We start from the raw sequence: 57,671 nt of genomic DNA on the forward strand, positions 1-57,671 counted from the left end.
GGGACTTTATGCAGATGCAACGTTGTTTAATATATTTACGCTCCCCTTTGTGCAAGGCAGTGCCGGTAATCCTTTCCCGCAATTGTACGCTATTGTAATCACGGAGAAAACGTCAAAGAAATTTTTTGGAGAAGATAAAAATGTAATCGGTAAAACCATCGTTTTAGATAACAAGCAGCCTTATGTAGTATCAGGTGTTATAAAAGATATACCTGAAAATTCTACCCTTCAGTTTGAATGGGTAGCGCCTATTGAAATTTATTACCATGCCAATCCTTACCTGATTCATTGGACGGCCAATGCGTTGAGCACTTATGTAGAACTATCTCCCACGGCCAATGTAGCAGCCATTAATAAATCACTCCTCAATTATATCCAAAACAGGGAACCCGCAGCTATTAACCATGCCTTTTTATTTGGCATGAATGACTGGCGCCTGCATGGCCGGTTTGTTGGTGGAAAGCAAAGTGGTGGCCGTATTGAATATGTACATTTATTTTCTCTCATCGCCTGGATCATTCTTCTTATTGCTTGCATCAATTTCATGAACCTGGCGACAGCACGTAGTGAAAAGCGGGCCAAAGAAGTGGGTATCCGCAAGGTAATGGGTGCAGGAAAAGGTAAGCTGGTAACACAGTTTATCAGCGAAGCATTGTTCCTGTCTTTCCTGGCCGCCTGTATCGCTGTGCTGATCCTCTATCTGGTATTGCCCGTATTCAATGCTTTAGTAGAAAAAAATCTGTCGGTAAGCCTGGAGAATCCGCTGCATCAATTGCTCCTGTTGGCTATAACAGTTATATGCGGACTTGTAGCAGGTAGTTATCCTTCGCTGTATTTATCTTCTTTCAATCCTATCTTTGTTTTAAAAGGTATTAAATTAAAAACAGGTAGTGCAGCCTTTATCCGCAAAGGTTTGGTGGTAGCGCAATTTACAATTTCCATTGTATTGATCATTAGTACTATTATTATTTTCCAACAAATACAACATGTAAAAAACAGGAACCTTGGATTTAATAAAGAGAACCTGATTGTTACTGAAACGCAGGGAAATATGGTGCAAAGCTTTGCTGCCATAAGAGAAGCACTGATGAACACAGGGATGGTGCAAAATGCAGCACTGGCAGATCATGGTACTATTTATGACGGCAATAACACCAGTGCTATTGATTGGGCAGGAAAGCCTGCAACAGATAAAATTCTTATTTCACAACGATTAATAAGCCCTGAGTTCATTAGTACTTCCGGGATGAAAATAGTGTCAGGCAGGGACTTTAACCCGGTGGCTGCCTCCAATGGCATGGATGTATTGATCACCGAATCTTTGGAAAAGGTGATGGGTAAAGGAAGTGCGCTCGGTAAAATATTGCTGACGCCTGATAAGGATACCGTGTATCGCTCAAAAGTGGTTGGTGTAGTAAAAGATTACGTATATGGCAATATGTATGGCAAACCGGATCCTGTTATGTTTTACTGTATGCCCCAGGCTGCCACACTGCTTTATGTGCGTATGAATGCCGGTATAGACAAGGAAAAAGCATTAGGTAAAATAGAAGCAGTACTGAAGCACAATAATCCAGGCTATCCTTTCTCCTACCAATTTGTGGATGATCAGTTCAATGCCATCTTTGTTAATGAAGCACTGATACAGAAATTATCCCGGCTATTTGCCGCACTGGCTATTATTATCAGCTGTCTTGGTTTATTTGGCCTTGCTGCTTATACTGCAGAACGCAGAACAAAAGAAATAGGCATCCGCAAGGTATTGGGTGCCAGTGTTAGCGGTATCACGGGTTTACTCTCCAAAGATTTTCTGAAACTGATAGGTCTTTCTGCAGTCATCGCCTTCCCTATTGCCTGGTATGTGATGGATCGCTGGTTGCAACAGTATAATTACCGCGTGGAAATTCACTACTGGGTATTTGGATTAGCGGGCATATTGGCTATTGCAATTGCCTTGCTCACCATCGGTTTCCAGTCGGTTAAAGCCGCACTGATGAATCCTGTTGTAAGTCTGAAAGCAGAATAACCTTTTATACATAACTCAGCCACCAGTAGCCACGCCTTGCCTTCTTCCAGGCTGCAAACCATTTACAGGGAGCATATAGCGTGGCTACTGTCAGCAACCATATCCCATAAACAACAGGCAGTCCGTATCCAAAATCATCGGGCCTGAATCCCAAAATAGAATTTGGGGAATAAGCCTGTTGCATGGTATGACCTGATGCAAAAAAAACGATTACCAAAAGACAATGCAGCATGTAAAAATGCAGGATATAATAAAAGAACGGTACACTGCCGTATACTGATGCAATCCTTGCCCACGCCCCTTTTACATGCTCCATAAAAGCCATGGCCAGCAAAGCCGGGCCAATCGTCATGGACGCAAATTGTAAGGAAGGCGGATACTTGCTGGTGTTTAAAAACGCAAGTATATCTCTCCCAAAATTACGCTGTAATTCCCATGGCTGTGGATTTCCGTAGCTATTAATAAAGCGCAGAACAATAAACAATACGATCAGTGACGCACCGGTATACGCCAATATGCGTTTCCTCTTTTCCGGGTCGGCATCTTTTCTGAAAAAATATCCCAGGCAATAACCCAGCAACATGATGCCTGTCCATGGAAATATGGCGTAAAAGTCGCCCGCCGTGTGATTTGCATCAATAGGCACCGGAGTGAACTGTGAGGTAAATAATACCTTCCACCAGATATTAGCAGCCCCGGATGCAGGCAAGGGCATTGCATCCAGCAGGTTATGCCCGAAAAACAATATCAATCCGGCGATCAGCACCGTATTAAAAGAAATCCGGCTTAATACTCCCAGTACCACCATACTCCAGCCGATGGCCCATATTACCTGCAATAAGATGAAGCTATAGGAGGGATTAAAAGTTATTCCCAGGGTGACAATGGTGATTTCCATCAGCACCAGCCATAAGCCCCGTTTGATTAAAAACAGGCTGGCCACTGGTTTCGTTCTGTTTTGTGCCGCCAGGTAGGCAGACATACCCGACAGTAAAACAAAGGTAGGGGCACAAAAATGTGTTATCCACCTCGTAAAATATAACCAGACGGTAGTAGTGGCGGGGTCCAGGGGATCTGCTATAACTGTTTTATGAAAATAGTCACGTGTATGATCCAGTGCCATTACGATCATTACAATGCCCCGAAGAATATCGATGGAAACGATACGGTTAGATGTGTTGGTTGACATAACGAGGTTATAAATTATATATACAATATAAGCTTTTATTATCAACAAAGCTATTGGTTGACATAGCCGGTAACTATCAATATTTGCTTACTTACTACTAAGTAAGTATATTGCGCCCTGTCAAGCAATTAATTATGTCAGCAACAAAAGAAAAGATTGTTGCCATGGCCGATCGCCTGGTAAGAACAAAAGGGTTCAATGCCTTTAGCTATAAGGACATTGCTGCCCCCTTAGACGTTAAAAATGCAGCCATACATTATCATTTTCCTGCCAAGTCAGATCTGGGCATAGGTGTGATTGATAACGAGATCACAAAGTTTGCTGCCAGCACTGCAAAATGGAAAAAGTTGCCGGAAGATGAGCAGCTTGTTAAACTATTTGATGTATTCCGTAAACACAATCATGCTGGTAATATCTGTTTAATGGGATCGCTGGCAACGGATTACGAAACGCTCTCGCCGGAGATGCAGCAAAGGGTGCACCAGATGGGCAGTAGTATTTTGCAATGGTTAACGAATTGTCTTGAACAAGGCAGAAAAAATAAACGTATACACTTTAAAGGAACAGCAGAGGCACGGGCATTAATGATTATGTCCAATTTGCAATCTTCTTTGTTATTATCCAGGGTATTAGGTCCGGCGGCTTTTAAAAAGATCGCCGCCCAGTTATTAGCAGACCTCTGTTAAAAAAAATAAAAACTATGAAAAGAGTTGTCATTACAGGAATGGGAGCATTATCACCCATCGGGAATAATGTAACGGATTTATGGAATAACCTGGTAGCCGGCATAAGCGGTCCTGCTACCATCACCCGCTTTGATGCCAGTCGCTTCCGGACAAAGTTTGCAGGGGAGCTTAAAGGCTTTGATGCATCGGCACTATTGGATAAAGGCGATGTGCGGAAAACAGATCCGTTTACACAATATGCACTGGTAACTGCTGATCAGGCCATCCGGGATTCCGGGCTGGATTTCAAAAGCATGGACCCTTTTGATACCGGCGTAATCTGGGGCTCCGGTCAGGGTGGTATGCAAACTTTTGAAGAGCAGGTAACAGAATATGTTGAAGGGGATTTTAATCCGCGGTTCAGTCCTTATTTTGTACCGAAGCTGATTACCAACATGGCCTCCGGGCTGATATCCATCAGGCATGGTCTGATGGGCATCAACTATACCACTGTTTCAGCCTGTGCTACCTCCAATACCGCTATTATGGATGCATTAACGTATATCCGTATAGGTAAGGCCAAAGTAATTATCACAGGTGGCTCCGAAGCGCCTATCACTGCGGCTTCTGTAGGTGGTTTCTGTGCCATGAAAGCGATGTCTGTGCGCAATAACGACCCTGCCACCGCCTCCCGCCCTTTTGATGCAGACCGGGATGGTTTTGTAATGAGCGAAGGCGCAGGTGCACTGGTACTGGAAGAATACGAACATGCCAAAGCCAGGGGTGCACACATCTACGCAGAACTCGTAGGCGCCTCCATGACCGCCGATGCATACCACATGACTGCCACACATCCTGAAGGCCTGGGGGCTTTTCAGGCAATGAAGTTTGCGTTGGAAGATGCAGGTATAAATAAGGAAGAAGTAGACTATCTGAATGCCCACGCTACTTCTACTCCTGTGGGTGATCTTAGTGAAATAGCGGCCATTGGCAAGCTATTTGGCACGGCTCCGGCTCAGTTGCACATCAGTGCCACCAAATCCATGACAGGGCATTTACTGGGCGCCGCAGGGGCGATAGAAGCCATTGCCAGTATCATGAGCATACAAAAAGGCATCATCCCTCCTACTATCAATACAAAACAGCTGGATGCCGCCATTCCTGCAGGCCTGCAAATTGTTTTATCGGAGGCAATGGATAAAAAAGTGAATGTAGCCATGAGTAATACTTTTGGATTTGGCGGGCATAATGGGATTGTAGTGTTCAGGAAGATATAAAACAGTACAGGCTGCCTCTGAGAGGCAGCCTGTACTATAAAAAAATCACAGGTGAAATACCAGCTGACTAACCGGTAAATGCCGCTAACATGTTTGATACGATGTCAGACAATTTGGATGCGTAGGGCAATGAAATAATGAGAACACTGTTGTAGTTGGTAGTGCAGCGTTATTAACGCTTTGGCTCAATTTTGAAATTTTTATTTTTGTCAGGCTTAACTTTTTTTCAGATACTTTTTTCATTTTAGATTGATTTATGTGAAATAAAAAAACCGAAGGACAGTAATTGCGGACTAACATAAATACCTTTCTATAATATACTAAAAATACAGCTATTCCATCTAACCTCAAAGGTATTCTACATCACTGCTATAGCCCATTGTATCTTCCTCGTAACGGTTCTCCTCTTCAACTGTAATAAGCCAGGATCCTCATGAAATATAATGAGTATCAAATAAAAGTCGCCTCCTCTCTGCTGTAAATAAAAAATAATTCCACGTAGGGGTGAACAGGGGACATGGTGTCTATCTCTAAAGGTTTAAAAAATTATTTTAATACAATCGTCATTTATGGACATCGTTTTTATCAAAACAGAAGGACCTACACACCTACAACAGTCAGGATTGGCTATGCCACAGCACAAGAGATGGTATATCAGTTTGTTAATTGTCTTGTTTTTATTAACTCCGGCAAAACGCCTATGGGCGCAGCTCGGCGCCACTTCTTTAAACGGACCGGGAATAGCCGTGAGCGTTGATTATTTACCGGCATCTCATTACATCAGGCCGGAAGATAGTGTAAAAACCAAATCCACTACTTCACAGCAACGCTATAATTTTGGCGCCAGCTTTTTACTCAGTAACAAGGTGGATACCGCTACCGGCAAGGTAAGAAACTGGACACTTGCGGCTAGTGGCAGCTACACCAAATTAACGAACGAAAATTACGACCACCAGATTTTCCCATCGGAGCTGCTCGGCACACAACTGGCATTGCAACATTACCGCAGTTTACATAACCGGTGGAGTATGGTAGGCCTCTTATCTGTAGGGCTTTTTACGGATATGGAAAAGATTGATGGAGAAGATATATTTGTAAATGGAGGTGTTTTGTTTGTGAAACAACACAACCGCAGATTTTCATATGGCATTGGTGCTATGTTCACTAATTCCTTTGGCACGCCTATGTTATTACCCGCTTTTTTTATCAGGTGGCAAACGGATAATAAGTTCAGAATAGATATCAACTTCCCCGAAAAAATAAGTGTTGCCAGCTCATTAAGCAAACAAACGGACCTTGCACTGGCGTTTCGTTTGAGGGGTTCCGCCTATGATGTAGAAAAACATCCCGATAACAAACGATTGATGGGCTACTCCGAAATGAGCCTGGGCCTTGAAAATACCTGGCACCTGAATAAGCACCTGGATTTTGTGGCTGCTGGCGGAAGTATTCTTTATAGCGGCGCTACCTTCCAGGAGAAAAAGCTCTCTGAAATGTTCGGGGAAAAACCATTACATCGTTTTGCTACTAATTACTTTTTCAGCACAGGTTTGAGATGGAATTTCCAGCCAAAGCATTAAATAGTTTCAACAAAGTAGTGTGATTCAGTATGGCAAAAAAAAGAAGAGGGTTGAGTAATATCAATCCTCTTTTGTATTATAGCAATAATTTCTCTTCTTAAAAAACAAACGCTGATGCAGCGCGGCTTAACAAGTGTAAGCGAAAAGCTCACTCAAAAAAATTGTCCCGTTAAAACGGGACAATACTCTCTTCTGCTTTTTAGTTTTTCGTGTTTTAAGATCTTTAATTCCTGATAAATGTTCTTACACTGGTACCGAAGTTAGGGTTATGCACTACATATTTCAGTTTAATAGTGCTCCCGCTCCTGGTAATGGAGGTATTGTCTATGCTTAGTTGACCAAGTGGAGTATTCTGCGGTGGCCCCTGGAAGGTCGACGCATCCGTAAATCCGATAAAGAATGGGAAAACAAAAGCAGGATTGTTCAGTACTCCCCCTACATTATCCAGTTGATAAGCACCTGTACCCACCTTCACTATATTAACAGTGGCACCATTTGAAGTACGATGATAAACACCGCTGATATCATCAGCGGGGCTAACAGTAGTCACCAGTACCATCCTGCTGGCAGCGGACCTGTATCCCCATACATTTATAGCATTAAAACTTACAGAATAAAAACCCGTTGTAGAAAGGTCCACATTATTGGATGTGGGCGCAAGCGGGGAGGTTGTATTCGTTATACTATCAAATACAGTAGCTCCCGGATCAGTGTAGGTGCCCCCAACACCAGCAGATACCAATGCACTGCCCTTCAGGGTAATGACCGGAAATGTGGGCGTGACCAGCCTGGTAGATGTCGTTTCTTTTTTGCAGGCACCTATGAGTATGATGATCAGTAGAAAAATATAATAACGCTTCATAATAAACAGCATTTAAGTGATCAGAAAATCAGAAAGTTGCCCACCATACTTTATCATAGATATTGTGCTGTGGCGGTGCTTTGGGGTTGCGGGTCAGTTCTGAAATAGGATATAAGAATACTTCAGGGAAACGTCCCGGTCCAATAATAGAAGCCTGTGAAACGATAAAGAAAGAAGGAAAACCGGTTCTTCTCCATTCTGTCCATGCTTCTATCCCCTGATTACCACACATGGCTGCCCATTTTTGTGTGATGATAGCACCTACTTTCTCATTGATAGTACCTGCTACAGGAAATGCTATTCCGGTTTGTGCAGCATACCCCGTATCGCCTGCAACACCGTATGCTTCAAAGCTTCTATAGATACCTTCGTTATACATGGCCCCTGCATCGCCGGAGAGCCAGCCTCTTGCGATGGCTTCTGCCTGCAGAAAATCAGCTTCATAATCTGTCATGAGCTTCACTGGTGCGCTGGCCGATTTTGTATCATTGGCATTTCCACCGGTAGCAGCCGAAGGAACTGATATAGGTGCACCAGGAGTACCCGTATTAAAACTACCCTGCGGAATAGCTACAAAAGTACCATTGGCTATTGGGGCATAAAAAGCCGCCAGTCTTGGATCGGAGTATTTGTTGAAAAAATCGACAGTAGTAGCACTGGCCACCAGGTTTTGTGTTTTATTCAGCACAGCACCTGCAATAGCGCCATACAAAGGGTTTTGTTGTCCGCCGGTAGCATTGAAATTTTGCAGTGCTGTTTCACCTGGCTGTATAAAAGTTTTTTCGGCCACTGTACCAACGATGGCAGCAGCACGGGCAGGATCTTTTAATGCCAGGCGCAAGCCAATTTTTAATTTCAATGTATTGGCAAAATGCAACCATTTATTCATATCTCCCTGGTAAATAAGATCATCACTACCAGGCGCATTCGGATCATTGGGATTGATCAGTGCAATAGCAGTATCTACCATCTTTGCCAACCCGTCATAAATATCTGTTTGTTTGTCATACTTGGGTGTAATATTAGCTTCTCCCTGCAATGCTTCTGAAAAGGGAATATCTCCCCAGCAGTCGGTGGTTAGCTGAAATGCATAGGCTTTGAGGAGCGTAGCTATAGCTACATACTGCAGCTGCTTGGTAGCCCTTCCTTTTATGATTACCTGTTGCAAATCCTCCATCGCATCGGAGGTAATATTTTGCCACACATTTCCAAAGGCGCCGGGGTCTGGTGAATACTGATCCAGGTTACGGTACTGTGAGGAAGAAGGATTCTGCGTCCAGTACTGACTCCAGACACCTCCATCAATGGCAAGTGTATTACCCAATGCAAAAGTAAGGCCTGACTCCGCAGAGGGCAACAGAAGAGGTACGGGGACATCTGCTGCGTTGTTAGGGTCCTGATTAATATCCAGAAATTTTTTACATCCCGTCTGCAGTATGATGATGGATAACAAAAACGTTATCGGCAATAATATCTTTTTCATCAGATAAAAATTATTTCATGAAATAATCATAAGGTAGCATTCAACTTGATACCGTAGTTACGGAGAGATGGGTTAGATAAAAACTCATATCCCTGCACGTTAGCAGCTCCCTGGCCATTAATTTCCGGATCAGCAAACTGATTGGATTTGGGTGTCCAGATAAACAGGTTATTGCCATAAATCGTTACGGAAAGATTTCCAATGCCTGTACGTTTTATCCACTGATGCGGCAAATCATATTGCAATGATGCTTCTCTTAATTTTATATAACTGGCATCAATGAGATAAGCAGCAGATGGTGCAACCGATGTCCAATAGGTATATGGATGGAATGTTACGCTTGTATTATTCACGTATTTCCCGTTAGCATCCGCATACACGGAATTAGGCCATACATAATCTTTCCGGTCGTTGAAAGCTGTTTCTTTGGTATAACCACCAAATGAAATAGTACTTTTTGTATTGGAATAAAACTGTCCGCCTTGTTTGGTATCAAATAATACACGCAGAATAATACCTTTAAAAGATATAGTAGTACCCAGTGATGCCATGTAATCCGGCAGATAGGTCTTGTAATAGTTGGTACCGTTATTCAATGGCAAACCAGTGCTTTTATCTACAATTATTCTCCCTGAAGCGGAATCAGTTACAAAGCCCTGTCCGTAGAAAGTACCATAAGGCTTACCTACTGCAGCAACTTCACCCATACTGGTGATACCGTTTCCGATAGAGATCTGTGTAAGGCCAGGGGAAATGCTCACCACATTACTCTTTACCCTGTTGTAAGTACCAAAGACTTCTACCTTCAAACCATAGCTGGTATTCACAGGAATACCGCGCACTCCTATTTCCAGTCCTTTATTATTCATCTCTCCTGTATTGATGATAATAGAAGTATAACCGGTAATAGGCGCAATAGGCACTCTCACAATCTGGTTGGTAGATTTGGTGTTGTAAACGGAAACATCCAGTCCCAGCTTATCGCGGAAGAATGACAGTTCCAGTCCCAATTCAGCCGACTGTGTAAATTCCGGTTTTATTTTGCTGTTACCTATCTGGTCATTCCGTGTAAAGCCTGGTATGAGCGTACCATTGCTGGTTATCGGGAATGTTAACTGCCCAAAATCTGAGCTGATAGCTGTTGATGAATAACTGGTAGACAGCAGATAGGGATTGGCATCCGCGCCCACCTTAGCATAGCTTGCACGTATTTTACCGAAGCTAAGCACATCACTGAGAGATTGTTTCTTAAACAATTCAGTGAATACAAAGGCGCCATTAACACTGGGATAGAAGTATGAATTATTATTTGTCGGCAATGTAGAGGAGATATCATTTCTACCGGTAACACCCAGGAACAACATGTTCTTATATTCAAAATCGGCAGAAAAATAAAAGCCATACAGCCTTTTATTAGACAATAAGTTTGTTGTACTTACAGGCCCGTTGGAATTAGTGAGGCTGTAAAAACCAGGAATAATCAAACCTCCGGAAGAATTAGTAGTAGCAAAAAGCTCTGTACGTTTTTCCATCCGTACGTTATTACCCGCCAGCAGCTTCATGTCCAGGTCTTTCGCAATTTTCCGGCCGTAAGTAATAATCAGGTCATGATTGAACTGCATATAGTTAAAAATATCCTGAGAATACTTACCGTTATCCGTCCAGTTGTTAGGAACATAGAAAGGATCAAAAGGTACAAAGTTATATTTTGCGCCCTGTTCATAACGCCTGTCTGTATAAATATCCGCACCTATACGTTCCGTAATATCCAGGCCTTCTAACGGCTTGTAAGAAACTGAAAAATTACCTGTGATACGATCTACTGTATTGGTGTTGGTATAATTCTGTAACAGGAAATAAGGGTTTTTAGTATAAGCCCCATAGTAGCCATAGTACTGGGTTCCGTCTGGTCCCGTAAAAGTACCGTTATATGGATTACTCAGGTCTTTGAAACTTGTAATAGGTGCATCCCTCGGTTGTTGGAAGATGGAGGTGTATACAGAATTACTCTGTCCGCCCAGTGGTAATTTACTGGAGATATTGGAATACCCGATAGTAGCACTACTGGAAAACTTTTCTGAGAAATCAGAAGTACCACTTAAACGTATATTGTATTTATTGAAATTGGTTCCCGGTACAATGCCTTTGTTGTTCAAAGCAGCCACCGATAAGTAATACGTGGATTTATCATTACCACCGGTAAGGGATAAGTTATTGTTCCATGTTTGTCCTTTATCGAAGAAGTCCCTCACGTTATGAGGTAATGCTACATATTTTTTGAGCTGTTGTTTGCCGTTGATGACTTGTCCGAAAGGTCTTTCCTTTCCGTCAAAAGGTTCACCCCAGCTAAAGTTTTCTCTCGGGTCATTGGGTATTGCATCCAGGTTACCTTCTCCGAATTTATTCTGGAAATCGGGCAGTTTGAGGATGCTGGATAACTGGTAGCTGGTACTGAAGTTTATTTGCGCGCGACTATTTTTCTTGCCCTTTTTAGTAACAATCAAAATAGCACCGTTAGAAGCGATACTTCCGTACAAAGCCGCTGCAGCAGGACCTTTCAGCACAGTTACACTTTCAATTTCATTCGGGTTGAGGTCATTTCCGCGGTTACCGTAATCTACCTGGTCATTCAGGAAGTCGGTATTACGTTCGTTATCATTACTCACCGGTACACCATCAATAATAAAGACCGGCTGGTTATTACCTGTGAAAGAAGTTGGTCCGCGTAATACAATGCGGGAAGCAGAGCCAGGTGCATTACCGGAAGTAATATTAAGACCTGCTACTTTTCCTTGCAAGGCATTAATGGGGCTGCTGTTTTCACCAATTTCCGAACTGTTAATTGTAGCTACTGCATACCCCAGGCTTCTTTTTTCCTTTTTAATGCCCTGGCTGGTTACAACAATTTCTGTTAAAGCAGTTTCTGCAAGCGACATAATAACATTGTATTCCCGGCTTGCTCCCACCAGCAAGTCTTGTGTGGCAAAACCAACAAAACTAATTTCCAGTGTATTGCCTGCTGATGCAGTTAAAGTAAAGCGTCCGTCCGCATTAGTTTGTGTTCCCGTATTACTGTTTTTGATTTTCACGGTAGCCCCGGGGATAGGCTGCCGGTCCGTTTTGGAAGTGACCGTACCGGTAATAGTATGTTGCGCAAAACCTAACAATGGAAGTGCACAGACTATTAAAACCAGTAAAACGCTGTGTAATATTCTTTTCATTTCCTGATTTTTATTTGGGTAAAAGAAAGAGGCAGGTTGTTTAGCATCGTTGTAAAAGCGATCGTGTCAACAGCATGGAAGTATGGCTGTATCACGCAGTTATTTTGTTGCATGGCCTACTGATTTTGGTTCTATAGATGCTGAAGTTATTGCGCTACAGGAAATTTTGTTCAATGAATCCACCAACAGCATATCATTGTAAACACACGACAGATTATGGTAGCAGAAAGGTTTTAATAGGGAGATAAGTGTTGTTGATAGGGCGGAAACGTGTTTTACGAGTATGCAATTTTTACAGGGAAACAGCCGTTATACCTGTCATTTGCTCCCGATACGCTGTGCCTGCGGCACATATTGCTTTTTTAAAAATACCTAATCAATTAAATGACGCTATCTACAGGTATGCCAGCAGCACACATTAAATTTTGCAATATTTAATTGATGGCTATAAATCCCGCATGGGAGGCGAGAGCAAACTCATCACCAATTCCTTATAACTTCGGCCAATAGGTAAGACCTTATTGTTAATCTCAATATCTGTGGCGGTAAAGGCGTCCACTTTATCTTTAGCTACGATAAAAGAGCGATGAATACGCAGGAAGTTATTCCTCGCCAGCAGCTCTTCAATTTGTCCTAATGGAAATTTGGTGAGAATGGTTTTTTCTTTTGTGGTGATGCTGATATATTCTTTCAGGCTTTCGATATATAAAATTTCATCGAGATAAATTTTAACCTTCTTCTTGCTCACATTAAAGAAGAGGTAAGGTCTTTCGCTGGTTACGGCGGCTGTTTCCTGTGGGGGTGTATGGTGTGGTTTCAGTTTATTCACTGCCATCAGGAAACGGCTGAACTCTATAGGTTTCAGGAGATAGTCAACTACATTGTACTCATACCCCTGCAAAGCATATTCCTGGTAAGCGGTGGTAATAATAATCTGTGGTGGATTTTTTAATGACCGTATAAAGGGTAATCCTTTTAATTTAGGTAGATGAATATCCAGAAAGATAAGATCAATATTGTTCTCCTGCAGTGTTTCCATAGCGTAGATGGCATCGTTGCAAATACCTTTCAACAGCAGAAAAGGGACCTGTTGGATATAGTCACTCAGCACTTCGGCTGCCAGCGGCTCATCTTCTACTATAATGCAGCTATATCGTTGCATGGCTATTCAGATTTATGGTAAGCACTACTTTAAACACGACGGGCTGATTATCTACCTGCAGGTGGTAGTCTTTATACATCAGTTCCAATTGCCGCCTTACGTTGCTCAGTCCGATATTATCTGTTACAATGTTAGATTCTCCGCTCTCCTTGCTGTTTTCAATGGTGAAAGTAAGTTGTCCTTTATCCAGTTTTATCACCATATGTATAAACGATTCAAAGCGCGTTTCACTCACTCCATGCTTAAAGGCATTTTCTACAAAAGGTAACAACAGCAATGGTGCTATAAATTGTGTATCATTATCAATATACTTCAAAAAAGTGATAGTAAGCCTTTCGTTATAACGGATCTTTTCCAACTCCAGGCAATCATCCAGCATTTTTAATTCTTCTGAAATAGGAATAAAATCTTTCCTGGACTCATATAACATAAAACGCAGCAGCTTAGATAGCTTCATGACTATCTCAGCAGTTTTATCAGATTTTTTTCTGGCTAGCGCATATATATTATTAAGGGTGTTGAAGAGAAAATGAGGATTGATCTGGTTACGCAAAAATTTCAATTCTGTTTCCAGCTTTTCTTTGATCAAACTCTTCTCCCTTTCTTTTCCGGCTAACTGCGATCGTAATAAACTAAGTATCACAGCAGTTCCGCTTACAAACCCAATATCCATTACAGCCAGCAGGATATGGCTAAGATCAAGCAGTGGCTTTCTTTTCAGCATGCCATGATACATGTAGGGATCCAGGTAATAATTAAAAATGATCCGGTACAGCAGTATGCTGAACATAAGTGCAATGGCGGATTCCACTACGATCTGCCATAGCGGGCGACTATCTCTCAGTAGTCCTTTTACAGCTACCAGGAGCATAAAATAAGTGAAGAGCATTTTTGGGATCAGTAGCGTGGCTGCTGCTGCTATACCCGTCGCCAAACGTTGACTTTCAGTTAATCCGGGCAATGCGGGACCTATCCATACAAACTCCAGCAGCGAATCCTGAAACAGGTAAGCCAGCCAGAACAGAATATGTAAGTGTACTCTCTTCATCTCTCTCAAAAATCGGAAAAAACAAAAGATTCATTGAAAAAAACTTACCAACAACCAGTTGTGATGTATAAACAACCAGTTGGAGAAGCTGTTAGCTTTTAGCTGTTAGCGATTAGCTTTTAGTAAAATGCAGCGAAGACATTAACGAGTGATTTTACTATTCGCGAATGTCTTCGCTGCATTTTACTAAAAGCTAATCGCTAAAAGCTAAAAGCTAATTACTATCTTACTTCATAAGGCGGCTGAGCCGGTGCTTTATATGGTTTTGTTTGCAACAATGTTTTCACCTCTGAAATGGCACGTTCAATTTGTGGATCAATACCTTTGGCCATATCTCCCAGATTTTCATCTACTGCAATATCAGGATCTACTCCATATCCTTCGCGGAACCAGGTACCATCGTTATTGAACATACGGAATGAAGGCGCTGTAATAGTGCCGCCATCTACCATTCCAGGTATGTCGCTGATACCAATCAAACCACCCCAGGTACGTGTACCGATAATAGGTCCCAGGCCGGCTTTACGGAAGAAGTCCGGAAAGGCATCGCCTCCTGAACCGCTCCAGCCATTGATCAGCATTACTTTGGGACCAAAGTGCGCATAACCTGGCCATGGTGAAGGTTGGCTGTTACGGGAAGCCCAGTAAGCCAGGGGCTTACGGTTCAGCATTTCAATGAAACGATCAGGAATTTGTCCGCCATTATTAAAACGTTCATCAATGATCAATGCTGCCTTATCCCACTGTGCATTAAACTGACGCATCAATTCATCCTGTCCGTCGATGCCCGTACTAGGCACATAGATGTAACCCACCTGGTTGTTGGTGGCCTCCGCAATGTGTTTGCGGTTATTTTCTATCCATGCTAAATGACGCAGCCGGTAATCCTTTCTCAACGTTTTAACAATAGCAGTTTTAGCCCCATCAAAAGAAGGACGGGTATTATAAGTAAGCTCTACTACTTTATTTGCCTGCGTTTGAAAAGCGCTATATGGCTCCTGTGCAGTAGTAAGTGGTATACCATTCACTGCCAGAATATAATCGCCTTCATGGATATTCACGCATGGTTCATCCAGCGGGTTGCGCACTTCCGCGTTCCAGGGGGCACCACGGATGATGCGTTTGATCTTATAATATTGTCCGTCTGCCTGCCAGTCTACCCCCAGGTAGCCAACACTTTCCACTTTACTATTTTCTACATCACCACCGGAATTATAAGTATGGGAGGCATTCATTTCTCCAATCATTTCATTGATCACAAAGCTTACTTCTTCGCGGGTGCGGGCGCCTTCCAGCAGATGCCCGTACTTTTCCTTCACCAGGTTCCAATCCACTCCGTGCATATGCGGATCATAGAAAAAATCGCGTTCCATACGCCAGGCATCGTTGAATATTTGTTTCCATTCCTCCACCGGATTCACGGTCATCTCCATATCTTCCACTCTCAGCGCGGTATCTACCTTCTGATTTTCTGCTACGTTTATTACGCCATATGTGCCACCAGTAACCAGTATCTTATTTCCACTGGCTGATAATTCGTACTGGCCGGCATCTTTGATGATGGTCTTCACCTCTTTGGTTGCTACATCATAATATTTCAGTGTGGCAGCGCCGCCATCATCTTCTTCTGTGGCCACATTGGATTTGCTGAGGTATAAGATTTTGCCTTTAACAGCACCGAGGCGGGAGTATTTACCACCGGGTATGGGTAATAAAGTTAACCGCGCTTCCATATTGTCGAGGTCTATTTCATTGGCTTCCGGCTTAGTTACTGCCGGTGTTATTTTTTTCTTCTCTTCTTTTTTGGAAGATGCCGGTGTTGTTTTTTCTGCTTTAACAACCACTGTATCATTCTTTGTGCCTAGCAATGAAGGCGTATTTTTTTGCAGTCCTATTACACCAATGACGGTGCTGTTGGCATAGATAAATGTATTGTCGATACCACTGTAAGTGGGATTGAAAGATTGATCTGTTAATACATAGAGGTATTTACCTTCCTCGTCAAATACCGGCCGGCTGCAGTCATAGAAGCCACTTGTTACCTGGTGACGCTGATTGTTTTTTGTATCAAAAAGAAAAACTGCTTCATGTAAATTGTCGAGGTCACGGCTATACGTAACCCAGCGACTGTCTGGCGACCAGCTGAACCGGAAGCCATCAAATACATCCGGCGAATAGTGCAGTGAATTGTCTACTGCAGTAGTTTTGCCCGTTGTAAGATTGAGTACCCAGATCTTTTGTCCCTGGTCTATAAACGCCAACTGCTTGCTATCTGGTGACCAGTAAGGGCGATAGCGGAAACCCGGACCGTAATGCGTAATTTGTTTTGCTTCATTTTCTTTGCCGGCTGTAGCGAGCCACAGTTCATAATCACCGGATTTATCGCTCCAGTAGGCAATGTTTTTACCATCGGGCGACCAAACAGCATAACGTTCTGCCACACCGCTGCTGCGGGTAATGTCTTTTACATAGCCGTTTATGGCGGGTACGGAAAATACATCTCCACGGGCGCTGATCAGTGCACGCTCACCATCCGGACTGATAGCAGCAGCTTGTATGAACTTCGCAGTTTTTTGTGAATGCGGTTTTAATGCACTGAGGTCTGTGGTTATTGTGATTTTCACTTCGGTAGACTGCTGTGTATTTAAAGAGAGCAGGTATAATTTTCCAGCAGCTTCATATACAATATCAGCTGGCCCCAGTGATGGAAAATGAACATCAAAATCCTTGTAGTTAGTTATCTGTTCAAACGTTTTACCGTCTACGTTATAGCGCCAGAGGTTCATTCTTTTTTCTATGCCACGGTCAGAGAGGAAGTAGATAAAATTTTTATACCACATCGGAAACTCGTCGCCGGCTTCGCTTTTAGCAGAAATATTTTCCGACACTTGTTTATCGAAGTCGAAGACATGGATATCTGCTTTCATGCCACCGCGATATCGTTTCCAGTTACGGAAGCTTTGGGTACGGGTGGTGAGTGCCATACTTTTACCATCGGGCGAATACGATCCGAATTCCGCATAGGCCAGTGGTAATTTGGTAGGAGCGCCGCCTGTTTCCGGGATCGTGTAAAATTGGTTGAAACGTTCTTTTGTACTTTCCCTGCCGGAAGCAAAGAGTACCTGTTTGCCGTCGGGGGTCCAGTCCACTACCCTGTCCGGGCCGCCGTATTGGGTCAGGCGGAGTGGTATGCCACCAGCTACCGGTAACACATATACGTCGTTAGTACCATCGTAGTTGGCAGTGTAGGCTAATTTGCTGCCATCCGGCGAAAACTTCGGGAAGGTTTCCACGCCTGGAGGAGAAATTAATTTGATGGCATTGCCACCTGCTTTGGGAACTATCCAGATGTCGTTGGCATAGGAAAATGCAATCTGTGACCGGGATACGTCTGGGTAACGAAACAGGCCTGCATCCACCTGTGCCATAGCATGTATGCCCGCACAGCATGCGAAAAAGATAAGGGTTATTTTTTTCATCATAAGCGATTATAAAATTTTGAGTATAGGGGAAAGCAGTTAGCTATCCCCCATTTATCCTGATAGTCTAATCTATGAAAAAAATGTTTGCTATAAGAAAGGTATCTTATTTACACACCCCGCAGGTGCCTCCATCTTTGCTGCAGTGTTTACAGTATTTGCAATTCTTACAGGCATTACAACCCTTATCACCGGAGCAGGTAGCATATTTACTGCTGTTGTTTAGCATGGCATAACCGGCAATGCTGACAGCGATGATAAAGAGACTGATTAAACCGATCATGTAGGACTTTTTCATAGGTGGTAGATTTTACAGGTGCTGGTAAAGTTTGGGGTATTATAAGCAGATGAATATATTATAATTTTACAGAATATCCAAAACAACTATTAGCAGGAAAGCTAACCTCAACTGTTCCCGCATAATGGTTAAATTATATATATAGGGCCCACACAGCGCATGGTAAGCCGCTTTTCTGATTATTTGCGTCTTTACTAAAAAGATAGAATAGCCCCTGTGGGGAGTCCTGGAGTTATAAGCCGCTAATTAAAAGGCTGATGCAGTTATATTTACGGCTGCTTACGCAAAAAAAGCCGATCTTTGCATTAATCAAAATATATAATCAAAATATGGCTAGATCCCAGGAAACAGTTGGTAAAAAAGAAAAAGAAAAGAAAAAAGCAAAGCAACGCCAGGATAAACAAGAAAGAAAAGAAGAGCGGAAAGCTAACAGCGGTAAAGGTAAGAGTCTTGAAGACATGATGGCTTACATTGATGAAAATGGAAACATCTGTGCAACTCCTCCGGACCCAAGAAAGAAAAAAGTAATTAATGCAGAAGACATTCAATTAGGTGCTACCAAGCATGAGCCTGAAGAGCCGGTTGAATTGATTCGTAGAGGTGTAGTAAAGTTCTTTAATGAATCTAAAGGTTACGGATTTATTATTGATCAGCAAACTCAGGATAGTGTTTTTGTACACATCAACCAGTTAACCGAGCTTATTAAAGAAAAAGACAAGGTTACTTTTGAAGTGGAGAGAGGACAGAAAGGTCCGAGTGCCGTAAATGTGAAAAAGGAAGTTAAAAGTTAAGCCGTAACGGTTTAATTTTTTTGAAATAAATATAATCTGAGCGGTTAACCATAACCGCTCATTTTTGTGCGTGGTAGATTATTAGCAACCTACTTTTACAAGATTTTTGAGGTCCTTTTCAGGACCATTTCATATATACAATAACCCTTATTATATGAAGATCGAAAAAATTGATATTGTCCGCTTTGCCCCACGCGGCAAGGATAGCTTTATTGAAGCAGTCACCTCAAAAGTTAAAGCATACTTCGAAACGAATGATATCTCTCCCTATGCCAACACGGGTATGTGGGTAAAAACAATCGTGATGCTGCTCTTGTATTTTGTCCCCTATATTTTCATAGTTACCGGTTTTGGTGCAAATAATATATGGCTGTTCTTTGGGCTATGGTTCCTCATGGGATGGGGCATGATCGGCCTGGGTACTTCTGTTATGCATGACGCCAATCACGGCACTTATTCCCCCAACAAAAAAGTAAATACCACAATAGGTTATATTCTTGAAATCATAGGTGGTTATACCGTTACCTGGAAAATTCAGCATAATGTGCTGCATCATACCTACACCAATATTGCCGGTCTTGATGACGATATTAATAGTATTGTATTATTGCGTTTATCTCCCAGGCAGCCATGGCATTGGTTCCATCGCTATCAATATATTTACACCTGGTTCTTTTATATGATCATGACATTGTTTTGGATGACAGCAAAAGATTATCTGCAGGTAGTCCGTTACAAACATCATGATCTACTGATCAAACAAAAAGTTTCATTGAAACAGGCGATCTTTCATATTACGTTGTATAAACTGTTTTATTACGGCTACGTACTGGTATTACCGCTGCTGTTTTCCGGCCAGCCCTGGTATTATGTATTGACCGGATTTTTCATTATGCACTTTATCGCAGGACTTTTTCTTTCTTCTGTTTTTCAACCTTCCCACATCATGGAAGCTTCTGCATTTTCATTGCCGGTAACAATTGATGGCACCAAACACATGGAAGACTCCTGGGCAATACATGAGTTAGCCAATACCACCAACTTTGCACCCAACAATCGGATGTTATCCTGGTTTATTGGCGGACTTAACTTTCAAATAGAACATCATTTGTTCACTGGTGTTTGCCACGTACATTACAAAAAGATTGCGCCTATTGTAAAGGCTACCACAGCGGCATTTAAACTGCCTTATCATGAGCAGCCAACTTTTTTCCGCGCCCTGCTGGAACATGGCAGGATGCTAAAAAAACTGGGTAAGAAATCGCTTTACGCGTAACAATCCTTATATTTTTTGATATCATTTCTTGATTTCTTTTTTAGAGATATATTGCTAACTTGTAGCAAATATTTGATCCTGTATGCAGTTCATATTCTCCAACACACCTCCTCCACTGGTTGTTTTGCAAGCAAAATAACCAGCAACATAGTTTGCTTCATGGCTTTTTCTCCTGAAGAAATTTGTAGCTAAGTCTGTTGACCTGGTTGTTTTCGCGTGCACCAATATCTCACAGGAACATTCCTGTTTATTGATGTATCTCTTATAAAACAATCGAAAATAATGACCAGGTATATATTAATGGTGTTTGCCGGCGCATGCAGCTTCGGTATACTATCAACTTTTGTCAAATTAGCTTACCAGGAAGGATTTACGGCGGCTGAAATCTCCGTTACGCAAGCTTTTGCAGGTATGCTGGTGTTGTGGATCGGGACACTGATCTATGGAAAGCATAAAACTGAAACCGCTTCTCTTCGGCTTAAATGGGCCGCACAGTGGCCGCTTTTACTAACCGGGGCCGCCATGGGGTTAACCACTTTCGTTTATTACTGGTCTGTCAGGTACATACCCGCCTCCATAGCGATCGTTATATTGATGCAGTTTACCTGGATAGGTATTTTGCTGGATTGGATTTTCTTTAAGAAGAAACCCGGCCTGATGCAGCTCATCATTACGGTGATCATATTGGCAGGAACCGCGCTGGCGAGTGGATTAGCACAAACCGGTATACATGAAATATCTGTTGCCGGTATACTGTTGGCAGCACTTTCTGCATTGCTATATGCCATTTATATTATTGCCAACAGCAGGGTTGGCAGGCAGCTGCATCCCCTGAAAAAAAGTGTGATCATGACAAGTGGCGCTACATTGGGCATATTTATCGTCAATGCACATAGCCTGGTGGTGAGCACGCATTATAATATTGCCTTGTTAAAATGGGCTGCTTTTCTTTCGTTATTTGGCACTATCATTCCACCTGTTTTATTTGCCAAAGGCATCCCTAAAACAGGAGCAGGTATAGCCGCCATTGTTATGACAGCAGAAATGCCGGTAGCCGTATTATGTTCGCATATTATACTGAAAGAACAGGTAGTGTTGCTGCAATGGATTGGTATAACAATGATGCTGTTGTCAATCGGGCTGTTACATGTGCAGCAGGTGAAGAAGTAAGGTGATAACAAAACAGCATATCTCTCTGCAAGAGATATGCTGTTTTGTTAATCTGACATAAAAAATCATTTCGCCGGGATTAATGCTGTTCCTGTTGCAGAAAAGCCTGCTTTACCAGCTTAGCTGTTTTATGATCACCGGTATGACTCCATCCCGGTGGCATAACGATGTACAGCAGTTTGCTTTTAATGCCGGGTGCTTTCCTTATATCCTTCCACAGGCAATACAATTCACCGAAATAAACATCCCAGAAATTACCGGGGTTCATTTCCCTGGAGATACCGTATTCAATCACCATATCCTTTTTCTCCTGCTGAAAAGTACCGAATACTTTATCCCAGATATTAAGGAGATTGCAAAAGTTAGTATCCATATAAAGCGGGTTCTTGGCATGATGCACGCGATGATGCGAAGGCGTGAGGACAATCCTGTTTAAAAACCCTAAGCGGCCGTCTTTGATGAGGTTTTCTCCCACATGAATAAACGATCCCCAGGTGCCGTCTATAAACATGATGATGAATAGTAATGGCGGATTGACACCTAATAAAATACAGATGCTGGTGCGGATGACATCTGCATAAGGTGCTTCTAAAAAGAAATGTGCATAGGTAACCGACAGGTTCATTGTTTGTGGTGCATGATGGGTGGAATGCAGGCACCAGAATAGTCTTACTTTATGTCCGAAGTAATGATAGATAAAATGTGAAAACTCCCATACCACATAGCCATAAATAAACCAGTACCATTTGAGGGTGGTACCAATCAACGCATATTTTTCCAGCACACCAATACAAAACGCAACTGCTGCAATAGAAATAAACCTTGATATAAATCGATTTATCACAAAGATCAGAAAAGGCATCTTATAATCTTCTATCTTAAATTTTTTGTACACTAAGGCCCGCACAATTTCGAGCAGTAATAAGAAAGGAATTACAGGCGAGATAACAGAAAAAATACCATTCAGTGTGAGCAATGCCTTGTAATTGCCGGTCTGATACATTTCTATTAATTGCCCGATGCCGAGAAAGCCGATAAGTTCCTGGTATAATGTTTCAAAGAAAGCCATCACAATCGTATTTATTATTGATAAGAGGAATACGCGGAATAATTGATTAGTGGAATACGTTTGTCAAAATACTATAAATATTGGCAATATTTCATGCTACCTAATTTAATGGACAAAATTATTTTTATGCTGAAATTTGACGGTATCCAAAAAAGATACTTAACTTATCAAAAATTTCATTTCATTTATTAAACAACCTCGTCATGACTATGAGAATTAAGCAACTTGCCAGTATTGTCCTTGTAATGGGACTTATGTTAATGGTGGCCTGTAAAGGAAAACCGAAAGATGCCGATATACAGGCAGCTGTAACATCATCGCTGACCGCAATCCCTGGCGTAACCGCTGATGTAAAGGATGGTGCTGTAACTCTTTCCGGCCAGGTAGCCAGTGAAGCCGACAAAACAGCTGCTGAAGCTGCTGCAAAAGCCAGTAAAGATGTAAAAAGCGTTACCAACAACATTACTGTAGCAGCTCCTGTAGCAGCTACGCCACAGGTAGCAATTACCGCAGATGATGCACTTAAGACTGGTGTAGCTGCTGTAGTTAAAGATTTCCCTGGCATCACTGCTGATGTAAAAGATGGTATTATCAGCATCAAAGGAGAATCAACTGCTGCCAAATGGAAAACGCTGAAAATGGCGCTGGATGCACTGAAACCTAAAAGAGTAGACGCTTCTGGTCTTAAAGTAAAATAATTCTTTACTTCAAAAATAACAATCATGGCATTACAGGAAAAATACAAAGAGCTGATTGATGCAGCACAATCTTCAGGCACCACTAACCTGCAGGTAAATGAACAGGATGGTGTATTGCACATAGATGGTGAAGCGCCTACCGGTGCTGTAAAGGATCAACTTTGGGACATCTATGGAAAGATTGATCCTAACTTTCTCACCGGCGATGTAGTGATGAACATCAATGTAGCTACCGCGGTAGCAGGTGCTAAACTGGAAGTAATCACTGATTCTACCAACCTTAACATTCGTAAAGGACCAGGTACCGACCAGCCTATAGTAGGTAAAGCAGCAAAAGGAGAAACCGTATCGCTGATCAGCAAACAAAGCGACCAGTGGTGGCTTATTCGTACCGATGCTGGCGAAGAAGGTTATGCTTATGCACAATACCTGCAACCGGTAGAATAAATAATACTAAAAACCGGCGATGTGGTATAAAAGATACCCTATCACCACTTATATCTAAGGGAATAATTGAACGCTCATTGTTCAGTTATTCCCTTTTTCTGTGTGACGCTAATAAATTTCCAGAATAACAATTTCCATTTTATTGAAGAGAAAGCTATCCCCTGCTTTTTTGTGTTGCAGCAATTTTGCAAGTGGGGTATATGGAGACAAATAAAATATATGCTGCCCTTCTATCAGCTGTTTACCCAATCCTGCTGCTATAAAAAATGATTGCTCCGCACACCGCACCAGGGCGCCTGTTTGGGCTTGCGTGTAAATGATATCCGTATTTACTTCCTGTAACCTGGCCAGCTCTTTTATATTTTCTGCCTGTTGCCGGGCATACATATTTTTTTCCAGGTGCCCCATGGCTCTTCCTGTTTCGTATTTATCACCTGCTGAACTTTTCCCTTCGCTATTGGCAGCCTCCTGCGCATTATCAATAGCTGATTTTGCCATTGCAATACGTTGTGCTATCAGCTGCTGCCCTGTTTGTTTTAAGCTGGTTTTAAAAGCGATCATTTCCTGGCTCGTCATGAATTGTTGATTGAATCATGGTCAAATTAAGGAAAATAAAAATTCCGGCCGATACTATTACCAATATATTGACTCACCCGGCCATCTGTTTATTATTTTTGGAATGGTAGTGCTGTGTTATCGCAGAGAGAATGTATATGCACTGTAACACAATAGCAGCAAGCATTACAGATAATATCATATTTTTTTATTTCTTCAGAAAATAATTCACTTATACCATAGATTTAGTAGGAATAAATATATATTTGGAATAACCTTAAAACCTAAATTCTGTTTTATGAAACACACCAAAATCTATGTTAACTCAACCCTTGCCCTGCTGTTAACAATTGTAACCATTACAAGTTGTAAAAAAGAAAACCTGGAAACGAGACCTGTAGCACCGGAAAAACCTGTAGTGACGCAAGCTGTAGAAGATCACCTTACCATCACGCCGGAGCGGCAAAAGGTGATCGACTTTTTTAACAGGAACAAAAATGCCCGCGGAGACGCCTCGGGTGCGGTAGCAGCTGCCAGTTACCGTTCTTTTACGATTAATTATTCAGGTAGTGTTCCTAACGACATAAAAGCGTTGGTGAACGGAGAAATAGATCAGCTCTACACTACCGGCATTACCAGTACCACTAAATCGCACATGACCGGTGCTCCTATCAATGTATACTCCAGCCCCGGCAGCGGAGATTTGTTCTACACTAACGGGAACGTATACATTGTAAATTTTGCGACCTATCGCAGTGTACATACCGGCCCGGGTAATGTTATCTTCCATGAATTGTTTCACTACCTGCACGACCGTTGGGTGTCTGGGGGCTTTAACAATTCCACCATTTACAATCTTTACAGTAATGCCTACTATTCAGGAGTTTATTCGCCCGGCGATTATGTGATGACGAATCAGGCAGAATACCTGGCAGTATCTTCGGAAGCAAACTATTGTAACACCAACAGACCGCCCTATGATGCGGCCACGCTGAGTTCTTTAGATCCCGATTGCAGAAATTACCTGATCACCAATTTCTAATTATTGTTAATGCATTAAAAAAACGGTTGCTCCCAGGCAGAGAGCAACCGTTTTTTATATCCATCCTGTAATCCGGCGTATTATGTTATTTCCAAACTGAATACAGTTCTACACCCATGTTAGGGTTGGTGAGTGTACTATAATCCAGCCACATACAGCCTGGGTGGGAAGGATCACCTCCACCGGTACCCCAGCTGTTTTGTATCAATACCGCATTTTTAGCATCACTATATCCGATGATACAGATGGCGTGTCCGCCTAACAGTTGTCCGGATACTCTTTTAAATGTGGTGCCATTGCTAAAAGCAGTTTCAAAGCTGCTGTATACATTAAAACCCATTTCAACAGGCAGGTGCATACTTAAAGCTTTTTTAACATCGGCAACAGTAGACAGGGCAGCATAATTCACCACCATATCTGATGCTGCATCCTGGTCCTGCGCATAAGTAGGCGCGTCACAGGGTGAGCCTAAATCGGGATCTGCAGCATAGGAAGGCACACCGGAATTCACCAGAATATCCAGGCCCGGCGCTATGTACATACCATCATTCGGGTCACAGTCTCCTTGTGCAGAGTGATCTTTTTGATAAACATACCAGGGACTTCTTGGGTTAGATACACCAGCAGTTGGAAATTCATTATTCAATGTACCGCTGAGTGCCCAGCCGGAAGACCAGGAAACACAGGTGCCTGTTTGTCCCTGATCACCAATAGCAGGGTGATTTAAGATAATGCTGCTGGGTAAAGCAGCTGGTCCGCCACTTCTTTCATTTGATATTTTTGCGCCAAATCCCTGTTTGATCATACGCGCTTTTACTTCATCAAAATTAATATGACGCATATTCTTAAAAGCGCCAGGGTTAAGGACAGCGCCTAATCCGTGTTTGCCTACGGCAGTCGTTTTTTCAGGAGCAACAGGGGCAGCTGCTTCATTATTTTTCTTACAGGCTGACATGCCAAGGACGATTGCTATCAGTAGCAATAACGAGAATTCTTTTTTCATGGAGAGTTTGTTTAGATTTTGTTTTCGGGTTTAATTGAGTTTCATGGATTACAAAATGGATACAGGTTTTTCAATCATCGTTGTTACTTATATGCCGGGCTATACTAATGATGGGCTTTATGGATGCTCATTCATAAGATCTGGTTTTATATGGGCAATAAATATTACTGATGGCACATCATGAACATGCCATTGCTTATATCTCATTACTCCAACAAGTGGCTTTCTGCCATTAACGATCAGTAAAGGCAATACCTTTCTCCTGAAGGCTTGTGCAAGCAAGACCACCATTAAAATAGTTTCGTTTGAATCGCTGCTTTTGTCAAAGCATTGCGCTATATGGGGAGGATATGAATTCAAAAAGGGCTCCCTCGGCTTATCGTTGCTCAGAAAATTTGCTACCTGAAAACTGAAAGTGCTAAATGGGTTGAAGAATGTAGAACACTAAATACTATATTAAATTATCACTTTTTAAGATGAAAAAAAATTATCTTTTTTGAATCTGTTAACTTTTCTTTAGTATCAAATAAATATCGGTTGCATTTTATATTCAGCGAACAGTAGCAGCCACAATAAAAACAAATGCGCTGTAATCCGCAGCAGTAGGGAGGAATAGCCATATAATCCAAGCCTGTACTGAGATAATGTAGCAATAACATGTTGTAGTTTTCATTTAATCATCAATCTATCAAACCCAATATTTATGAAAACCCACACACGTTATCTAAAACTTTTGCCTTGCATTATCTGTTGCCTGTTGTATAGTGTTCTTCCTGTAAAAGCTGTAAACAGGCTCTCACATTACTTTACAGGCATAGCTACTGATACAGGAAATCCTGTGACCGCTATTATCAGCAGTGCAGAATGGGATGTAATATTTCCACATCGTTTCAATCCGGATGATCGAACCGGCACAGGTACCTTGCCCACTACTGCTGCCAAAGATTTTTATTCCTATAATAATTTTGTAACAGCAGTACTGCGTATGTCTAACATAAAAGCATTACTGGAACGTCGCTGCGGCACTAATTACTATAAGATCACCCGTATTGATAAAACAACGGGAGCAGCTGTTGTGATCCGTAACGATGCCGGTTTTAATGATCCTCAATGGAGTACTAACGCCATCATCAGTCAACAAGTAGATTACGGCACCTTTGCCAATGAAGGGGATGTAACGGCCCGTAAACGGGAGCTGGTGGCATTCCTGGCCAACATATCCCAGGAAACTACTGGTGGCTGGCCTACTGCTCCGGGCGGACAATTTGCCTGGGGACTATACTTCCGGGAAGAGCAGGGATATGAGGGTACCAACAACATTGGCTATCGTGATGAAAGCGATACCCTATATCCTCCGGCGCCGGGAAAATCATACCATGGCAGAGGTCCGATACAAATAAGCTACAATTACAATTACGGACAAGCCAGTGAATTATTATTTGGCAATAAAAATATCCTGTTAGCCAACCCCGAAATGGTGATTCAGGATGGAGCGCTTTCCTTTCAAACGGCCCTTTGGTTCTGGATGACACCACAATACCCGAAACCCTCTTGCCATGATGTAATGGTGCCAGGTAAATGGACGCCCACTGCAACGCAGCAGGCAGGTGGACTAAAGCCTGGTTTTGGTGCTACTGTGAATATTATCAACGGAGGTGTGGAATGTGGAGGACCGCAGGAAAATACGAAAGTGTTGAGCCGTATTGGCCATTATCAACGTTATGCCACCATTAAGCAGGTAAGCCTGGAATTGAATGGTGGTAACAATACCGCCAACTGCGGCTGTGCAAATATGGCCAGGTTTTCTATAGATAATACGGAGTGCAGCAGCCTGACTTCCATTACCTTCTCTCAACCAGCCAATGGCCTTATTACAACTACAGCTTTAATACCTGTTACGCTGGCTGTTTCCAGGAACGATCCCCGCCGGGAGATCTCAAAAATATACATCACCGTTAACGGGCAGCGTTACAACGATTCTGTGGCGCTGTGGACACCACCTGGCTATAAACAATATACAGCTACGGCCACGGCTATACGAAATGATATGGATACCCTCACCACTATGCTCACTTTTGCGGTATGGAACAATCAAACATTTGAAGGATGCAGTAATTTACCTGCCTGGCAATCCGCTCAAAACTATACAACAGCCAACAATATTGTACTATACAACAATAATATCTACCGCAATAAATGGTGGGCAGGAAGCACCAGTATCCCCGGCACCAATGATACCTGGGAGCTGCTTGGCGCCTGTACCGGTCAGCCGCGAACTGATACCGGTTGCAGTGGTATTGCTGCATGGTCCGCATCAAAAGCATATGTCACTAACGATCAGGTAGCATACGCAAACAAAATATACCAGGCAAAATGGTGGACACAAAATAATGCGCCGGATCTTAATAATGGAGATGGTAAACCATGGACGTATATGCGTAACTGTGGTGCGGCAGCCATGCGCAAGGAAGATATTCCCAACCAGCAAAATCCGGTGGTTTATCCGAACCCGGTGAACGGAAACATATTGCATATAACCTTCCAGGCCACGCCGGGAGAAAAGCTGCAACTCGCATTGCTGCATATAACTACCCTGCAACCTTTGTTGCAAAAAAACTATGTGGCAGCACATAAAGGCAACAACACTGTTCAACTGGATGTAAGCCACCTTCCAACAGGTATCTGGATATTAAAAATCACCAGTGACCAATACCGGAAAATACCTGCCACCACTATTATCAAAAATTAGCGCAACGAATTTTATATAATGATCTCAGCGGATTAATAAAAAAGCCAGCAAGCGTACACTTGCTGGCTTTTCCATATGATATATTATCTTGCTAAGATGGCAAAGCGAGTCTTTCAATAGCCTTCTTTTCGTGCTGCTTCAGCTGATGCAGTACATCATCAGTAACAGCAGTGGTTGCTCCCCAGAAAATAGTGTTTGGATAATTTACAAATTTCCCGTGTATGATCTTCACTCTTTCTACATGAAAATCGGATGTAACAATGATCAGTACTGCGGGAGAAAGCGCGTATATAAGTTCCCTCGAAAGGGTAAAGTCTTCTATCGTATTAGTGGAATTTACGGGGGTTGCCAGTGCGCTTACCGGAACACCATGCTTTTGCAGGTACAGGTGTGAATAGTAATAATGTGGATGCGCAGTTTCATTAAAGTGTTTTCCGATCCCTCCTGTACAGGCAATCTGCAGCGCTGTATTGTACTGATAGATATTCAGCACAGCATTCAGCCGCTCCTGTGCCATCAAACTGAGATTTCCGGATAGGTCATTAGGCGCCCCTAATGAAAGGATAAGTCCCTTTACCTTACTTGCGTTCAATAAATCCTGTGTACTTATGCCGTTATTTGTCATGAATTGAAATTTGAAACCGACATCTAAAATATTTCTTTTGATCATTCGTCTACCTAATAATACTTCTATTATTTAACTAAAAACGAAGAATCATGAACTACAATCAGTCATGCGCCGCAAAAGGCAACTACGGAAACAGACACCAGCACCTGTTTAACCGTTCAATGGAAAGGGCTGCCGTAAACATTTACAAAACAGGCAACAGTTACGAAATGCTTGTATTTGCGCCAGGCAGAATCCGGGAAAATTTTAATTTGGATGTAAAGGGAAACGAGCTCACCATTTCGTATGTTCCGCCAGAAGGGTTTCCAAGACCGGAATGGATCAAACGCGAATACAGCCGTGGGGGATTCGTAAGAACTTTTACGCTGGATGAATCAATAGACGCAACCGCCATCAGCGCAAAATACACAGATGGCGTGTTGCTGGTAAGTTTACCTGTTATAGAAGGTAAAGAAGGCGTGCAGCACAAAATACCTGTTGGTTAATCGGGTAAGGATGTTATAACCAGGAAGGTGATAGCTCTTCAGCTATCACCTTCTTTATTGAGCTCTCTTTTCCAGATACTATTATTTATTCGTAGCCGTTCTTCAATAAAATACTGCCACCTTTTTCAAAAGTAATTTCCATCCACCCATCTTTTACTTTTTTTGATTTCACACCTTTCTCCTTTGCAGCTATCCATGTTTTGAAAGGCAATAACAGCGTGGCTTTGCCGCCTTTTTCTGCAACGATTTCCACTTCAGTTGTTTGTCTCCCGCTCCTGCGTGCACTTACCAAAAAAGCGCCTTCTGTGCGCAACTTTTCAAAAGCCAGGCTTTTCCAGCTATCCGGTACAGCCGGAAACAGGTGAATGTAACCAGCATAACTTTGCAGCAACATTTCCTGTACACCGCTGGCAAAAGCGAAGTTTCCTTCCAGTGTAAACGGACGATAGGTAAATCCGGAATAGCCTGATTTGGTTTGATCTCCATTGGCATGGAAACTATTAGGTAAACAAAATGCTTTGGCAAAGATGCGCAACGCATTGGCGGCACCTTCTCCATCGTGCGCACGGGCTTTCATATTGGCCAGCCATGCATAGGAGTAGCCACACCAGGCACTCGGGCCAATGCTATCCAGCAGATGAATGGAATTGCGGATGATAGCCTGATCTGCCGGACCATTTTCCCATCGTATTAATCCCAGTGGATAAATAGACATCATATGCGAGAAGTGGCGGTGCGAGTGGGTGTATGCCATGGCAGGTGTTACCATCAGTTCCTGGTTGCCGGAAACAGCCAGCGGTGGCAATTCCGCTAATATACTGCGCCAGTGGGCTTCTTCCTGTGGCAGGGACAAGGAATGCGCCATGTCAGCGGCCACTGTAAAAGCGTATTTCATGAGCGAGAGGTCGTAGTTAGTGTTTTGTCTGAACCACGCGCTGATATCGTTGTCATTCATTTCTGGACTGGAGCTGATAGGCAGTTGACGCTGTCCGGCTGCATTTTTCTGTGTTACTTTTTCCAGGAATTGTGCGGTTTCTTTTACCCAGGGCCATGCTTGTTTACGCAGGAAACTGCTGTCCATGCTATACTTCCACTGCCAGTAAAAATGCTGCGATAACCAGGCGGAAACTGTAGGTGAGCAGGAATATTGTATCCATCCGCCCATGGGTTGTCCGTCCATTGTTTGTACACCTGGCACATTGATGCCAGGGGATTCGAAATATTGTTGTGTATATTTTTTACTGATAGCTTTTGTTTTGCCTAACCAGTTGGTATACGACGATGCCTCTTCGAGGTGGTTGGCGCTATAGGCCGGCCAGTAGCTCAGTTGGGTGTTAAGATCGTTATGTACATCCCCTTTCCATGGTGGCAGCCTGCCATTATCGGCTGTCCATACTGCCTGTAAGGTAATGACCGGTGTGTTACTGCGGGCTGCTGATCCAAACTTATATTGCTCCAGGTACCATTGTTTTTCAATGAGGGAGTCGGGCAGCTGTATAGCCGATTGTTGCCAGTAGTGTTGCCACCAGTCTTTATGCTGCGTATAGTCGTTAGCGTAAGTATGCGCGATGGTCTGCTTTACCACGGTGGTAGCTGGTATGGATGCAGCAGTACCGGGATAGTGGGAAGAAATGCTCCATGTACCTTTTACGGTATTGGTGGCGGTTCGTTTCCAGGTAACGGCTATTTCGTATTGAAAACCACCCCAGCCTTCCTGCCGGTAAATAATCGTTTGTCCGTTGCCGTTAACGGTGCCTTGTTTGTACCCCAGCCGGGCCAGGTCGTCGCCATCAACAGAGCCACCTGCCGCCTGCTGCTTATTGCCGGCGTATTTAGGGGCCTGTAGTTGCGGTACAAAGTTGGCCCCGATATGTTCAAAGCGGAACCAGCCTACCGGCTGTGTGGCATGTACAAAGGTTTTGAGTGTAACACCGTTTTGCCATTTTACCTGGCAGACCGCTGTTTTTATATCCAGTTCTACGTCGGTAGCCGGCCCCCAGCCATTGGTATCAAATTCCAATGCGCCACCAGGTATTTTGCAGGGCGCTGGCTGTTCTTCGTAAGGGGCATCGAAATATTCCTGTACAATGCCGTAATCTTTTTTGCGTGCCTGCTCATCTACCCAGCGGTAGCGGAACTCGGGTCTGTCGAGCCCTTTCATAGGCCGCAGGTCCCAAAGGTCGGCGCGGTCCAGTGAAAAACGCAGCTTCCCCTCTTTTTGCCATATTAACGCACCCAACATGCCATTGCCTAAAGGAATACCTTCATCCCATGTTTTGGCAAGTGTACTGAAATGGAGATTATGTTGCCGCGTAGGCTGGGCATAGGCCATACTGCCTAAAAGCAACAAGAATAGGATACACGATGGTACTTTATTGTTCATTGTTCTCACTGTTTGTAACAAAGAAAAGCATTTTTTTAGCTTTTAGTATACCCCTGTTCAGGAAAAACATCAAATTTGCCCATACCTTCAGTAAGCGCAAATTGATAAATCGTACACAGTAGTATTAAAATACCAGCAACTACCATTTACATTAAGACTATCAGCCATGAAATTTGAGCTATTACCTGTTATAGAAATAATGCTTGACCTGTATAAAAAACCTGCCAACATCGACAGGTTTACTGCCTATTTAAAGCTACTCCAGGGTAATACAAAGGGAGAGCTGATCATGCCATTGGGAGGCTTTAATCCAATGGGAAAGGAACATGTTTATGCAAAGCTTACGGCCTTAAAAGAGCTGAATGCAGAACAAATAATAGCTGCTACATTAGCAAATCTCAATAAAAAATTAATCAGTGATAAAAATGAAACGGTTTTCAAAGTAGCATTAAATTTATCAGATGATTTAAAAGGCGCATGGACCAATCATTACACAGCTGACTACGACAACAGGTTTAAACTCAACCCGCTGGTAGTCCGTAATTTTTGTATCCCTGTATTCTGGACCAGCGAAATATGCAACGAAAATATCATCACCGAGAGAACTTTAGCATCCTGCTACCGGACATTATACTGGTTATCTCATTCAGCACCAGCCACACTGAAAGAGCATTGCGATCAGGAAAAATTTGTTGCCGCCAAAGTAAATTACCAGGACAAAAGCGGCGTGAATAATTTCAAAAAAGTAGCTGAATACTATCATCAACACCAGGATAGCAAAGACTATAATATCATATTTAATTTTCTGTACGGCGATCAGGCCGCGGAACAACTCAACTTTGTGAGATACGGTGTAGAAGGGGAAATGACCGGGTTGCGCTACATAGCGCAAATAGCAAACAGCTGATGATTACTGAAGGACTTTCCCAAAAAATTGATCCTCCTTTGTCCTATTCTGAAGAACCAGGGTGTTATAGAAGTATATAATAACCTTAAAAATCTATTACGATGAAAGAGTATGTTTTAATATTCAGGATGAGTAACAATGCTGACTTCAGACCAACTCCTGCACAGATGCAGGAAGTGATGACCAGCTGGACAAACTGGATGGGCAGTATTGCTGCCAGGGACAAACTGGTTAACAGCGGCAACCGGCTGGGAATAAAAGAAGCAAAGACAGTGATGTCGGGCAACGTAGTTACTGACGGACCATACACAGAGGTAAAAGAATTTATCAATGGTTACATCACTATAAGATCCAATTCCATTGAAGAGGCTGTTGAAATAGCCAAAGGATGTCCGATGCTTAATGGTGGCGGTAAGGTAGAGGTAAGGGGTGTAGTTACTCCAGAGGATTTCAGTGGATAACATACGTTGGTCACCGTATCTTTACAGTGACCTTTTTTAAGATGGAAAAGCAGCAACTCATACCGGAACTCTATCGCAAAGAGTACAGTAAAATGGTAACCGTGCTTTGCAGCCGTTTGGGAATAACCTTTATCGAAGCTGCAGAGGATATTGTCAGTGATACCTTTTTGACGGCAGCAGAAACCTGGGGAATGAAAGGTGTGCCTGAAAACCCGGCCGCCTGGCTATATACAGTGGCAAAGAACAAAGCCATCAATTACCTGAAACATAACCGGGTAATTGAAAAGCAACTTAAAAGCGACCCGTCGCATAGTAGCGATCAAAGCTTTGAAATGGAGATAGACCTGTCGCCACAAAACATCACCGACAGCCAGTTACAAATGATGTTTGCCATCTGCCATCCTTTGATACCTCCTGAAGCCCAGGTGAGCCTTGCCCTGCGTATCCTTTGTGGATTTACTATAGACGAAATAGCGAGCGCCTTGCTGACCAACAAAGGAACCATAAATAAACGCCTCTTTCGGGCAAAGGAAAAATTAAGAACGGGGAATGTGAAGATCAGCTTCCCCGAAAGCACCGCAATAGATGCCCGGCTTCAAACAGTTTTAATAACCCTTTACCTGCTCTTCAACGAAGGATATTATTCTGCAAGTCCTGATAAAGTATTGCGTAAGGACTTCTGCCTGGAAGCCATGCGCCTGGCTTTATTGCTGGCCGAACATCCTCAAACCCGCAAGCCCGGTGTACATGCCCTGCTTTCCCTGATGTGTTTCCAGGCTTCCCGTTTTGATGCACGAATCACTCAAAGCGGAGACCTGGTCCTGTATGAAAAGCAGGACAGTAGCCTATGGGACACTGATCTTATTAACCGGGGAAATTACTTTTTCGTAAAGGCTTCCGCCACAGGTGAAATATCGAGATATCATGTTGAAGCCGCCATTGCCTGGTGGCATACACATCAGGCCGATACCCGGGAAAAATGGGAAAACATCCTCCGGCTTTATAACCAGCTGTTAATAATAGAATACTCACCCATGGCCGCTTTAAACAGGGCTTATGCCTTTTCCAGGGTATACGGCAAGGAAAAGGCAATCGTGGAAGCAGAAAGCCTTCAGTTGTCCGGCAACCTCTTTTACCACAGTCTGCTCGGAGAACTTTTTACAGATATTGATGACGCGATGGCGATCTGGCATCTTGAACAGGCACTGACCCTCGTGGGCACGCAACCCGAAAGAGCGGTGCTCACAGCGAGGCTTTCCACCCTGATGGATGCAATGAACCGGTAAGTGTATACAGCTTAATATAGGCGTACCCGTTACATCCCCGTTATCAAAAATATATTTATCACTGGGGCATTTTGCTCATATCCATATACAGCACATTCCAGCGATGTCCATCAATGTCAGAAAAAACACAACCATACATCCAACCCTGCATAGCGGATGGTTTGTGGTTACTTGCACCACCTGCTGCGATTGCCTTTTTGGCCATTTCATCTACTTCTTCTTTGCTTGCTGCATCAATCGAAAGCAGTACTTCTGTTGATTGTTGGGTGCTCGTAATATCGTTATTGGTGAACCCTTTAAAAGTTGGCTCATCAAAAAGCATCACAACTACATCTTTGTCGCCGAGCAGCAAGCTGGCTGAGTTTGCAGTGTTCCCATGATTTGTATTCAATTTAAATCCGAGTTCAGTGAAAAACGATTTTGACTTATTGACATCTTTCACTGGCAGGTTGATCCAAAACTGTTTCATACTAAGTTTGTTTTAATTGATTTGTTATTAATATAAACGCGATAATTAAAATCCTTTTTCCAGCAGTACATCAAGCCTGTTAAGCCCTTCACTTAAACCCTGCTCCATACCGGATTTAATTATTCCATCCCGGTCGGCCACTGACCTGAATACCGATTGAATAGTAAGTTTTGTTCTGTTGTTGGGTAATACTTCAAATATAGAGGTATCAAGGCTAACGTGTCCCCGTTCAGGCATTCCTTCAAACTCAAAAGTTTGAATACATCTTTCAGGCGCTGTTACTTCGTGCACCGCACCGTTGAAACTATATTCATTACCTTTTTCATCAGTACTCGTATACCGATAGGAACCACCACTTTTAAAATCGTAATGATTAATTTTCATTTTTAAATTGTCGGGGCCCAAAAACTGTACTAAAATAGCCGGGTCTGAAAATGCTTTAAACACCAATTCACGAGGTGCCTCAAATTCTCTCGTGATGAATAGTTCTTGTTTGCCAGGTTCGGCTGTGACGTGCATTTGGTTTTTCTTTGTCATCTTTTTTTATTTTTTTTTGTTTGCATTCCGATTAATATGTTATCCAACTTTTCAAAGCGATGCTCCCATAATTTTTTGAAATTATCCAACCAGTCAGTTACCTCACTCAGCTTTTGTGGCTGAACGCTACAGTAGCGTTCTCTCCCCTGCTGATTAATAATAATAATCCCACATTCCGTCAGGATCTTTATATGCTTTGAAATTGCCTGCCTGCTCACATCAAAACTATCTGCCACCGCATTTGGCGTCAGTGATTGATGGGCGATGAGATTAATAATCTCCCGCCTGGTAGGGTCTGCAATTGCCTGAAATACATCTCTTCTCATTTTATATCTTTTGCCAGTTACGCAACCGTTCAGTTGCAAATATAAGAGCAACCATTCAGTTGCGCAAATATTTTTTGAATTATTTTTTATTTTCTTTTCAGATGATGATATAAGGAAGACCAAACGTCCAGCTGAAGTTTGAACAGAATTCCATACCTTTCTGAAGCGTATACACTAATTGAGAACAAAGACCATGGTGATCTTTTACCGTTTATAACTTAAATAAAACCTCAGTTTATGGATCCCCAAATTTCAAGAAAATTGAAGATGTTAGGTATGTTATTATTCCTGTTTGGTTTGATAACGGGTTTTGTAATGATGAATTTTAAAAACCCTCGAATGGCCTTGGCTGCCCATCTTGAGGGCGTTATGAATGGAACTTTTCTGGTCGTTGCCGGCTTGATTTGGAACGATTTAAAAATTTCCGAACCCTTAAAAAAAATTACTTGCTGGTCACTGGTCTATGGCACATTCGTTAACTGGTTTATCACTTTGCTCGCAGCGCATCTCGGAACATCTAAGATGACGCCCATTACAGGCCAGGGATATACGGGCACAATGTTCCATGAAAATATTGTTACTGTGGGATTTATTTCTGTGGGATTGACGATGGTTTTTTCTCTTGTTGTAATTGTTTACGGATTAAGAGGAAGAAAAAATTAATACACATAACCAGGATAAGCTTATCGCCGATTTGTAACACTCCTACAGTGTTTAAACCATTTTTTAATCTGTCGTTTATTAAATGACTGCGTAGTCTGCCGTTCTGATATCAGAAAAAGTAAGCCTGATAAAAAAGAGTATGTAAAATTTACCTCTTCTTAACTGCAGCTATCAAAAGAAAAATCGGACGGCGGGTTTCATCCTTCATTTCAGGATACCTGGCCAATACTTCAGCGGCGGGTTGTGGTTCAGATAATTTTGTAATGCTGAAACCGGCATCAATCAGGGAATTAATGAGAGTGGTGATAGTCCGGTGATATTTGATCACATCATTATTGAGAAAGTTTGTTTGTCGCAGCCCTTCATCCTGGTAGCCGTCAACGGGCCAATGCAGACGCTTGCCTTCTGCATCGTAATACCAGTCTTGCGCAGCAAGTGCAGTAAAAACAGGATGCTCCACGGAAAGAACAAATGCACCTCCGGCTACGAGACAGTGATTCACTTTATTGCAAACGATGTCGAAATGCTCAACATAGTGAAGCGCCAGTGAGCTTATCACTACATCAAATGCTCCTTCGGCAAAGTCTATATCCTCAATTGCTTCGCGGCGATACTCAATTGCAGCATCATGGGCGCTCTCCCTGGCACGCGCCAACATATTTTCAGAAATATCTACACCAACCACCGACAGCGCTCCTTGTTCACGCGCATACCGACAGTGCCAGCCAAAGCCACAGCCAAGATCAAGTACTTTTTTACCTTGCAGATCAGGCAGCATTTCCCTGAAAGCATACCACTCCCCTGCGGCCGTCAGCCCATCAATAGAACGACGCATCTGGCTGTAGTTCGCAAAGAAAGCAGGATCATCATATTTGTTCTCTTTCATAAGAAGTCAAATTTATATCTTTATGCCAAATACTGTCGCCGCTTTTTTAAAACCAGTAAATGTTAATTAAGACATCCTACTTTTGCAGGTAACACAGCTGCCTATCCGAACAATATGGAACAATTACCCTTGATTGATATAGATGTATTACTGGAGAAGTCCCCTGGGAAAGGCGGGTGGACCTATGCGCGCCTGCCGGCAATTCCCCGGGATAAACGCAATTTTTTTGGATGGCCCAAAGTGAAAGGTTTTATTGATAGCTATGAAATAGAACAGTGTAACCTGATGCCTATGGGCAATGGCATGTTGTTTCTCCCCGTCAAAGCAGCTATACGCAAACAGATAGGCAAACAGGAAGGTGATTACGTAAGGATTATACTGTATCCTTATACTAACCAGCAAGTGAAGATAGTGCCGGAAGATTTTATGGAATGCCTGCGTGATGAACCAGCCGCGTGGCGCTCATTTCAACAACTCCCGGAAGCAGACCAACAGCAATGTTTTCATTGGCTCATGGAGGCAACTGTTATTGAAGTAAGGATACAACGCATGGCAGCTGCCATTAACAACCTGGCCGCCGGGCGGCCTTATCATTCCTGAAATCGTTATTCTTTCTTCTTCTCATAACCACTCAAAAATGGCTTCAGCAAATCAATAGGAATAGGGAAAATGGTGGTTGAATTTTTCTCTGTTGCAATCTCCCGCAGTGTTTGGAGATAACGTAGCGTCAAGGCACTTGGCTGCTCACTCAGAATTCTTGCCGCATCAGCCAAACGTTGTGACGCCTGGAATTCTCCTTCTGCTGCAATAACTTTTGAACGGCGTTCACGTTCAGCTTCTGCCTGTTTAGCCATTGCCCGCTGCATTTCCTGTGGCAGATCAATCTGCTTCACTTCTACATTGGAAACTTTAATTCCCCATGGTTCAGTATTTGCATCGATGATCTGTTGCAACCTGTGATTGATTTTTTCCCGTTGCGACAACAGGTCGTCCAGTTCAGATTGTCCTAATACACTACGCAATGTTGTTTGTGAGAGCTGGGAGGTAGCCACAAGGTAGTTCTCCACTTCTACAATTGCTTTCTCCGGTTGAATAACGCGGAAATAAATAACGGCATTCACTTTAATGGAAACATTATCCTGCGTGATCACATCCTGTGGTGGCACATCCATCACGACAGTGCGCAAAGTTACTTTCACCATCTTATCAATGATAGGAATAAGAAGAATGAGTCCGGGGCCCCGAACACCGCTACCTTGCAGTCGTCCAAGCCGGAATACCACTCCACGCTCATATTCACGCAGTATCCTCACTGCATTGGCGAGAATAATGATAGCAAAGAATGTAATAACAACAAATGCCACTGGGAAATTTTGCATAAACATTTTATTTAAAATGAGTGCTTAATGAATATGTTCTACACGTAACTGAAGACCTACTATTCCCACTACCTGCACCTTTTCGCCCTTCTCAATTTTTCCGCTGATGGATGTTGCATTCCATGTTTCTCCATGCACCCGGATGGTACCGTTAGGATTGAGCACCTCCAGCGACTCCCCTGTTTTCCCTACTAACCCGTCGATACCACTAACGGGTTTTAACCGTTGTGCCTTCAGCCCAAACCCCAGTATAAAAAGGAAAAACAAGGTAGAAACAAGCGTGGCGCTGATTATAATTGTACGGGAAATTTTAATGTCCGGAGAAGTTGGATCTGCACGGATCAACATCAATGAACCGAGGAAAAGCGCAACAATACCTCCGATAGTCAGCAATCCATGACTGACTATTTTTATCTCCAGTAAAAAAAGAATGATGCCGAAAATAATCAATGCCAGGCCGGCAAAATTAACCGGTAATGTATGAAGCGAATAAAATGCAAGAATAAGGCTGATAACACCAACTATACCCGGAAGAATAGCGCCTGGATTGTATAATTCGAACAGCATACCATATAATCCCAGCAGTAAGAGGATGTATGCAAAATTGGGGTCGCTGAGCACATCCAGTATTTTTTCTTCCGTACCCATTTCCAATGATGTTATATGAGCATTCCTGGTGTGAAGCGTAATGGTTCCGGTAGCCGTCTCAACGGTTTGCCCGTCAATACGATTGAGTAGTTCCTGCATATTGACTGCAACAAGGTTTATCACTTTCTTTTCCAGTGCTTCGTTTGCCGTAATAGAAAGACTCTTACGCACAGCTTCCTCTGCCCATTCCGCGTTTCGTTTTCGTTTTTCAGCAATGGTCCGGATAAAAGCGGCGGCATCATTGGTAACTTTACCATTCATAATTGAATCGCTCTCCCCTTGCAGACTAACAGGATGTGCAGCACCAATATTTGTTCCCGGAGCCATTGCAGCAATATTGGCAGCCAGCGTGATGAAAACGCCCGCAGAACCGGCATGTGCACCGCCAGGCGCAACAAAAACGACGATGGGCATCGGTGATTCCAACATATCGCTGACTATAACACGTGTAGATTTCAACAAGCCGCCTGGCGTATTGAGTTCAATAACCAGGCATTCGGCTTTTTGGTGGCAGGCAGATTCAATTCCACGATGAATAAACTCAGCAGTAACGGGGTTAATGTTACCGTCAATTTTCAGTGAAATAACTGTTTGTGCGGCAAGCAGTGATGGCAGGAAAAATAACAACACTGAAAAAAAAGCACGCTGATTCATAAGAATATTTCTAAATCAAATGAAGCACAGTCTATTGTGTCGTAAAAGCTGTATGTAATTTACTAAAATTCAGGGGTAGTAGGGGCGAAAACGTTTAGGGATATTAAAAAACCATCAGTTATCGCAGTACTTGTTCCTGTATTCAACCGGCGATAACCCTGTTACTTTTTTAAAGGTTGTTCTAAACGCTTTGACATCGGAGTAACCAACATCATACATCAGGTCAATAATGGTTTTTCTGCTCGATTCCAGCCCTTTTTTCACCGCTTCCACCCTAACCCGCTGGATATATTCAACCACTGTATTTAAAGTCGCTTTTTTAAACCTGCGTTCGAAATTTCTTCTGCTGAGTGCTAACATAGATGTTAATTGATCTATTGTTATTTTCTCACAATAATTGTTTTCTATAAATTCCTGTGCTTCTTTTATCGGCTCATCTTCATGATCTTTTTGTCCGATGAAAATAGAAAAAGAGGCCTGGCTTTTCCGTTCAATCTCTATCTCAAACATTTTTGAAACAAGAACAGACATTTCTCTGCCGGCATTTTTTTCTATCAGATACAGGAGAAGATTCAGATAAGAGAATGATCCGCCGCTGGTATAGATTCCCTGCTCATAAGTAATGATTTTATCGTCTACCACTTTCACAGCAGGAAACATTTTTCTGAATTCATTTGCGGCTGCCCAGTGTGTAGCGCATGCTTTCCCATTGAGTAACCCTGTAGAGGCAAGGAAAAATGAGCCGCTGCAAAGGCACCCAATCTCTGCATTATGTTTGTATTGTTTGATTACCCATGGTGCAAACGCTTTGTTGGCTGCTATGATGTTGGCAAAATTACCACAGATCATAGGGATAATGATAAGATCAGTTTGTTCGACATCCTGTATTAACTGATCACAATGAATGGTATAGGCCCCATCATTAATAGCCGTGTCCTTTGAAACGCCCACCAGGTGGATCTCACAAACCGGTGATTTTCCCTGCATGACCGAAAAGTCATTTACCCTGGTAAACAACTGCCGGGTTGCATCAATACTGCTTAGGACTGCATCCTGTAATACAAGTATGGAAATATGTTTCATGATGTAAAGTTAATGATAAAGGGTGTCGTAAATCCCCCCTTTAATTTGCCGTTATTACACCCTGTTTGCTACTTTTAACAAAAGTATCTTTGTGATGGCTCAAAACAGCCACTACAATGAATAAGGTTATATCAAAAGACGGCACTACAATAGTATATGATAAAACCGGTAATGGGCCGGCTGTTATCCTGGTAGACGGTGCATTTTGCAGCAGAAATTTTGGCCCTATGCCCAAACTCACTCCGCTGTTAGCTAAAAGCTTCACCGTTTTTACTTATGATCGCCGTGCCCGTGGCGACAGTGGGGATACCCAACCTTACGCCATTCAGCGGGAGATTGAAGATATTGATGCGTTGATAAAAGTAGCCGGTGGATTTGCCTACCTGTTTGGCATATCATCCGGAGCAGTGCTTTGCATCAAGGCAGTAGCCAGCGGCTTAAACATTACAAAGCTTGCCTTATTTGAGCCTCCTTTTAACATTGGAAGCAGACAACGCCAACCACCGGCAGATGGGGAAGAGCAGCTTACAAAAATGATCGCTGCCCATAAAAAAAGCGATGCTGTTAAGTTTTATCTGACAAAAGTGATCGGGCTGCCGGCAATAGTTCCGTTTATCATGCAATTAACACCCAACTGGTCAAAGATGAAGGCGAATGCCAACTCACTCCCATATGATGCGGCCATTATGGGCAATTTTTTGATGCCCATAGACCAGGTATCCGCTGTTAAAGTGCCAACCATTGTAATAGATAGTGAAAAAAGCCCGGAAGCATTGCGTAAACCAGCGCAGGTGGTAGCTGAAACATTACCTAATGCACAACGAAGATCATTGAAAGGCCAGGTGCATAATGTACCACCAGAGGTGCTTGCACCGGTACTGGTGGATTTTTATAACAACTAGTACGGGAATAAAAGAGGCTTTGCAATCATTCGATTACAAAGCCTCTCTGACCCGGGTTCAACTACTATATTGCTTCGTTATAGATTCCTCTGTCCATTGTAATATTTAATCTTTCAAACATTTCAACAAGATTAAATCCCTGTTGTTTGTATTCAGCCTGCACAATTTCTTTTGCTTTCTTCAGCGCAGCCTCGCTTTCCCACACTGCTGTAGTTACATAAACCAGGTTTCCATGTTCATCGGTGCGTTCATAGGCTGCATCTTCTATAAAACCTGTTATGTTTTTAATCAAATTTCTGTTGATGCTTACTCTTTCTTTAAATTCCTGTTTCGCTTTTCCGGGAACGAGAAATTTGTCAATGAAAATTTGTCTCATGATATTTTTATTTAAGTATTTATAATCTTGTTTGCGTATCTGAATAATTATTTTTTAGCCGGTGGTTTTATTGCATCCGGTGCTATAACACCAATTTGCTGAAAGAAGCCTAATCTGTCGGACTGCATCCATGTGCCAATGATTTTGCCGGCACTAAACTGAAAGATGGAAATGGCATGGTGCGTAACCACTTTGTTGCTCGCCGGGAAACCGTTGAATGAGCCTTTATTGGTTCCTTTCCATGACCATCTTACCATCACTTCATTTCCTTCTGCGATCAAATCTTCAATAGTCCATTTGATGTCCGGAAATGCATTCCTTACGGGAGTAATTGCTTCTGCAAATCCAGCGGGCCCTTTTTCTCCAAGCCCCCCTACATATTCTTCCCCAATAACCTGGTTTAATAATTCCAGTTTGCCGGTGTTAAGGATCTCTTCGTAAAGTTTACGAACTGCTGCCTTGTTATTATCCAGATTTTGACTTACTTCCATTGCTGCTGTTTTTGATTTGTTTAATAAATGATCTGTTTCTACTTGTGAAAACGATGGCATACTTATGAGTAATGCTCCGGATAGGATAAGCCCTATGTTGATGGCTGCTTTCATTTTTCTGAGTTATTATTTACACAAAATTCAGGATTACAGCCACCAAATCATTGTAAAAAATCATTGATTTAGCAAATGGGGGAAATTGAAAAAGGAAAGGACGGAGAAATCTCCGTCCTTTCCTTTTAAGTGGGTATTTAGTTTGCGTTGATCTATTGATCAATAATAAATTTATAGTTGCGGCATAATACCATAATAAGCTATACCCATACTGACATAACCATTAAAGCTTATGCTGGCATTAGTGGTATATATATGATCTGATACTGACGCGTTATAGTAACCGTAAACAGGCACAGTACCTGCTACCGGTGTAGTATATACGTAGCAGGAAATACCTTCATTATGCCACTCCGTGTTGCCATCGAGGATATGAATGTTGGTAGAGTAAATGTGATCAGGATCATTGTCTTTGTAGAACTGGTATAACGCCACTGTACCGGGTACCTGTGAAGCATATACTCTGTGCGTATGCTCAACATAGCCGTATAAAGGGTATATGTATTGCATATTTGCATTAATCCACATATAATGGTCCTGTGTTCCTGAATTATAGAACTGAAAGAAAGCCTGTGGGCCTGGTACGCCTCCGGGTGAATATAAATAGCTTAATGCAAAAACATCAGAGGAAGAAACTGATCTGCTGGTGCGCTCAGGCATGCAGGGCAACATAAAAGATGTTGGTGCTTTTTCAGTAATGATTGTACTCTGAAGTTGTATAGTGTCTGCTTTTACTGTTCCTTCATTAACAGCCAGGCAACCGGTAACGCCACCTTTCACTAAATCAGTATGACGAAAGCCAACGCAGTGGCCCATTTCATGAAAAACGATAGATACCGCCCATCCTGCATTGTTAACAGCAGAAAACCTGGTGGTATTTAAGTAGATAGCCGGATAGGGCTCACCTCCAGAAGGCAAACCGGCGTAACCGTTAGTGGCAGTTGCTTCAGCATATCCATATACAGTGATGTTTGCCTCTGCAGCATTACTGGTGCGTGCAAATCTCAGGCTTGTTCTGGCACCATTAAAACGGTTAATGGCATCATCCACATATGATTCGTATGCTGCTCCGAGAGCCGATACATATATTTTTAAAGTCCGCGGACAGTTAGCTACCAGTTCAGCAGTATGATATTGCTCTACTGGTCCTACCCTTAAAATTTTGGTTTCATGTTTTTTATCCAGCTCAGTTGTCGGTATAAAAATATCACCTTCCACAAGATAGCCTCCGCTCTTTTGAACAACGTTGGCAGTGCTGAATCCCATGTCCTTAATCAGTTCAATAGGCTCTTTTTTTACAGGAGGTACAGGAGGGGTTTCTTTGTCTGGTTCTGTTTTAACACATGAGGAAAACAGCAGGATGATACCTGCAAAAGAAAATAGGCCGAATTTTTTTTCCATTTAGGGATAATTGAGTTAAGAATTGCTTAGTACTAACGAGATTAGGAGAAACAAATATATAAAAATAATAAATTAGTGAAAATTTATTCGTTTAAAGACTTGTGGCTTTTATTCCTCCGGGAAATACAGGCATTATCCAAATACGTACATAAGATAAATGTGGGGTGATGCCGCATACACAGTTACCCGGCTTTCAAAATAAAGACCGGTTACAATACATATAATAGAAATAAAAATAATATAATAATCAGAAAGATTGCTAAATCATTATATATAAAGAGTCTATAAATTACGCCAAAATTGTCTTTAATAATCACCGTTCTTTCGGAATGGGAGCAACTACACCGGAATAAGCTATTAACTTCAAAAACAATGCATAGTAGCTATTTTTCGTGCAAAAAGATTGTCCATTTTAGCTACATTGTAACCAACTTTTATAGGTTGTTATCTTCAGATAGTACAATACAAATAATCTCGCACTATACTGATGAATCTCTCTGAATGTAAACGACGATAATATATTATAGCTTAAAACTGCACACTTTATCATTATTGATACTAAAGCTGCATTTCTATTATATTATGAATATTAATTATATATTTTTTTCATAACAATTAAATCCAACGATTATGTCCAATTTAGCACGTGCCTGCGTTACGCTACCAGGCCAATCCGAAATCAATTCTTTTTCTGAAGAAGTTCAAATGAATACTTTAAAGTGGGTACAAAATTTTGATTTAGCGCCACAGTTTAAATCGATAGCCTGGTATACCAAAGCCCGGTTTGGGCTACAGGCGGCGCGGGAATACCCTAAAGCTACTTTTGATCAGATATGCCTTGCAGGTGATTTGCTCACCTGGTTATTTACTGTTGACGATACCTGTGACCGAGGATCTGATGGCGCCGAAGCAGCGCTAACAATGAAAAACATGCTTTATGAATTCATAGATATCTTAGAGAACGCGGGACACCCCAAGGATAATAATCTGAGTACAGGTTTAGCAAATATTCTGGAACGCTTTCAGGCTATTAGTCCGGTATACCTATATAATCAGTATTGCGACCATATGACGGATTACCTGAGGGAGTGTTTTTTTGAAATCGATATGCAGTTAGATAGGTATATTCCGTCGATAGAAAAGTATTTTGAAATGCGTCCTTTTACAGGATTCTATATTATGTTCCCTCTCGTCGCAATTTTCGAAAAACTAAATTTACCGGACGAAGTATATGAACACAAGATTGTAAAGGAAATTGAACTTATCTTAAATCTTTTAGGTTGTCTTGCAAATGATTTGCATTCAGTTGCGCGGGAAGAAAGTCTTGAAATAGCTGGATTCAATTTAATATTTATTGCACAAAGAGAATTGAATTTAACACATGAAGAAGCCATCCAGTACGTTGTAGATTACCACGATGAATACCTGCTCAAACTTGAACAATGCCGTAAGGAAATTCCTTTTTGGAGCGAAAGTATCAATAACCAATTGGATCAATACATCCAGGGTTTATATACAATAGTTAAGGGTTACGATGATTGGGCAGTGATAGATACCGGACGTTACGAAAGTATATGATGAGGCAGATGTTTGGATAGTTCCAGGTACAATTCCTTGAAATGGACCGGCTTTGTTATGAAAGCTTCAGCGCCTGCGTCCAGCATTTCATCTTTTAAAAAGGCATCTCCTGATACAATCAAAACGGGGATGCCTTTTAGTTCAGCATCATTGTGTAAATACTGTAACAGTTGTTTGCTATCAAATTTTGGCATATTTAAGTCTGAGATAATTACATTAGGTTTTTCCAATCTAATTAAGTTGGCAGCACTTTCTCCGTCCTGGCACAAAATTGAATGTATTCCCATTTCTGCTAGTATTTTAATCAGGAAATCTGAACTTAACTGTTCATCTTCGATAATTAACACGGTTGCACCGGAAAAACAGTCTTTTCTGAACTGAAAGGCCGATTGTGTCCGAACTTTACCTGTACTTAACTCTAACGGAATATTGAATGCTATGGTAGTAGTATGTGGACTTGATTCATCTGGTTCTAATGCAATAGTTCCACCTAACAGCTCAACAAGGTGCTTGGTTATTGATAATCCAAGACCCGTACCTTCTAATTGATTTCGCTGAGATACAAAATTATCGAAAATATTACTGGCTATTTTTGTATCCACAACACCCTCATTCTTAATTTTAAAAATAATTTGCTGCTCTTCTCTTAAACAACTGAATTCTACAATGCTATTGCCAGATGAAAACTTTACAGCATTAGACAAAACGTTGTTGAAAATCTTTTTCAACAACAGATCATCACTGTTGATGGGCTTATCCAGCTGGTTGTCAAACTCAACGTTAATAACTATTCCCCTTGATGCAGCAAGGTAACTATTCATAGCTACGCAATGAGAGATGCATTCCCTTAAATTAATCGGCTCTTTAATAACATTATAGAATCGACCAGATTCAATCCTGGACATATCCAGGACATTATTAACAATGTTGCGGGCTATATAGCAGGAAGAATACAAGTCATCCAATTGCTTTTTTTCAGGATCCACATACTTATCCCGCTTGAGTTGAAATAATTGTGCAATTGAGAATATTGCATTTAGCGGGGTTCTTAATTCGTGATAGGTTTCCCGCAAAAAAATGCTTTTCCTTTCCGAGATCTCTTTTAATTTTCTTTCTGATGATAAGAGGTTATTGATTTGTGTCAAATATGACGACATGATAAATACTATAAATACTAATAGGGTGATATTAGTAAACCACCGCATAGTGTTAGTAACGCCAGGGCTTAAACTAATGGGCTGGATCAATTTATAATAAGAATTTAGCAACACTAAAATTGCTAACAAAATTGTTCCGATCAGACATACAAGTACGGCTCTACGTTCTTTATACAGAAAAAAACCACCACTTAAATGTACTATAATGAGGGTAACAAATACTAAAAGCAACTCCATCGATATACCAGCACCAAGTACTGATCCCCAATAGGCAATAAAGATGGCGTTAACACAAAGCAGTAAAAGATTTGCCTGAAAATATTTTTTGTAGTGGTTAAACCCAATAACAGTAAAAAAACCGATCGTTTCCAGTGGAACTCCAATAATAAAGACGATGGAGTTTTTCAGCAGATAGAAATATGTTCCAATACTCAGCACCAGGAAACTCAGTACCAGCGATATTAAATTAACAATAACTATTTGACGTTTCTCCTCAGCTTTCTCCAAACCTTTTGTTCCCGCGTATACCGGTTTAAGAAGAAATTCTTTCATTGCGTAAACAGATGTATGGTTGCCAGGTTTCATAAACGATTATTAGGAGGATTACATGGTTCTCAAATAGGATCTGGGGGGAATATTAATCTAAAATTACAATAATTTCTAAATATACTAAAAAAGTAAAACTATAACATAATGTGTTAACAATTTGAATTACTTTCTTTTAACGATCACCACTGTACCTAAATCCGGTATCCGTACGTGAGTGAATAGATATGCCCATATAAAGATCCTGCGCCAGCCCCTAAAGTAAAAAGGCAGGAGAATCTCCTGCCTTTTTACTTTAGCACCCCGGAACCTGATTCCAAAGCACTGGATATGAATACCTTATATTAATTAATGTAACCTTGTTACTTAAAAAGTGATCCGCCTCAAAAAAGCACATCACCCATTACGCTTCATTGACGGAGCCTCTTTATAAATGGGATAACTGTGCCACCTTGGCTTCCATCCCATCTGCTTCATTGTTGATCCCATCTGCTTTAACTGCATTGGTACAGGCCCATTGCAGCAATACCTGATCGTTTTTTGCCGCAGCAATTTGCGCAATACGATAATACACATAGGCCAGCAGTTCCGGTGCACGTGACACGCATTGCAGCGAGCGTTGGTAATAAGCCAGTGCTTCATCTGATTTATTTTGTATTCCCGCTATGCGGCCCAGCTGATAGAGTAATGAAAACTCCACGCCGTAATGGTCTCCGGGAATGCCTGCGCGGATATATGACTGTGCCAGACTAATGGCTTCCTCATTTTTTTGTTGTATGCGCAGATTCACTACCTGCACTACTTTTGCCTGTGCTGTAGCCATAAGCATTAACGTATCATCCTGGTGCAGCACTTTAAAGTAAGGATCTATCTGAACATCCACCACACGGCCATTAACCGGTAGTTGCAGGCCAGTACTGCGATCATTGATAGTGATGTGTTGCAGTGACTTTGTACCATCGCTATAGGTGAGCATCACTTCCAGTGACAGCCGGTAAATACTATCTTTTTGTGTAACGGTGAGCTGCAATTTATTTTGTTGCTGCTGCCAGCTGCTTTGCCAGGCTGGTACCCCCACGCGTTCAAACCATTGGTGATAAAACCACTGCAAACTGCTACCATGCGCCTTTTCTACCTCCCGCTGAAAATCCTCCCAGGTTACTCCATCACGACTATACTTTTCACCAATGGTTTGCAGCGCCTTATTAAACACCGACTTCCCGACGGTGGCCGATAACAATTCCAGCGCCAGGAAACCTTTACTATCACCTATAATATGACTATTGTCACCAGATAGATCGGAGAGCGGCTGGTCGTTTCCGGCGGCAGCATTCTTCAGGTATCCAAGTCCGCACTGATCATTGATATAGCCAGGATAGCCGGTTTTACGGTAATCAATAGCATGTACACTGTCGAAATGATTTACTACCTGCAGGGAGCCATATTGTGCCAGTCCTTCGGAGAGCATAGCCTCGCCCTTGTTACCTACTGACAACACTTTATTCCCCCACCACTGGTGGCCTATTTCATGGCCAAAGAGTGCATAATTAAATTTCCTGAGTGCCCCGGTGGGCATCACTACCCCACCTAAAATACTGGCGCCACCAATGCCGGTGCGATCAGAAACATATTCGGGAAATTCAATGATGGAAAAGTTCGGGATAACCAGCGGGCCAAATTGGATAGACAGAAAATCCAGTACAGAAGCGGCTTTGCGGGATAAGTCATCGCCATTAACAGCTTTGCTGAAGCTATAAGTATAAAAAGAACGATGACCTTTGTATTCCTGTCTTGAATAATCTCCGATATATAATGAGAAGATATCGGGTTGCGTATAATGGAATTCAAATGTGCGGTTGCCTGTAGTCGCAGTAGTGTTAAGCGTACAGGCAGCCATCACTGCCATCAGGTTTGCCGGCGTAGTAACCTTGATGGTGCCAGTACCACGGGTATATTTACCAGTACCATCTTCAGAGCGGGTAATCACCTGTGGATACCATGCCGAGCCATAGCCACCAGCCATACAGAAAGCACTATCGAGATAATATTGAAAAGCAGGCGCGTCGCCCCGCTCATAAGCATAAGTAAAGTGTAGCGGACTACCAGTGGGCATGGCATGATTAAATCTCCAGCGATAAACGATATCACCGGATTCATTTACACTGGTATCCATTCGGGCGGTGGCTCCATCCAGCTGAAGCGTTACTGCCCCCACCCCTTTGCTGATCACAATATCAACAGAATCTGCGGTATTGGCTTCCGTTTCAAAAGAAAGGCTCCCCTGCACAGCAAACGTTTTCTTCACCAGATCAACATGTACCTGCAGCTGGTAATCCAATTTATGCTGCGCAAATAAAAGCACCGGAAACAACAGGCAGATACAAGTAATAAGTCGATGCATACTTTTTTACACAAAGTAACAACCAGGACAACAATTAAAATGGTATCAGATTAACTTTTCAGGAGGGCCCTGAACTTATGGGGAGTTGCGTTGTAGTATAAACGAAATGATCTTACCAGGTGCGATGCGTCTGAAAAGCCCGCGGAGAAAGCAATATCAGTGACTGGCAGCGTAGTAGTAAAGAGCAGCATCATCGCTTTTCTGACCCTCATCTTCAGCTGGTATTCGCCGATGGTCATCCCCTCTTTTTCTTTAAAGGCACGTGCCAGGTAAATGGGATGTACAAATACCCTGGACGCAATGGATTTGATGGTATGATGTGTTTCAAATTCATTTTCCAGGATGGCCTTTACCTGGGGTAACCAGGGCAGGCGCATCGGAATCTTATCTGTAGCATACTCCGAGAGCCAGCTGAAGATATATTCTTCAGAAAAAGACACCTCCGGTTCATGAACAAAGGAATACAAAAGCCGGTATAGGTAATCAAAAGTGCCGGCTTTATAAACCATCATTGTTTCAGGCAGTATACCGCGCAACTCCAACTGTTGCAGCCCTGTTTGTTTAAACTCGATGTTCAGGCATTTGCCGCCACTATCCTGAAAGTGGTTAGCATGGCTATATCCCGCAGGCCTGAACAGCACTTCACCCGGGATGACCGCACTATCCGTTCTTTGGTTCACTTCTTTGTAGCTGCCATTGATCAGTAGGCTCAGGTAGGCATTTTCGTGATAGTGCTCATGAATATGCACATGAGGCTGATATGCCGTAATGTTTAACCGGAACAAGGCATTCTCGTTAAACTGTTGTTCTTTACCAAAATAATTACCAGGTGATAAAATAATGCTCATAAACTTCCGCCGCTTTCCTTTAGGTAGCACCGGCAACCAAAGATACTTTTTAAACAGAAAGCAGGAAAAGGATTATGTTATTTATTCCTGTTGATACAAAATCAGATCGAAATCCCGAACTTAGTAAGCATATGAAAAACATCCTTCTGATCCTGACAAGTTGGTTGCTCTTTGTTGTTCCTCTTCATGCCCAACAACCCTCTGCCAACACAGTAACAGCCCGCCTGGAGAAAAACATCCCGGTGCTGATGCAAAGAGATTACATCCCTGGTTTAACTGCTGCTTATATCCATCATGGTAAGCTGGTATGGATTCACCACTTCGGGGTAGCCAATGCAGCTACGAAAATGCCCGTAACGGATTCCACGCTGTTCGAGGCAGCGTCGCTCAGTAAAGTAGTGACGGCATATGCTGCCCTTAAACTCGTAGATGCCGGCCTGCTTAATCTTGATACCCCACTCAATACTTACCTCGGCAATAATTACGATATAGGCAACGATCCCCGTATCCACCTTATTACGGCGCGCCGTGTATTGTCGCACTCCGCCGGCTTTCCAAACTGGCGTAGTAAAGGCGATTCTTTGCTGCCTATCAACTTTACTCCCGGAGAGCGGTTCAGTTATTCCGGTGAGGGATTTGTATACCTGGCCAAAGTGATGGAAAAAATCACGCACCTGCCTTATGAAAAACTGATTGTGCAAACCGTCTTCGGGCCCCTTGGCATGACGCACAGCAGCATGGTATGGGAACCTGCTTTCCAGCATTTACAGGCCTACCGCCATGATTGGCTGGGAAATGTATCGACACTCGCGGATTACCCACAAGCCAATGCTGCCGCCAGTCTTCGTACAACAGCTAAAGATTATGCCGCCTTCCTCATCGCAGTGCTTGATGGTAAAGGGCTTAAAAAGGCAACACATGAAGCGATGCTGACACCACAGATCAAAGTAGATTCCGTGAAGCAGCCACAGTTGGCCTGGGGATTAGGCATAGGATTAGAAATCACACCAGATGCCCGCTATTGCTGGCATTGGGGCGATCAGGGAGATAGCAAAGCCTGTTTCACTGCTAATATCGATACCCGCGATGCCATCCTGTATTTTACTAATAGTGCCAATGGGATGTCGATTGCTTCCGAAATGCTGGAACTCTCTATTGGAGGCCACCAACATGAAATACTGGCGTGGCTCGATTATGGCAAATTTGATCCTGCTGCAGCAGACCTGGTGAAAGCAATAAAACACGATGGCGCCACTTCGGCTTTACAGACATACCAACGTCAACGCACCCACGTAATTGGTGAGAACCAGCTGAATAGCATGGGTTATCTTTTGTTGCGTGATAAAAATATAACTGATGCGATTGCCGTGTTCACACAGAATACAAAAGACTATCCCGATTCCTATAATGTGTGGGATAGCCTTGCGGAAGCCTATATGGGTCAGGGAAATACAACACTGGCCATTCAGTATTATGAAAAATCACTGGTATTAAACCCGAAGAATCAAAATGCAGTAGACAAGTTAAAGAAATTGAAGAAGTCCTAATACACTAAAAAAAACCTTTACATAGCGCAAAAGAATAGCAGTATAAGACGGGAATTACTCAAAGCCTGCATCTTTCATTGGCTTTCAGAAGTTAGGGCTATTACTGAATAATGGTGTATAGATTATAATGAAATTCATGTTGGTTTTATATTTTGATTCACCCTAAATAAATTATTGGGGTCGTACTTATTCTTAATCGTTACTAATCTTTCATAATTCTCACCATAAGTTGCTTTCACACGTGCTTCTCCTTCATCCATCATAAAATTCACATAAGCACCACCAGCAGAATAAGGATGTAGCGTTTCCCAATATTGTTTAGTCCAGTTCGTAATTTTTTCTTTGTTTGCAGGGTCAGGATCAACACCTACGATCACCATTGCCCATGTAGCATCGCGGTAACTCCAGGGAGTGGATGTATTGCTTACCCTTGACGCTGCACCATTAACCGGATACAGGTGCATGGTGGAATGCATAGTAGGCAGTTCATTACCAAACTTAATATGCGCAGCAATTGCTTCCTCACTTAATTCTTTCACAAAGTCGGCGCGCCAATACCACTGTAACCCGGTAGGATACAAGCCATCAAACATACTTTGCAAAGCTGGTTGTGATAAGGGTCCAACAAAATCAAGTGCGGGAGTTTTGAATGACCGAATAGGCTTAAAGGCTTCTTCAGCGTTTTCCATAGGTCCTGTATAGGCCCACACAATGCCGCACATTTTTTTTAGATGAAGATGCTCCGGGAAAGGAGCTACAGGAGGAACCGTGAGGAATGCAAAAAAACCGTTCAAGTCATCCGGTGCATCCTTTATCAGTTTACTATACCATTTCATCACCGTTGCCGATTCGCTTAACTCATATAATATAGGGCCGCCGTATACCATCGATACAGGGTGCAGTTTAAATGTAAAAGAAGTGACTACACCAAAATTTCCACCACCTCCTCTCACCGCCCAAAATAAGTCCTGATTTTGATTTGCATTTGCAACGACAAAACTTCCATCGGCCAATACCATGTCTACAGCCAAGAGATTATCAATGCTCAGCCCATATTTGCGGGTTAAATAGCCAATACCTCCACCGGTAGTTAATCCTCCAACACCGGTTGTAGAAATAATTCCGCTTGGTGTTGCCATTCCAAACGCATGCGTGGCATGGTCAATATCTCCCCAGGTACATCCTCCACCAGCCACTACGGTTTTCGCCTGTAGATCAATGCGGGTATATTTCATCAATGAAAGATCAATCACCAATCCATCCTCACAAATCCCTAAACCTCCGGCATTGTGTCCGCCACTGCGAATGGAAAGTAGCATATTATTTTCTCTTGCAAAATTCACTGACCGTATCACGTCAGCCACATCCGTACAGCAGGCAATCATACGTGGATGTTTGCTTATCATCGCATTATATACTTTGCGGGCATCATCATATCCCGCATCCTGAGGCATTATTAAACCACCTCTCAAACTTTCCCTGAAATCTTTAATAGCTTCCATAACATAAGTTTTAAATAAAACAAACGATGGAGCAACGAATTTAAGCTTTTTCCACAGCATTATCCGGTTAAAATTAAGGAGGTAACCGAAGCCCACCGTTAATTCCAGCTTTAAAGTAGCCTGCCAAAACAATGTGTTAATTATGCACTATCCCGTAACTGCTATTTTTTTTCAAGGCTGTTACTAATTGAGCAATCTGTTGTTTTCGTATAGGCTTTTCAGATATAGATTTTTCAGTAACACGATAATCAGGAAAAACCTTTTGAGATATTTTTTTGAGAGGACTTTATCCTTTGCTGTTACCAAAATAAAAATGGACAACCCCGGTGTAATTTTAATTTATCCACTTTTGTGCCCGGAACTGAACGATTATGGAACCCAATATTCTTGATATTAAAACAATTAAGTACAATTAATGGAATTATCTTCCTGGTTAGCCGTAATTAATATTCTACATAAATAAGTGCCGTATTATTGCAGTGATTTTTTTTGTTTTTTTATTCTCCATAATTATCCTTTCGTGTGATTTTTTCCTGCTTTTTTTTAAGTAAATTCAATGATCAGTACATTTTCATCTTCAAACAAATTGAATTATAAAAAAGCAATCTGTTAAAAATTTAAACTGAGTAAATTAAAATACTCAACCTATCCAACGAGGTCCGGCAAAATGCTGTGATGATCAGTTGCACGCTCCGATCTAAACATAAAACTATTTTATTCAATTATTAAAACACCACCTTTATGAAACAGAAAATCGAAAAAAAACTGTCACTTTCTAAGATTAAAATTAGCCGGCTGAATGATGTGATTACATCAGATCCAAATCTATGCCCTACCGGACGTAAAACCTGCATAGATGTCTGTGGAACAGTTGCTGCGACCATAATTTCCTGTAATACAACGACAACATTATGATCTGATGCGACTAAAACAACCTGCCAGATGGATTTGAACCAGAAAACAAACAGGTTACAAAATGTGTTGGGCAGATAAAAAAGTATAACATAAAAAGGTAGATCAGATAATTAATCCGATCTACCTTTTTGCGTGTTCTATTCCCTTATGACCTTTTTCACCAGGTATTTACTTCGGTACAGCCTTATCCGGCAGCATTAACCGGTCTACGGGTATCTGCTCTCTTTCCGGGAACTTAGGATCTTTAGTCAGCAATTCTTCCATTTCCACTTTGGTAAACAGCCCGGTTACACCATAGTCATGCCATAGACGGGACAACGGAGTGATGAAATGCTCCTGGAATGCTGCAGGAGACAGTTTTTTGATATAGTCCTTGTCATGGGGTACAGCCTTGGCCAGGTGGCCACGCTCCCAGGAGTATTGAAAAAGCACATCTACAAAGTCCCGCTGAACAAAAGGCTCCAGGGAAATTCTAGGGGAAGCGGTGACCTTTTCGCGCAGGGCATCAAAAGAGAGCTTTAATTTATGCATCGCAGCCAGGGCGATCTGCTCATTAATGCCAGGCATCTGCGACTTATATGCCTCTGCCAGCACACGAGCCCTTGCATTATTGATCTTATCGGCGATGGAGTCCGGCAGCTCCTCAGATTTTACACCTTCCTGGGGCCGGCCCTTTTCAAATCGCTCATGTGCATCTCCGAGCACTTTAGCCTGCTCAGCACCCTGGTTTGTAGTCATATAGGCCTGGTAGTTGAAATGGGACATGGCATTCGCCTTCTCCGTCTGAGCTACCCGGTTGCTCTTCAATATCGCTAATGCATAGGGCGTAAACCGTCCTATAAATTCTTCGGAACTGGCGCCTTGCAGATAGTCTACTTCCTCCGGGGCAATACTTCGGTCCTCAGCAGGTTTATCCAATCCGATCTTATCCCGGTAAGTAGCAGAATTTCTTATCGCGCCTGCCCCCGTCTCTGTTGTCAGTATACTGTTAAAAGGTACCAGGTTGGCCAAAGAACCCACATTGTAAGAAGGGGAAGGAATTGCTTGCGGAACAGGACACACGGGCAAACTTGCCGGCACAACGGAGGAGTTTCCAAACGCAGTAGGCGGCGGACATACATTAGATAGAGGAATGGGATTCATGCTGCCAGGTGTGCCATGGCTTCCCGCCCCCAATGCAGGAACAGAGGGCTTCACGACGGCAGGTAACCCATGCGCTTCAGCTCCCGGGATGGCACTTCCAATTGCCTGAACAGCACTGAAAATAGCCAGGTATTTTACCAGGCCTGACATCCCTGCACTTAATAAGCCCTGCTTCTTTGGCTCCTGTTCCTCCTGCGCGTCTTCTTCTTCGGCAACCGTATAGGAAGTATTAAACTGGGCATTCACCTTTTTCAGCAGAAATTCTCCTACATCCTCATAGGTTTCAAACGATTTATTTTTCATCTCACTACTCCCCATGTACTTTCTCATCCATTGCTCATGATCCCTGGAAATAGGTACGTCTTCCAAAAAAAGTTTTACTTCGTCCCATACCTCCTCATCAGGCAACGGCTTTTTACCGAAATCCGGTATGATCACGCGCTGTAAGGGTGCTACTACCGCCGGCAACTGAATACCTTTTGCCCCAATATTTTCCTGCATGCAGTTACTCCTTTGGGTGGTGTTAGTCTGGATGGGGGTATGTTCCGGAGACATTTTACTGGACGGTTAATATGAGGAATAAGTATTTAGACCAACAGCAATTTCACCGGGCCTACCATTATTGTAGTGAATGAAGTTCATAATATCGCCAGGACAATGAACATTACTAATATACAAAATAATACCTGGCCAAAAATACAGAACGACAAAACCCGCTCTAAGATTGTGTTTTGTCGTTTTGTGCCCAGAACTGGATTCCTTATGTTCCGGATATGAATGTAAATAATCTGTATTAAATTTCTCTTTACTGTCCTGCGGACAAACAATTAAAAATGTAATCTGAATTCCATCACCATACCAGGAC

The 57,671-nt window shown here is 42.4% G+C and carries 49 protein-coding genes (2 of these 49 only partly in view); 20 read left to right on the forward strand and 29 right to left on the reverse strand.

The features are described 5' to 3' along the window. On the forward strand, positions 1–2,026 hold the 3' portion of the coding sequence (locus CLV51_RS24770; protein ID WP_106530792.1) for an ABC transporter permease. Its footprint begins 347 nt before the window's first position; 2,026 of the gene's 2,373 nt are visible here — the last part of the coding sequence; the start codon falls outside the window, past its left edge; the stop codon is at positions 2,024–2,026. A 4-nt stretch (positions 2,027–2,030) separates the two neighbouring features. On the opposite strand, the gene CLV51_RS24775 is transcribed toward CLV51_RS24770, so the two are convergent. Next, positions 2,031–3,215 (reverse strand): acetyltransferase domain-containing protein, encoded by a 1,185-nt coding sequence (locus CLV51_RS24775; RefSeq protein WP_106530793.1) that lies wholly within the window; start codon positions 3,213–3,215, stop codon positions 2,031–2,033. Positions 3,216–3,349: 134 nt separating this feature from the next. Between CLV51_RS24775 and CLV51_RS24780 the strand changes: the two genes are divergently transcribed. From CLV51_RS24780 to CLV51_RS24790, 3 genes are all read left to right on the forward strand, one after another. Then, the gene (locus CLV51_RS24780) at positions 3,350–3,901 is read left to right on the forward strand and encodes a TetR/AcrR family transcriptional regulator (RefSeq protein WP_106530794.1); all 552 of its coding nucleotides are present in this window, start codon (positions 3,350–3,352) and stop codon (positions 3,899–3,901) included. Between the two features lie 14 nt (positions 3,902–3,915). Then, on the forward strand, positions 3,916–5,157 hold the full coding sequence (gene fabF, locus CLV51_RS24785; protein ID WP_106530795.1) for a beta-ketoacyl-ACP synthase II: 1,242 nt from the start codon (positions 3,916–3,918) through the stop codon (positions 5,155–5,157). A gap of 569 nt (positions 5,158–5,726) precedes the next feature. After that, on the forward strand, positions 5,727–6,737 hold the full coding sequence (locus CLV51_RS24790) for a DUF6268 family outer membrane beta-barrel protein (RefSeq protein WP_106530796.1): 1,011 nt from the start codon (positions 5,727–5,729) through the stop codon (positions 6,735–6,737). Between the two features lie 223 nt (positions 6,738–6,960). Here the strand turns inward: CLV51_RS24790 and CLV51_RS24795 are convergent, their stop codons facing one another. From CLV51_RS24795 to CLV51_RS24825, 7 genes are all read right to left on the reverse strand, one after another. After that, the gene (locus tag CLV51_RS24795) at positions 6,961–7,599 is read right to left on the reverse strand and encodes an immunoglobulin-like domain-containing protein (protein ID WP_158267146.1); all 639 of its coding nucleotides are present in this window, start codon (positions 7,597–7,599) and stop codon (positions 6,961–6,963) included. A 28-nt stretch (positions 7,600–7,627) separates the two neighbouring features. After that, positions 7,628–9,082, reverse strand: a complete 1,455-nt coding sequence (locus tag CLV51_RS24800) for a SusD/RagB family nutrient-binding outer membrane lipoprotein (protein WP_106530798.1) — start codon at positions 9,080–9,082, stop codon at positions 7,628–7,630. 26 nt (positions 9,083–9,108) lie between these two features. Continuing rightward, positions 9,109–12,303, reverse strand: coding sequence for a SusC/RagA family TonB-linked outer membrane protein (locus CLV51_RS24805; RefSeq protein WP_106530799.1), 3,195 nt, complete (start codon positions 12,301–12,303; stop codon positions 9,109–9,111). Positions 12,304–12,748: 445 nt separating this feature from the next. Next, the gene (locus CLV51_RS24810; protein ID WP_106530800.1) at positions 12,749–13,465 is read right to left on the reverse strand and encodes a LytR/AlgR family response regulator transcription factor; all 717 of its coding nucleotides are present in this window, start codon (positions 13,463–13,465) and stop codon (positions 12,749–12,751) included. Further along, positions 13,452–14,513 carry a sensor histidine kinase gene (locus tag CLV51_RS24815; RefSeq protein ID WP_106530801.1) on the reverse strand — a complete coding sequence of 354 codons (1,062 nt, stop codon included), beginning with the start codon at positions 14,511–14,513 and terminating at the stop codon, positions 13,452–13,454. The genes CLV51_RS24810 and CLV51_RS24815 overlap by 14 nt, the downstream gene beginning before the upstream one ends. A gap of 221 nt (positions 14,514–14,734) precedes the next feature. After that, positions 14,735–17,995, reverse strand: coding sequence for a S41 family peptidase (locus CLV51_RS24820; RefSeq protein ID WP_106530802.1), 3,261 nt, complete (start codon positions 17,993–17,995; stop codon positions 14,735–14,737). Positions 17,996–18,098: 103 nt separating this feature from the next. Next, the gene (locus CLV51_RS24825) at positions 18,099–18,290 is read right to left on the reverse strand and encodes a hypothetical protein (protein WP_106530803.1); all 192 of its coding nucleotides are present in this window, start codon (positions 18,288–18,290) and stop codon (positions 18,099–18,101) included. Between the two features lie 257 nt (positions 18,291–18,547). Here CLV51_RS24825 and CLV51_RS24830 point away from each other — a divergent pair, with 257 nt between their 5' ends. The 3 genes from CLV51_RS24830 (at position 18,548) to CLV51_RS24840 (ending at position 21,527) form a co-directional block, all read left to right on the forward strand. Then, positions 18,548–19,081, forward strand: a complete 534-nt coding sequence (locus tag CLV51_RS24830) for a cold-shock protein (protein ID WP_245898943.1) — start codon at positions 18,548–18,550, stop codon at positions 19,079–19,081. Positions 19,082–19,235: 154 nt separating this feature from the next. Further along, positions 19,236–20,357, forward strand: a complete 1,122-nt coding sequence (locus tag CLV51_RS24835) for a fatty acid desaturase family protein (RefSeq protein WP_211302114.1) — start codon at positions 19,236–19,238, stop codon at positions 20,355–20,357. Between the two features lie 282 nt (positions 20,358–20,639). After that, positions 20,640–21,527 (forward strand): EamA family transporter, encoded by an 888-nt coding sequence (locus CLV51_RS24840; protein ID WP_106530804.1) that lies wholly within the window; start codon positions 20,640–20,642, stop codon positions 21,525–21,527. A 79-nt stretch (positions 21,528–21,606) separates the two neighbouring features. On the opposite strand, the gene CLV51_RS24845 is transcribed toward CLV51_RS24840, so the two are convergent. After that, positions 21,607–22,596, reverse strand: coding sequence for a sterol desaturase family protein (locus tag CLV51_RS24845; RefSeq protein ID WP_106530805.1), 990 nt, complete (start codon positions 22,594–22,596; stop codon positions 21,607–21,609). Positions 22,597–22,799: 203 nt separating this feature from the next. On the opposite strand from CLV51_RS24845, the gene CLV51_RS24850 reads away from it, so the two are divergent. Both CLV51_RS24850 and CLV51_RS24855 read left to right on the forward strand, forming a co-directional pair. Further along, positions 22,800–23,294, forward strand: coding sequence for a BON domain-containing protein (locus CLV51_RS24850; RefSeq protein WP_211302115.1), 495 nt, complete (start codon positions 22,800–22,802; stop codon positions 23,292–23,294). Positions 23,295–23,318: 24 nt separating this feature from the next. Then, positions 23,319–23,741, forward strand: coding sequence for an SH3 domain-containing protein (locus tag CLV51_RS24855; protein WP_106530806.1), 423 nt, complete (start codon positions 23,319–23,321; stop codon positions 23,739–23,741). A gap of 108 nt (positions 23,742–23,849) precedes the next feature. On the opposite strand, the gene CLV51_RS24860 is transcribed toward CLV51_RS24855, so the two are convergent. Then, positions 23,850–24,317 carry a hypothetical protein gene (locus tag CLV51_RS24860; protein ID WP_106530807.1) on the reverse strand — a complete coding sequence of 156 codons (468 nt, stop codon included), beginning with the start codon at positions 24,315–24,317 and terminating at the stop codon, positions 23,850–23,852. A 277-nt stretch (positions 24,318–24,594) separates the two neighbouring features. Here CLV51_RS24860 and CLV51_RS24865 point away from each other — a divergent pair, with 277 nt between their 5' ends. After that, positions 24,595–25,338, forward strand: coding sequence for a hypothetical protein (locus CLV51_RS24865; RefSeq protein WP_106530808.1), 744 nt, complete (start codon positions 24,595–24,597; stop codon positions 25,336–25,338). An 85-nt stretch (positions 25,339–25,423) separates the two neighbouring features. Here the strand turns inward: CLV51_RS24865 and CLV51_RS24870 are convergent, their stop codons facing one another. Next, positions 25,424–26,341, reverse strand: coding sequence for a C1 family peptidase (locus CLV51_RS24870; RefSeq protein WP_106530809.1), 918 nt, complete (start codon positions 26,339–26,341; stop codon positions 25,424–25,426). A gap of 703 nt (positions 26,342–27,044) precedes the next feature. Between CLV51_RS24870 and CLV51_RS24875 the strand changes: the two genes are divergently transcribed. Beyond that, positions 27,045–29,090 (forward strand): glycoside hydrolase family 19 protein, encoded by a 2,046-nt coding sequence (locus tag CLV51_RS24875; RefSeq protein WP_146151372.1) that lies wholly within the window; start codon positions 27,045–27,047, stop codon positions 29,088–29,090. A 91-nt stretch (positions 29,091–29,181) separates the two neighbouring features. Here CLV51_RS24875 and CLV51_RS24880 read toward each other — a convergent pair whose 3' ends face one another. After that, positions 29,182–29,715 (reverse strand): YdcF family protein, encoded by a 534-nt coding sequence (locus CLV51_RS24880; protein WP_158267147.1) that lies wholly within the window; start codon positions 29,713–29,715, stop codon positions 29,182–29,184. 92 nt (positions 29,716–29,807) lie between these two features. Between CLV51_RS24880 and CLV51_RS24885 the strand changes: the two genes are divergently transcribed. Further along, complete coding sequence (locus tag CLV51_RS24885; protein ID WP_106530812.1) at positions 29,808–30,203, forward strand: Hsp20/alpha crystallin family protein; 396 nt, start codon at positions 29,808–29,810, stop codon at positions 30,201–30,203. An 85-nt stretch (positions 30,204–30,288) separates the two neighbouring features. Here CLV51_RS24885 and CLV51_RS24890 read toward each other — a convergent pair whose 3' ends face one another. Continuing rightward, positions 30,289–32,586: a glycosyl hydrolase family 95 catalytic domain-containing protein gene (locus tag CLV51_RS24890; RefSeq protein WP_106530813.1), complete on the reverse strand. Its 2,298-nt coding sequence runs from the start codon at positions 32,584–32,586 to the stop codon at positions 30,289–30,291. 166 nt (positions 32,587–32,752) lie between these two features. Between CLV51_RS24890 and CLV51_RS24895 the strand changes: the two genes are divergently transcribed. From CLV51_RS24895 to CLV51_RS24905, 3 genes are all read left to right on the forward strand, one after another. Next, positions 32,753–33,493: a hypothetical protein gene (locus tag CLV51_RS24895; protein WP_106530814.1), complete on the forward strand. Its 741-nt coding sequence runs from the start codon at positions 32,753–32,755 to the stop codon at positions 33,491–33,493. Positions 33,494–33,594: 101 nt separating this feature from the next. Next, positions 33,595–33,954: a YciI family protein gene (locus CLV51_RS24900; protein WP_106530815.1), complete on the forward strand. Its 360-nt coding sequence runs from the start codon at positions 33,595–33,597 to the stop codon at positions 33,952–33,954. Between the two features lie 41 nt (positions 33,955–33,995). Then, positions 33,996–35,240, forward strand: coding sequence for an RNA polymerase sigma factor (locus CLV51_RS24905; protein WP_106530920.1), 1,245 nt, complete (start codon positions 33,996–33,998; stop codon positions 35,238–35,240). A gap of 58 nt (positions 35,241–35,298) precedes the next feature. On the opposite strand, the gene CLV51_RS24910 is transcribed toward CLV51_RS24905, so the two are convergent. The 3 genes from CLV51_RS24910 to CLV51_RS24920 are packed head-to-tail and all read right to left on the reverse strand — an operon-like array spanning position 35,299 to position 36,572. Beyond that, positions 35,299–35,709 carry a VOC family protein gene (locus CLV51_RS24910; RefSeq protein ID WP_106530816.1) on the reverse strand — a complete coding sequence of 137 codons (411 nt, stop codon included), beginning with the start codon at positions 35,707–35,709 and terminating at the stop codon, positions 35,299–35,301. Between the two features lie 45 nt (positions 35,710–35,754). Then, positions 35,755–36,246, reverse strand: a complete 492-nt coding sequence (locus CLV51_RS24915; protein WP_106530817.1) for an SRPBCC family protein — start codon at positions 36,244–36,246, stop codon at positions 35,755–35,757. Beyond that, positions 36,243–36,572, reverse strand: a complete 330-nt coding sequence (locus tag CLV51_RS24920; RefSeq protein ID WP_106530818.1) for an ArsR/SmtB family transcription factor — start codon at positions 36,570–36,572, stop codon at positions 36,243–36,245. Before CLV51_RS24920 ends, CLV51_RS24915 begins: the two co-directional genes overlap by 4 nt. A 237-nt stretch (positions 36,573–36,809) precedes the next feature. On the opposite strand from CLV51_RS24920, the gene CLV51_RS24925 reads away from it, so the two are divergent. Next, complete coding sequence (locus tag CLV51_RS24925) at positions 36,810–37,235, forward strand: styrene oxide isomerase (protein WP_106530819.1); 426 nt, start codon at positions 36,810–36,812, stop codon at positions 37,233–37,235. A gap of 148 nt (positions 37,236–37,383) precedes the next feature. On the opposite strand, the gene CLV51_RS24930 is transcribed toward CLV51_RS24925, so the two are convergent. Next, positions 37,384–38,121, reverse strand: a complete 738-nt coding sequence (locus CLV51_RS24930; RefSeq protein ID WP_106530820.1) for a class I SAM-dependent methyltransferase — start codon at positions 38,119–38,121, stop codon at positions 37,384–37,386. 114 nt (positions 38,122–38,235) lie between these two features. Here CLV51_RS24930 and CLV51_RS24935 point away from each other — a divergent pair, with 114 nt between their 5' ends. After that, positions 38,236–38,721, forward strand: coding sequence for a YdeI/OmpD-associated family protein (locus CLV51_RS24935; protein WP_106530821.1), 486 nt, complete (start codon positions 38,236–38,238; stop codon positions 38,719–38,721). Between the two features lie 5 nt (positions 38,722–38,726). Here the strand turns inward: CLV51_RS24935 and CLV51_RS24940 are convergent, their stop codons facing one another. From CLV51_RS24940 to CLV51_RS24950, 3 genes are all read right to left on the reverse strand, one after another. Beyond that, positions 38,727–39,500 carry a slipin family protein gene (locus tag CLV51_RS24940; protein WP_106530822.1) on the reverse strand — a complete coding sequence of 258 codons (774 nt, stop codon included), beginning with the start codon at positions 39,498–39,500 and terminating at the stop codon, positions 38,727–38,729. A gap of 24 nt (positions 39,501–39,524) precedes the next feature. After that, a complete protein-coding gene (locus CLV51_RS24945; protein ID WP_106530823.1) occupies positions 39,525–40,802 on the reverse strand; it encodes an NfeD family protein in 1,278 nt (425 codons plus the stop codon). A 114-nt stretch (positions 40,803–40,916) separates the two neighbouring features. Further along, on the reverse strand, positions 40,917–41,885 hold the full coding sequence (locus tag CLV51_RS24950; protein ID WP_106530824.1) for a GlxA family transcriptional regulator: 969 nt from the start codon (positions 41,883–41,885) through the stop codon (positions 40,917–40,919). A 116-nt stretch (positions 41,886–42,001) separates the two neighbouring features. Between CLV51_RS24950 and CLV51_RS24955 the strand changes: the two genes are divergently transcribed. After that, entirely contained in the window at positions 42,002–42,787 is a 786-nt protein-coding gene (locus CLV51_RS24955) for an alpha/beta fold hydrolase (RefSeq protein ID WP_106530825.1), read from the forward strand. 64 nt (positions 42,788–42,851) lie between these two features. Here the strand turns inward: CLV51_RS24955 and CLV51_RS24960 are convergent, their stop codons facing one another. The 3 genes from CLV51_RS24960 to CLV51_RS24970 form a co-directional block, all read right to left on the reverse strand. Then, positions 42,852–43,163 carry an antibiotic biosynthesis monooxygenase gene (locus tag CLV51_RS24960; protein WP_106530826.1) on the reverse strand — a complete coding sequence of 104 codons (312 nt, stop codon included), beginning with the start codon at positions 43,161–43,163 and terminating at the stop codon, positions 42,852–42,854. 47 nt (positions 43,164–43,210) lie between these two features. Further along, positions 43,211–43,768 (reverse strand): ester cyclase, encoded by a 558-nt coding sequence (locus CLV51_RS24965; RefSeq protein ID WP_106530827.1) that lies wholly within the window; start codon positions 43,766–43,768, stop codon positions 43,211–43,213. A gap of 171 nt (positions 43,769–43,939) precedes the next feature. Then, positions 43,940–45,169 carry a M57 family metalloprotease gene (locus CLV51_RS24970; protein ID WP_106530828.1) on the reverse strand — a complete coding sequence of 410 codons (1,230 nt, stop codon included), beginning with the start codon at positions 45,167–45,169 and terminating at the stop codon, positions 43,940–43,942. Positions 45,170–45,799: 630 nt separating this feature from the next. Between CLV51_RS24970 and CLV51_RS24975 the strand changes: the two genes are divergently transcribed. Beyond that, positions 45,800–46,747, forward strand: coding sequence for a terpene synthase family protein (locus CLV51_RS24975; RefSeq protein ID WP_106530829.1), 948 nt, complete (start codon positions 45,800–45,802; stop codon positions 46,745–46,747). Here CLV51_RS24975 and CLV51_RS24980 read toward each other — a convergent pair. From CLV51_RS24980 to CLV51_RS24990, 3 genes are all read right to left on the reverse strand, one after another. Then, positions 46,732–48,489 carry a hybrid sensor histidine kinase/response regulator gene (locus tag CLV51_RS24980; protein ID WP_106530830.1) on the reverse strand — a complete coding sequence of 586 codons (1,758 nt, stop codon included), beginning with the start codon at positions 48,487–48,489 and terminating at the stop codon, positions 46,732–46,734. The two genes, CLV51_RS24975 and CLV51_RS24980, sit on opposite strands and share 16 nt — an antisense overlap. A 388-nt stretch (positions 48,490–48,877) precedes the next feature. Then, a complete protein-coding gene (locus CLV51_RS24985) occupies positions 48,878–50,851 on the reverse strand; it encodes a M1 family aminopeptidase (protein ID WP_146151373.1) in 1,974 nt (657 codons plus the stop codon). Positions 50,852–50,901: 50 nt separating this feature from the next. Continuing rightward, a complete protein-coding gene (locus CLV51_RS24990) occupies positions 50,902–51,699 on the reverse strand; it encodes a helix-turn-helix transcriptional regulator (RefSeq protein ID WP_146151374.1) in 798 nt (265 codons plus the stop codon). A 131-nt stretch (positions 51,700–51,830) separates the two neighbouring features. Here CLV51_RS24990 and CLV51_RS24995 point away from each other — a divergent pair, with 131 nt between their 5' ends. Beyond that, positions 51,831–53,246: a serine hydrolase gene (locus CLV51_RS24995; RefSeq protein WP_158267148.1), complete on the forward strand. Its 1,416-nt coding sequence runs from the start codon at positions 51,831–51,833 to the stop codon at positions 53,244–53,246. Between the two features lie 134 nt (positions 53,247–53,380). Here CLV51_RS24995 and CLV51_RS25000 read toward each other — a convergent pair whose 3' ends face one another. From CLV51_RS25000 to CLV51_RS25010, 3 genes are all read right to left on the reverse strand, one after another. Next, positions 53,381–54,748 carry an FAD-binding oxidoreductase gene (locus CLV51_RS25000; protein ID WP_211302116.1) on the reverse strand — a complete coding sequence of 456 codons (1,368 nt, stop codon included), beginning with the start codon at positions 54,746–54,748 and terminating at the stop codon, positions 53,381–53,383. Between the two features lie 1,083 nt (positions 54,749–55,831). Beyond that, positions 55,832–57,361, reverse strand: a complete 1,530-nt coding sequence (locus CLV51_RS25005) for a hypothetical protein (protein WP_106530834.1) — start codon at positions 57,359–57,361, stop codon at positions 55,832–55,834. A 272-nt stretch (positions 57,362–57,633) separates the two neighbouring features. Continuing rightward, positions 57,634–57,671: the end of a hypothetical protein gene (locus CLV51_RS25010; RefSeq protein WP_106530835.1), read on the reverse strand. Its footprint extends 673 nt past the window's final position; only the last 38 of its 711 coding nucleotides appear in the window; its start codon lies off the right edge, out of view — the gene reads right to left on this strand; its stop codon occupies positions 57,634–57,636.

This window comes from Chitinophaga niastensis (assembly GCF_003014755.1).
Taxonomy (GTDB): Bacteria; Bacteroidota; Bacteroidia; order Chitinophagales; family Chitinophagaceae; genus Chitinophaga; species Chitinophaga niastensis.

Excerpts from the sequence above, each read along its gene's own strand:
- CLV51_RS24840 (WP_106530804.1), top strand. The coding sequence starts at position 20,640 with ATGACCAGGTATATATTAATGGTGTTTGCCGGCGCATGCAGCTTCGGT.
- CLV51_RS24805 (WP_106530799.1), bottom strand. The coding sequence starts at position 12,303 with ATGAAAAGAATATTACACAGCGTTTTACTGGTTTTAATAGTCTGTGCA.
- CLV51_RS24965 (WP_106530827.1), bottom strand. The coding sequence starts at position 43,768 with ATGAAAGCAGCCATCAACATAGGGCTTATCCTATCCGGAGCATTACTC.
- CLV51_RS24985 (WP_146151373.1), bottom strand. The coding sequence starts at position 50,851 with ATGCATCGACTTATTACTTGTATCTGCCTGTTGTTTCCGGTGCTTTTA.
- CLV51_RS24910 (WP_106530816.1), bottom strand. The coding sequence starts at position 35,709 with ATGAAACAGTTTTGGATCAACCTGCCAGTGAAAGATGTCAATAAGTCA.
- CLV51_RS24870 (WP_106530809.1), bottom strand. The coding sequence starts at position 26,341 with ATGAAAAAAGAATTCTCGTTATTGCTACTGATAGCAATCGTCCTTGGC.
- CLV51_RS24945 (WP_106530823.1), bottom strand. The coding sequence starts at position 40,802 with ATGAATCAGCGTGCTTTTTTTTCAGTGTTGTTATTTTTCCTGCCATCA.
- CLV51_RS24795 (WP_158267146.1), bottom strand. The coding sequence starts at position 7,599 with ATGAAGCGTTATTATATTTTTCTACTGATCATCATACTCATAGGTGCC.
- CLV51_RS24815 (WP_106530801.1), bottom strand. The coding sequence starts at position 14,513 with ATGAAGAGAGTACACTTACATATTCTGTTCTGGCTGGCTTACCTGTTT.
- CLV51_RS24835 (WP_211302114.1), top strand. The coding sequence starts at position 19,236 with ATGAAGATCGAAAAAATTGATATTGTCCGCTTTGCCCCACGCGGCAAG.
- fabF (WP_106530795.1), top strand. The coding sequence starts at position 3,916 with ATGAAAAGAGTTGTCATTACAGGAATGGGAGCATTATCACCCATCGGG.
- CLV51_RS24885 (WP_106530812.1), top strand. The coding sequence starts at position 29,808 with ATGAACTACAATCAGTCATGCGCCGCAAAAGGCAACTACGGAAACAGA.
- CLV51_RS24940 (WP_106530822.1), bottom strand. The coding sequence starts at position 39,500 with ATGCAAAATTTCCCAGTGGCATTTGTTGTTATTACATTCTTTGCTATC.
- CLV51_RS24975 (WP_106530829.1), top strand. The coding sequence starts at position 45,800 with ATGTCCAATTTAGCACGTGCCTGCGTTACGCTACCAGGCCAATCCGAA.
- CLV51_RS24905 (WP_106530920.1), top strand. The coding sequence starts at position 33,996 with ATGGAAAAGCAGCAACTCATACCGGAACTCTATCGCAAAGAGTACAGT.
- CLV51_RS24995 (WP_158267148.1), top strand. The coding sequence starts at position 51,831 with ATGAAAAACATCCTTCTGATCCTGACAAGTTGGTTGCTCTTTGTTGTT.
- CLV51_RS24935 (WP_106530821.1), top strand. The coding sequence starts at position 38,236 with ATGGAACAATTACCCTTGATTGATATAGATGTATTACTGGAGAAGTCC.
- CLV51_RS24860 (WP_106530807.1), bottom strand. The coding sequence starts at position 24,317 with ATGACGAGCCAGGAAATGATCGCTTTTAAAACCAGCTTAAAACAAACA.
- CLV51_RS24990 (WP_146151374.1), bottom strand. The coding sequence starts at position 51,699 with ATGAGCATTATTTTATCACCTGGTAATTATTTTGGTAAAGAACAACAG.
- CLV51_RS24855 (WP_106530806.1), top strand. The coding sequence starts at position 23,319 with ATGGCATTACAGGAAAAATACAAAGAGCTGATTGATGCAGCACAATCT.
- CLV51_RS24970 (WP_106530828.1), bottom strand. The coding sequence starts at position 45,169 with ATGGAAAAAAAATTCGGCCTATTTTCTTTTGCAGGTATCATCCTGCTG.
- CLV51_RS24845 (WP_106530805.1), bottom strand. The coding sequence starts at position 22,596 with ATGGCTTTCTTTGAAACATTATACCAGGAACTTATCGGCTTTCTCGGC.
- CLV51_RS24830 (WP_245898943.1), top strand. The coding sequence starts at position 18,548 with ATGCAGTTATATTTACGGCTGCTTACGCAAAAAAAGCCGATCTTTGCA.
- CLV51_RS24915 (WP_106530817.1), bottom strand. The coding sequence starts at position 36,246 with ATGACAAAGAAAAACCAAATGCACGTCACAGCCGAACCTGGCAAACAA.
- CLV51_RS24790 (WP_106530796.1), top strand. The coding sequence starts at position 5,727 with ATGGACATCGTTTTTATCAAAACAGAAGGACCTACACACCTACAACAG.
- CLV51_RS24980 (WP_106530830.1), bottom strand. The coding sequence starts at position 48,489 with ATGAAACCTGGCAACCATACATCTGTTTACGCAATGAAAGAATTTCTT.
- CLV51_RS24930 (WP_106530820.1), bottom strand. The coding sequence starts at position 38,121 with ATGAAAGAGAACAAATATGATGATCCTGCTTTCTTTGCGAACTACAGC.
- CLV51_RS24825 (WP_106530803.1), bottom strand. The coding sequence starts at position 18,290 with ATGAAAAAGTCCTACATGATCGGTTTAATCAGTCTCTTTATCATCGCT.
- CLV51_RS24925 (WP_106530819.1), top strand. The coding sequence starts at position 36,810 with ATGGATCCCCAAATTTCAAGAAAATTGAAGATGTTAGGTATGTTATTA.
- CLV51_RS24900 (WP_106530815.1), top strand. The coding sequence starts at position 33,595 with ATGAAAGAGTATGTTTTAATATTCAGGATGAGTAACAATGCTGACTTC.
- CLV51_RS24895 (WP_106530814.1), top strand. The coding sequence starts at position 32,753 with ATGAAATTTGAGCTATTACCTGTTATAGAAATAATGCTTGACCTGTAT.
- CLV51_RS24810 (WP_106530800.1), bottom strand. The coding sequence starts at position 13,465 with ATGCAACGATATAGCTGCATTATAGTAGAAGATGAGCCGCTGGCAGCC.
- CLV51_RS24865 (WP_106530808.1), top strand. The coding sequence starts at position 24,595 with ATGAAACACACCAAAATCTATGTTAACTCAACCCTTGCCCTGCTGTTA.
- CLV51_RS24850 (WP_211302115.1), top strand. The coding sequence starts at position 22,800 with ATGACTATGAGAATTAAGCAACTTGCCAGTATTGTCCTTGTAATGGGA.
- CLV51_RS24950 (WP_106530824.1), bottom strand. The coding sequence starts at position 41,885 with ATGAAACATATTTCCATACTTGTATTACAGGATGCAGTCCTAAGCAGT.
- CLV51_RS25005 (WP_106530834.1), bottom strand. The coding sequence starts at position 57,361 with ATGTCTCCGGAACATACCCCCATCCAGACTAACACCACCCAAAGGAGT.
- CLV51_RS24775 (WP_106530793.1), bottom strand. The coding sequence starts at position 3,215 with ATGTCAACCAACACATCTAACCGTATCGTTTCCATCGATATTCTTCGG.
- CLV51_RS24920 (WP_106530818.1), bottom strand. The coding sequence starts at position 36,572 with ATGAGAAGAGATGTATTTCAGGCAATTGCAGACCCTACCAGGCGGGAG.
- CLV51_RS24960 (WP_106530826.1), bottom strand. The coding sequence starts at position 43,163 with ATGAGACAAATTTTCATTGACAAATTTCTCGTTCCCGGAAAAGCGAAA.
- CLV51_RS24800 (WP_106530798.1), bottom strand. The coding sequence starts at position 9,082 with ATGAAAAAGATATTATTGCCGATAACGTTTTTGTTATCCATCATCATA.
- CLV51_RS24955 (WP_106530825.1), top strand. The coding sequence starts at position 42,002 with ATGAATAAGGTTATATCAAAAGACGGCACTACAATAGTATATGATAAA.
- CLV51_RS24880 (WP_158267147.1), bottom strand. The coding sequence starts at position 29,715 with ATGACAAATAACGGCATAAGTACACAGGATTTATTGAACGCAAGTAAG.
- CLV51_RS24780 (WP_106530794.1), top strand. The coding sequence starts at position 3,350 with ATGTCAGCAACAAAAGAAAAGATTGTTGCCATGGCCGATCGCCTGGTA.
- CLV51_RS24890 (WP_106530813.1), bottom strand. The coding sequence starts at position 32,586 with ATGAACAATAAAGTACCATCGTGTATCCTATTCTTGTTGCTTTTAGGC.
- CLV51_RS24875 (WP_146151372.1), top strand. The coding sequence starts at position 27,045 with ATGAAAACCCACACACGTTATCTAAAACTTTTGCCTTGCATTATCTGT.
- CLV51_RS25000 (WP_211302116.1), bottom strand. The coding sequence starts at position 54,748 with ATGGAAGCTATTAAAGATTTCAGGGAAAGTTTGAGAGGTGGTTTAATA.
- CLV51_RS24820 (WP_106530802.1), bottom strand. The coding sequence starts at position 17,995 with ATGATGAAAAAAATAACCCTTATCTTTTTCGCATGCTGTGCGGGCATA.